The sequence below is a fragment of the Mesorhizobium sp. PL10 genome, assembly GCF_053714315.1.
Genome location: NZ_JBSKBR010000027.1, coordinates 1 through 50,551, shown reverse-complemented (window position 1 = coordinate 50,551; position 50,551 = coordinate 1). Strand labels below are relative to the sequence as shown.

The 50,551-nt window shown below is 63.0% G+C and carries 47 protein-coding genes, 1 other RNA gene and 2 pseudogenes; 37 read left to right on the top strand and 13 right to left on the bottom strand.

Annotated features, from left to right (window positions below):
• Positions 1–153: 153 nt before the first annotated feature.
• From ACWGTO_RS28370 to ACWGTO_RS28360, 3 genes are all read left to right on the top strand, one after another.
• Positions 154–1,563 (top strand): FAD-binding oxidoreductase, encoded by a 1,410-nt coding sequence (locus tag ACWGTO_RS28370; protein ID WP_454578094.1) that lies wholly within the window; start codon positions 154–156, stop codon positions 1,561–1,563.
• Between the two features lie 20 nt (positions 1,564–1,583).
• On the top strand, positions 1,584–2,084 hold the full coding sequence (locus ACWGTO_RS28365; RefSeq protein ID WP_454578093.1) for a hypothetical protein: 501 nt from the start codon (positions 1,584–1,586) through the stop codon (positions 2,082–2,084).
• A 221-nt stretch (positions 2,085–2,305) separates the two neighbouring features.
• Positions 2,306–6,277, top strand: coding sequence for an AsmA family protein (locus ACWGTO_RS28360; RefSeq protein WP_454578092.1), 3,972 nt, complete (start codon positions 2,306–2,308; stop codon positions 6,275–6,277).
• Between the two features lie 7 nt (positions 6,278–6,284).
• Here the strand turns inward: ACWGTO_RS28360 and ACWGTO_RS28355 are convergent, their stop codons facing one another.
• From ACWGTO_RS28355 to ACWGTO_RS28340, 4 genes are all read right to left on the bottom strand, one after another.
• Positions 6,285–6,506, bottom strand: coding sequence for a ribbon-helix-helix domain-containing protein (locus tag ACWGTO_RS28355; RefSeq protein WP_023668319.1), 222 nt, complete (start codon positions 6,504–6,506; stop codon positions 6,285–6,287).
• A gap of 14 nt (positions 6,507–6,520) precedes the next feature.
• Positions 6,521–6,715, bottom strand: a complete 195-nt coding sequence (locus ACWGTO_RS28350) for a DUF4169 family protein (protein ID WP_454578091.1) — start codon at positions 6,713–6,715, stop codon at positions 6,521–6,523.
• 18 nt (positions 6,716–6,733) lie between these two features.
• A complete protein-coding gene (locus ACWGTO_RS28345; RefSeq protein ID WP_454578090.1) occupies positions 6,734–7,276 on the bottom strand; it encodes an SspB family protein in 543 nt (180 codons plus the stop codon).
• Between the two features lie 116 nt (positions 7,277–7,392).
• A complete protein-coding gene (locus ACWGTO_RS28340; protein WP_454578089.1) occupies positions 7,393–8,076 on the bottom strand; it encodes a TetR/AcrR family transcriptional regulator in 684 nt (227 codons plus the stop codon).
• 171 nt (positions 8,077–8,247) lie between these two features.
• On the opposite strand from ACWGTO_RS28340, the gene ACWGTO_RS28335 reads away from it, so the two are divergent.
• Positions 8,248–9,453 (top strand): multidrug effflux MFS transporter, encoded by a 1,206-nt coding sequence (locus tag ACWGTO_RS28335; RefSeq protein WP_454578088.1) that lies wholly within the window; start codon positions 8,248–8,250, stop codon positions 9,451–9,453.
• A gap of 210 nt (positions 9,454–9,663) precedes the next feature.
• Here ACWGTO_RS28335 and ssrA read toward each other — a convergent pair.
• Positions 9,664–10,023: a transfer-messenger RNA gene (ssrA, locus tag ACWGTO_RS28330) on the bottom strand.
• Positions 10,024–10,189: 166 nt separating this feature from the next.
• On the opposite strand from ssrA, the gene ACWGTO_RS28325 reads away from it, so the two are divergent.
• A complete protein-coding gene (locus tag ACWGTO_RS28325) occupies positions 10,190–10,501 on the top strand; it encodes a DUF2853 family protein (protein ID WP_454578087.1) in 312 nt (103 codons plus the stop codon).
• A gap of 144 nt (positions 10,502–10,645) precedes the next feature.
• Positions 10,646–11,440, top strand: coding sequence for a thymidylate synthase (locus ACWGTO_RS28320; RefSeq protein ID WP_203278664.1), 795 nt, complete (start codon positions 10,646–10,648; stop codon positions 11,438–11,440).
• Between the two features lie 29 nt (positions 11,441–11,469).
• Here ACWGTO_RS28320 and ACWGTO_RS28315 read toward each other — a convergent pair.
• Positions 11,470–11,600: pseudogene (locus tag ACWGTO_RS28315) on the bottom strand (TOBE domain-containing protein); the annotation flags it as partial.
• A gap of 177 nt (positions 11,601–11,777) precedes the next feature.
• Here ACWGTO_RS28315 and modA point away from each other — a divergent pair.
• The 4 genes from modA (at position 11,778) to ACWGTO_RS28295 (ending at position 14,821) form a co-directional block, all read left to right on the top strand.
• Positions 11,778–12,572, top strand: a complete 795-nt coding sequence (gene modA, locus ACWGTO_RS28310; protein WP_454578086.1) for a molybdate ABC transporter substrate-binding protein — start codon at positions 11,778–11,780, stop codon at positions 12,570–12,572.
• A gap of 24 nt (positions 12,573–12,596) precedes the next feature.
• A complete protein-coding gene (gene modB / locus ACWGTO_RS28305) occupies positions 12,597–13,301 on the top strand; it encodes a molybdate ABC transporter permease subunit (protein ID WP_454578085.1) in 705 nt (234 codons plus the stop codon).
• Positions 13,298–14,410 (top strand): molybdenum ABC transporter ATP-binding protein, encoded by a 1,113-nt coding sequence (gene modC / locus ACWGTO_RS28300; protein ID WP_454578084.1) that lies wholly within the window; start codon positions 13,298–13,300, stop codon positions 14,408–14,410. The genes modB and modC overlap by 4 nt, the downstream gene beginning before the upstream one ends.
• A gap of 69 nt (positions 14,411–14,479) precedes the next feature.
• On the top strand, positions 14,480–14,821 hold the full coding sequence (locus ACWGTO_RS28295; protein WP_454578083.1) for a winged helix-turn-helix domain-containing protein: 342 nt from the start codon (positions 14,480–14,482) through the stop codon (positions 14,819–14,821).
• A 116-nt stretch (positions 14,822–14,937) separates the two neighbouring features.
• Here ACWGTO_RS28295 and cobF read toward each other — a convergent pair whose 3' ends face one another.
• Positions 14,938–15,702, bottom strand: coding sequence for a precorrin-6A synthase (deacetylating) (cobF, locus tag ACWGTO_RS28290; RefSeq protein ID WP_454578082.1), 765 nt, complete (start codon positions 15,700–15,702; stop codon positions 14,938–14,940).
• Between the two features lie 130 nt (positions 15,703–15,832).
• Here cobF and ACWGTO_RS28285 point away from each other — a divergent pair, with 130 nt between their 5' ends.
• The 7 genes from ACWGTO_RS28285 to ACWGTO_RS28255 all read left to right on the top strand — a co-directional run bounded on the left by ACWGTO_RS28285 (position 15,833) and on the right by ACWGTO_RS28255 (position 22,063).
• Positions 15,833–16,843, top strand: coding sequence for a DUF4424 domain-containing protein (locus ACWGTO_RS28285; RefSeq protein ID WP_454578081.1), 1,011 nt, complete (start codon positions 15,833–15,835; stop codon positions 16,841–16,843).
• Positions 16,843–17,373 (top strand): dihydrofolate reductase, encoded by a 531-nt coding sequence (locus ACWGTO_RS28280; protein ID WP_454578080.1) that lies wholly within the window; start codon positions 16,843–16,845, stop codon positions 17,371–17,373. The genes ACWGTO_RS28285 and ACWGTO_RS28280 overlap by 1 nt, the downstream gene beginning before the upstream one ends.
• A 32-nt stretch (positions 17,374–17,405) precedes the next feature.
• Entirely contained in the window at positions 17,406–17,981 is a 576-nt protein-coding gene (locus ACWGTO_RS28275) for a dimethylsulfonioproprionate lyase family protein (RefSeq protein WP_454578079.1), read from the top strand.
• Between the two features lie 156 nt (positions 17,982–18,137).
• The gene (gene hflK / locus ACWGTO_RS28270; RefSeq protein WP_454578078.1) at positions 18,138–19,256 is read left to right on the top strand and encodes an FtsH protease activity modulator HflK; all 1,119 of its coding nucleotides are present in this window, start codon (positions 18,138–18,140) and stop codon (positions 19,254–19,256) included.
• Positions 19,256–20,212, top strand: a complete 957-nt coding sequence (hflC, locus tag ACWGTO_RS28265; RefSeq protein ID WP_454578077.1) for a protease modulator HflC — start codon at positions 19,256–19,258, stop codon at positions 20,210–20,212. Before hflK ends, hflC begins: the two co-directional genes overlap by 1 nt.
• A gap of 4 nt (positions 20,213–20,216) precedes the next feature.
• The gene (locus ACWGTO_RS28260) at positions 20,217–20,402 is read left to right on the top strand and encodes a DUF2065 domain-containing protein (RefSeq protein WP_454578076.1); all 186 of its coding nucleotides are present in this window, start codon (positions 20,217–20,219) and stop codon (positions 20,400–20,402) included.
• Positions 20,403–20,545: 143 nt separating this feature from the next.
• Positions 20,546–22,063, top strand: a complete 1,518-nt coding sequence (locus tag ACWGTO_RS28255; protein ID WP_454578075.1) for a DegQ family serine endoprotease — start codon at positions 20,546–20,548, stop codon at positions 22,061–22,063.
• A gap of 46 nt (positions 22,064–22,109) precedes the next feature.
• On the opposite strand, the gene ACWGTO_RS28250 is transcribed toward ACWGTO_RS28255, so the two are convergent.
• Together ACWGTO_RS28250 and serB are read right to left on the bottom strand one after the other, a co-directional pair.
• On the bottom strand, positions 22,110–22,682 hold the full coding sequence (locus tag ACWGTO_RS28250) for a GNAT family N-acetyltransferase (RefSeq protein ID WP_454578074.1): 573 nt from the start codon (positions 22,680–22,682) through the stop codon (positions 22,110–22,112).
• Positions 22,679–23,566 (bottom strand): phosphoserine phosphatase SerB, encoded by an 888-nt coding sequence (serB, locus tag ACWGTO_RS28245; protein WP_454578073.1) that lies wholly within the window; start codon positions 23,564–23,566, stop codon positions 22,679–22,681. Before serB ends, ACWGTO_RS28250 begins: the two co-directional genes overlap by 4 nt.
• On the opposite strand from serB, the gene miaA reads away from it, so the two are divergent.
• Both miaA and ACWGTO_RS28235 read left to right on the top strand, forming a co-directional pair.
• Positions 23,556–24,521, top strand: coding sequence for a tRNA (adenosine(37)-N6)-dimethylallyltransferase MiaA (gene miaA / locus ACWGTO_RS28240; RefSeq protein ID WP_454578095.1), 966 nt, complete (start codon positions 23,556–23,558; stop codon positions 24,519–24,521). The two genes, serB and miaA, sit on opposite strands and share 11 nt — an antisense overlap.
• Positions 24,522–24,652: 131 nt before the next feature.
• Positions 24,653–25,444 (top strand): GGDEF domain-containing protein, encoded by a 792-nt coding sequence (locus ACWGTO_RS28235; RefSeq protein ID WP_112560450.1) that lies wholly within the window; start codon positions 24,653–24,655, stop codon positions 25,442–25,444.
• 302 nt (positions 25,445–25,746) lie between these two features.
• Here ACWGTO_RS28235 and ACWGTO_RS28230 read toward each other — a convergent pair whose 3' ends face one another.
• Positions 25,747–27,579 (bottom strand): ATP-binding protein, encoded by a 1,833-nt coding sequence (locus tag ACWGTO_RS28230; RefSeq protein WP_454578072.1) that lies wholly within the window; start codon positions 27,577–27,579, stop codon positions 25,747–25,749.
• A gap of 153 nt (positions 27,580–27,732) precedes the next feature.
• Here ACWGTO_RS28230 and ACWGTO_RS28225 point away from each other — a divergent pair, with 153 nt between their 5' ends.
• Genes ACWGTO_RS28225 through ACWGTO_RS28215 form a run of 3 tightly spaced genes read left to right on the top strand, consistent with a single transcriptional unit; the run spans position 27,733 to position 29,168 of the window.
• Positions 27,733–28,299, top strand: a complete 567-nt coding sequence (locus tag ACWGTO_RS28225) for a helix-turn-helix domain-containing protein (protein WP_454578071.1) — start codon at positions 27,733–27,735, stop codon at positions 28,297–28,299.
• Between the two features lie 4 nt (positions 28,300–28,303).
• The gene (locus ACWGTO_RS28220; RefSeq protein WP_454578070.1) at positions 28,304–28,612 is read left to right on the top strand and encodes a hypothetical protein; all 309 of its coding nucleotides are present in this window, start codon (positions 28,304–28,306) and stop codon (positions 28,610–28,612) included.
• A 22-nt stretch (positions 28,613–28,634) separates the two neighbouring features.
• Complete coding sequence (locus ACWGTO_RS28215) at positions 28,635–29,168, top strand: GNAT family N-acetyltransferase (protein WP_454578069.1); 534 nt, start codon at positions 28,635–28,637, stop codon at positions 29,166–29,168.
• Here the strand turns inward: ACWGTO_RS28215 and ACWGTO_RS28210 are convergent.
• A complete protein-coding gene (locus ACWGTO_RS28210) occupies positions 29,165–30,967 on the bottom strand; it encodes an NAD(P)-binding domain-containing protein (protein WP_454578068.1) in 1,803 nt (600 codons plus the stop codon). The genes ACWGTO_RS28215 and ACWGTO_RS28210 overlap by 4 nt on opposite strands.
• 138 nt (positions 30,968–31,105) lie before the next feature.
• Positions 31,106–31,996, bottom strand: coding sequence for a LysR family transcriptional regulator (locus tag ACWGTO_RS28205; RefSeq protein ID WP_454578067.1), 891 nt, complete (start codon positions 31,994–31,996; stop codon positions 31,106–31,108).
• Positions 31,997–32,117: 121 nt separating this feature from the next.
• On the opposite strand from ACWGTO_RS28205, the gene tmpA reads away from it, so the two are divergent.
• From tmpA to ACWGTO_RS28140, 13 genes and pseudogenes are all read left to right on the top strand, one after another.
• Positions 32,118–33,269: a 2-trimethylaminoethylphosphonate dioxygenase gene (gene tmpA, locus ACWGTO_RS28200; protein ID WP_454578066.1), complete on the top strand. Its 1,152-nt coding sequence runs from the start codon at positions 32,118–32,120 to the stop codon at positions 33,267–33,269.
• Complete coding sequence (gene tmpB / locus ACWGTO_RS28195; RefSeq protein ID WP_454578065.1) at positions 33,266–33,850, top strand: (R)-1-hydroxy-2-trimethylaminoethylphosphonate oxygenase; 585 nt, start codon at positions 33,266–33,268, stop codon at positions 33,848–33,850. The genes tmpA and tmpB overlap by 4 nt, the downstream gene beginning before the upstream one ends.
• A 545-nt stretch (positions 33,851–34,395) precedes the next feature.
• Positions 34,396–35,556, top strand: a complete 1,161-nt coding sequence (locus tag ACWGTO_RS28190) for a PcfJ domain-containing protein (protein ID WP_454578064.1) — start codon at positions 34,396–34,398, stop codon at positions 35,554–35,556.
• Between the two features lie 254 nt (positions 35,557–35,810).
• A complete protein-coding gene (locus ACWGTO_RS28185; RefSeq protein WP_454578063.1) occupies positions 35,811–37,607 on the top strand; it encodes an acetolactate synthase 3 large subunit in 1,797 nt (598 codons plus the stop codon).
• Between the two features lie 81 nt (positions 37,608–37,688).
• Positions 37,689–38,261 carry an acetolactate synthase small subunit gene (gene ilvN / locus ACWGTO_RS28180; protein ID WP_042644054.1) on the top strand — a complete coding sequence of 191 codons (573 nt, stop codon included), beginning with the start codon at positions 37,689–37,691 and terminating at the stop codon, positions 38,259–38,261.
• A gap of 114 nt (positions 38,262–38,375) precedes the next feature.
• A complete protein-coding gene (locus ACWGTO_RS28175; protein WP_454578062.1) occupies positions 38,376–38,972 on the top strand; it encodes a LysE family translocator in 597 nt (198 codons plus the stop codon).
• A 248-nt stretch (positions 38,973–39,220) separates the two neighbouring features.
• Positions 39,221–40,510, top strand: a complete 1,290-nt coding sequence (locus ACWGTO_RS28170; protein WP_454578061.1) for an efflux RND transporter periplasmic adaptor subunit — start codon at positions 39,221–39,223, stop codon at positions 40,508–40,510.
• Positions 40,507–43,668, top strand: coding sequence for an efflux RND transporter permease subunit (locus ACWGTO_RS28165; RefSeq protein WP_454578060.1), 3,162 nt, complete (start codon positions 40,507–40,509; stop codon positions 43,666–43,668). Before ACWGTO_RS28170 ends, ACWGTO_RS28165 begins: the two co-directional genes overlap by 4 nt.
• Before the next feature lie 55 nt (positions 43,669–43,723).
• A complete protein-coding gene (gene nthA / locus ACWGTO_RS28160) occupies positions 43,724–44,344 on the top strand; it encodes a nitrile hydratase subunit alpha (RefSeq protein WP_454578059.1) in 621 nt (206 codons plus the stop codon).
• Complete coding sequence (nthB, locus tag ACWGTO_RS28155) at positions 44,341–45,000, top strand: nitrile hydratase subunit beta (RefSeq protein WP_454578058.1); 660 nt, start codon at positions 44,341–44,343, stop codon at positions 44,998–45,000. The genes nthA and nthB overlap by 4 nt, the downstream gene beginning before the upstream one ends.
• Positions 44,987–45,352: a nitrile hydratase accessory protein gene (locus ACWGTO_RS28150; RefSeq protein WP_454578057.1), complete on the top strand. Its 366-nt coding sequence runs from the start codon at positions 44,987–44,989 to the stop codon at positions 45,350–45,352. The genes nthB and ACWGTO_RS28150 overlap by 14 nt, the downstream gene beginning before the upstream one ends.
• A gap of 137 nt (positions 45,353–45,489) precedes the next feature.
• Positions 45,490–46,356, top strand: a pseudogene (fusA, locus tag ACWGTO_RS28145) (elongation factor G); the annotation flags it as partial.
• Positions 46,357–46,521: 165 nt separating this feature from the next.
• On the top strand, positions 46,522–47,649 hold the full coding sequence (locus ACWGTO_RS28140) for an ATP-dependent DNA helicase (RefSeq protein WP_454578056.1): 1,128 nt from the start codon (positions 46,522–46,524) through the stop codon (positions 47,647–47,649).
• Positions 47,650–47,655: 6 nt separating this feature from the next.
• Here ACWGTO_RS28140 and ACWGTO_RS28135 read toward each other — a convergent pair whose 3' ends face one another.
• Positions 47,656–48,075 (bottom strand): STAS/SEC14 domain-containing protein, encoded by a 420-nt coding sequence (locus tag ACWGTO_RS28135; RefSeq protein ID WP_454578055.1) that lies wholly within the window; start codon positions 48,073–48,075, stop codon positions 47,656–47,658.
• 118 nt (positions 48,076–48,193) lie between these two features.
• Between ACWGTO_RS28135 and ACWGTO_RS28130 the strand changes: the two genes are divergently transcribed.
• Together ACWGTO_RS28130 and ACWGTO_RS28125 are read left to right on the top strand one after the other, a co-directional pair.
• Entirely contained in the window at positions 48,194–48,934 is a 741-nt protein-coding gene (locus tag ACWGTO_RS28130; RefSeq protein WP_454578054.1) for a pyridoxine 5'-phosphate synthase, read from the top strand.
• A gap of 89 nt (positions 48,935–49,023) precedes the next feature.
• The coding region (locus ACWGTO_RS28125) for a potassium transporter Kup (RefSeq protein ID WP_454578053.1) at positions 49,024–50,551 on the top strand (1,528 nt) is incomplete at its 3' end.

The window sequence follows — 50,551 nt, the reverse complement described above, 5'->3', positions numbered from 1 at the left end:
GTTCACCGTTTCCGCGAAACGGTGAACCGCTCTCGTTTTTTGTTTTGACGCAATTCCGGACGGAAAACCGCTTCACACTTTTCCTAGAATTGCTTCTTGTGCATCCATAATCGCATAACAAGCGTGGACGCTGGTCCATTCGCGGAGGAATTCATGGCTCTGAGCGACCTCAACCCGGTCGAACGCAACGAGGAAGGCATCGCTGCCGTGCTCGGCATCCTCAAGCAGCAGTTCGGCGAACGCTTCCAGACCGGCGCGGCGATCCGCTCGCAGCATGCCCACACCACCACCTATATTCCGACGCAGTCGCCCGATGGCGTCGCTTTCCCAGAGACGGCTGCCGAGGTGCAGGAGATCGTGCGCGCCTGCGCGGCTTATCGCGTGCCTGTCATCGCCTTCGGCGTCGGCTCGTCACTGGAGGGCCACACCAACGCGCCCGGCGGCGGCATCTCGGTTGACACATCGCGCATGAACCGCATCCTGGCGGTCAACCCTGAGGATCTCGACTGCACCGTCGAGCCCGGCGTGACGCGCGAGGATCTCAACCGTCATTTGCGTGACACCGGCCTGTTCTTTCCGATCGATCCCGGCGCCAATGCTTCGCTGGGCGGCATGGCGGCGACGCGGGCCTCCGGAACCAATGCGGTGCGCTACGGCACGATGCGCGAGAACGTGCTGTCGCTGACGGCTGTCATGGCAGATGGCGAGACGGTGACGACCGGCAAGCGGGCGAAAAAGAGTTCGGCCGGCTACGACCTGACGCGGCTGCTGGTCGGCTCGGAAGGCACGCTCGGCATCATCACGTCGCTGACTTTGAAGCTCCAAGGCATTCCGCAGGCGATCTCCGGCGGCGTCTGCCCGTTTCCGAGCCTCGAGGCGGCCTGCAATGCGGTGATCGCCACGATCCAGATGGGCATCCCGGTGGCGCGCATCGAACTGGTCAATGCGCTGCAGATGCGGGCGATGAAGAATTATTCGAAGCTCGATTATCCGGAGAGCCCGTGCCTGTTCGTCGAGTTCCACGGCAGCGATGCCGGCGTTGCCGAGCAGGCGGAAACCTTCGGCGTGATCGCCGAGGATAATGGCGGCGGACCGTTCCTGTGGACCAGCGTTGCCGAGGAGCGGACGAAATTGTGGAAGGCGAGGCACGATGCCTATTGGGCATCGCTGACGCTGCGTCCCGGCACCAAAGGCCTGTCGACCGATGTCTGTGTGCCGATCTCGCGGCTGGCCGAATGCGTTGCCGAAACCGAGGCCGATATTGCCGAGATGGGCCTGGTGGCGCCGATCGTCGGCCATGCCGGCGACGGCAATTTCCACGTGCTGGTGCTGATGGATGTCAACGACCCCAAGGAGATCGCGCTGGCGGAGAAATTCGTCGCGCGGCTGAACATGCGGGCGATCGCCATGGACGGCACCTGCACCGGCGAACACGGCATTGGCCAAGGCAAGATCGGCTTCCTGCGCCACGAACTTGGTCACGGCGTCGATATCATGCGTTCCATCAAAAAGGCGCTCGATCCGCAAGACATCATGAACCCGGGCAAGATATTACCTGCATAGGCGAAATGTGAGGGGCGACAATGCGGCACAGGACCGAGACTATTGAGCCCCTGGTTATAAGCGCATCGCGCGGCAAGACACTGTTGTTGCTGTCGACCAGCCTCTTCTTTGTCCTGGCCTGCGCTTTCCTGATCCATGTCTCCGAGGACGGCGACACGGCCGGCCTTTGGTGGTGCCTGGCCTTTTTTGGGCTGGGCGTGTTGGTGTTTGCCTGGCAGCTTGTGCGCCCGCAGATCCTGGTGCTGAACGGACAAGGTTTCAGTCTCGGCGGCGGTCTTGTTCGATCGCCGAAGCTGGTGCCCTGGAAGGATATCGAAGGCTTCTACGTCGTCCATCGTCGGCGCAGAATCGGCGATATGATCGGGTATAATTTCGCGCCGAGGGTCAAGAAAAGCTCCGTCGTGCGCAGCGTCACCAAAAGCCTGGGGGCCGAAGCCGCATTGCCCAAGGGCTGGACATTGTCGCCTGAGGAGATGGTAGTGCTGTTGAACGAATACCGCCAAAGGGCCATGGCGGGATAAGGCCGCGGAGCGCGAGAGCTGCGTAGTTGCCGGGGGAGGGCCAGCAGATGCCGACATCAGCGGCGTTGTTGCCGCTATCGTCTGCCGGAGCGCCCTTGCCGCATGTCTTTGCCGATGAGGGCAGGCTGCTCGTTGCCCTATCTGCCAAGGAAATTGCCTCTTTATCGACACGCTGATGCGGGTAGAGTGCGGCTGACTTTCAATCAACCCGTTCGGAGCTGATGCTCGCACGCCTGTTCGTGATCTTCGGTGGCTTGTTTGTGCTGGTGCTGCTGGCAGCACTCGTGGTGCCGTATTTTATCGACTGGACCGGCTACCGCGCCCAGTTCGAGCGCGAGGCGAGCGCCATTCTCGGCCGCAAGGTGACGGTGCAAGGCGATGCCACCGCGCGGCTGCTGCCGTTCCCCTCGGTGACCTTCTCTAACGTCACCGTCGCCGGCGGCCCCGGCGGCCAGCCGGCAATGACCGTCGAGACCTTTTCGATGGATGCGGAGTTGGCGCCGTTCCTGCGCGGCGAAGTGCTGATCTTCGACATGCGGCTGGTGCATCCGAAGGCGACAATCGACATTGCGGACAACGGCACGGTCGATTGGGCGATGCGGCCTTCATCGCCCTTTGACCTCAACCAGATCTCTATCGAGAAGCTGACGGTAACGGAGGGAGAGATTGCGCTGCGTCATGCCGCCGGCGGGCGCAGCCATCTGATTTCTGAAATCAATTCGACCATCTCGGCCAAGTCGCTGGCCGGTCCGTGGCGCATGGACGGCACGTTGCGGCTCGACGGCCTGCACTCGACCGTCGCCGCCTCGACCGGGAAGGCCGAGGGCAATGGCCAGATGCGGCTCAGGCTCAAGGTCGATCCCGATGCCTATCCGCTGGTCGTCGAGACCGACGGCAATGCCGGCATCGTCAATGGGGCTGCCGTCTATTCCGGCCAGTTCAAGATTTCCGGCGCCGACAAAAATAGTCACGACAAAAGCGGGGCGGCGCTGCGCGGCACCGATGGCGAGGTTGTTGAGATCAATACGGGCAAGGTCAGCGCCGGCAAGCCCGATCCGGGGTTCAGGCTGAACGGCAAGTTCTCGCTCGACCACCAGAAGCTCGGCGTCGATGAATTCCGTTTCGAGACCGGGCCGCTCGACAATCCCTACACCGCCGACGGCAAGGCTTCGATCGATCTCGGGCTGAAGCCGAACTTCGCCATCGAGGCCAATGGCGCGCAGGTGCAACTGGACGAGGCGGTGGGCGCTGAGAAGGGTGCCGGCCTGACACTGGACCAGCGCATTGCCGGGATTGAACAGGCGCTGCTCGACCTGCCGAAACCGACCATACCCGGCACCGTCGAGGTCAAGCTGCCGGCGGTGCTGGCCGGCGACACCACGGTGCGCGACGTGCATCTCTCGGCCGAGCCGGTCGCGGGCGGCTGGTCGGTGAAGTCGATGGCTGCGACCTTGCCCGGGCGCACCACGCTGGAAGCCAGCGGCATGCTCAGCGTCGAGGACCATTTCGGCTTCAGCGGCTCGCTGCTTCTGGCGGTGGCGCAACCTTCCGGCTTTGCCGCCTGGCTGTCGAAGGATGTCGACGAGGCGATCCGCCGCCTGCCTGCCGCCGGCTTCAAGGCCAAGGTCGATCTGTCAGAGAAGCGCCAGGCGTTCAGCGATCTCGAACTGATCCTGGGCAAGGCAAAGTTTTCCGGCCGCATCGATTCCAGCCAGCCCGACGACGCCAAGCCCTCGGTGCTGATGCGGCTCACGGGGGGCGAACTGGACGTCGACGGGCTGACGGCGTTCGCCTCGATCTTCGTCAGTGACAAGGGCGCCAACCGCTTTTCCGACCGCGACCTCGATTTCCAGATCAAGGCCGGCCCTGTCAGCGCCGGCGGGCTGACCGCCGACACGGTCGATACCGCGCTCCGGCTGCGCGACGGGCTGCTCGAAATCGACCGGCTGTCGATTGGCGGCGTTGCCGGCGCGTCGATCAGCGCCACCGGCCGGATCAAGGATTTTCCGGCGAGCCCTACCGGCAAGCTCGATGCCTCGGTGGTCGCCGTCGATCTGAAGCCGCTGGTCGACATCGCCGCGCAACGCTATCCCGACAATGATGTGCTGAAGGGACTGGCAAGCCGCACAACTGCCTATCCCGAGCTGTTCCAGGACGCACGCGTCGATCTGGTGGCAAGTGCGGCCGACAATGGCGACGGCACGACAGGGCTGGCGGTGACCGGGCAAGGCAAGGCCGGCGGTTCGTCCTTTTCGGCATCGCTGTCGGGCAAGGGGGCCGTCGGCCAGTTGCTCGACGCGCCGGTGACGCTGACCTTCAACGCCAAAAACCCCGACGCCACGGCGCTGCTTGCGCTTTACGGCCTGCCGGCGCTGCCGCTCGGCATGCTTGGCCAGGCAAGCACCGATATCTCGGCCAAAGGCACGCTTGGCGGCGGCCTGGCGACCAGCTTCAACCTGGCCGCCGATGATTTCAAGGCAACGTTTGACGGCACCGTTGCCGAAACCCCGCAAGGCGCCACCGTCAAGGGCAAGATCGGCCTCGATGCCTCCGATATCGAGCCTTGGCTGATGACGACCGGCGTCGGCCTGCCGGGCATGGGGACGGGCACCTCGAGCTCGCTCAGCGCGGATGCCGATTTCGGCAACGGCCTTTTGGTGCTGAGCGGCCTCAGCGGGTCCATCAACGAGGCGGAGATCTCGGGCGACGTCAACGCCGATGCGAAGCAGGGGCTGCCGCATCTCTCAGGTGCGCTGGCGCTCGACGAATTGGACCTCGACCCGATCGCCGTTGCGCTGTTCGGCGACCAGGCCTTCCTTGCCAGCAACGCGAACTGGCCGACGGCGCCATTTAGCCAGAAATCCAGCCTGCCGTTCAGCGCCGACCTCGACTTGACCACGGCCACCCTTGCCGCCGGACCCATGGCGACGGCCTATGACGCGTCGCTAACGCTGAAACTCGACCAGGAAGGCATCCGCGTTTCGGACCTGAAGGCGAAACTCCTCGGCGGCGCGCTCACCGGGCTGTTCGAGTTGAAGAACACGGACGGCACCGGGCTGTTTTCCGGCCAGATGAAGCTTGCCGGCGCCGATCTGGCGACCGTGCTGCCGGATGCCGGCTTGAGCGGAAGCGGCGATTTCTCGACAGGCCTGTCGACCAGCGGCAAATCGGTCGATGCGATGATCGCTGCGCTCTCCGGGTCCGGCACGGCGGCGCTGAAAGGCCTGACAATTGCCGGCGTCAATCCCGATGCCTTCGGCGCTTTGATCGCCAAGGCCGATGCGATAGGGCGCGACATCGATGTGGCCAAAACCGCGGGCTTTGCACATGACATTGCCGGCGCTGGCAATTTTGCCGCCGGCGATACCGACATCGCCTTCACGGTTGCCGGTGGCACGCTTAGGGCGCCGCCGATCAAGCTGGAAAACGCCGGCGCGGCGCTGTCCGCCGACGTCACGGCGGACCTGAACACCGGCACCGTCGCCGCCAAGGGTGCGATCACCTACAAGCCCGGCGACGCGGCGCTGGTCGGGTCGGATCCCTCGGTCAATTTCAGCGTCGACGGGCCGTTCGGCGCGATGAAGAAACAGTTCGACAGCGAACCGCTGGCGCAGTTCCTAATCCAGCGCGCGCTGGAAAAAGAGCAGCAGCGGGTCGAAGCGATGCAGGCAGCACTGCTCGAGAAGCAGAGGCTGCGGCGCGAGGTGCGCTACTACGCCGCCCTGCAGACCGAACGCGAGAACGCGGCCGAGGAACTGCGCAAGCAGGAAGAAGCGGCGCGGCTGAAGGCCGAGGCCGACGCCAAGGCGAAAGCGGAAGCCGACGCCAAGGCACAGGCCGAAGCGGATGCGAAGGCCAAGGCGGACGCCCAGGCAAAAGCAGATGCCGAGGCAAAAGCGCAGGCGGAAGCCGACGCCAAGGCCAAGGCGGATGCCGACGCGAAGGCGCAGGCCGAGCAGCAGGCAGCCGAAGACGCCGCCAAGGCCGAAGACGAACGGAAGAAGGCTGAACAGGCGATGCGCATTGCTTCGCAGGAAAAGGCCAGGCTGGAGGCCGAACGCAAGGCTCAGGAGCAGGCGCCGAAGGTCGACCGCTCACTGCCCGGCGTCAATGACGATTCGGCCCCGGCGCCGCCGAAGCCCAAGACAAATCCGTTTTCGGTCGACAATCTGCTGAAGTCGCTGGGTAATTGAAGCCTGTTCAGACCGCGCCGCGCTTGGCCCAGTCCAGCACGTGGAGCCTGAGTGCCGATGACAAATTGGCGTCGCGCGGCCTTGTCTCGTCGATTTCGGCGACGAGAGCCGCAAGCGTCAGCTTGCGCGCGGCGGCAATGGCGACGAGGTCGTCATAGAACGGCTTTTCGAGTGAGTAGCTGGTGCGGTGGCCGCGGATCGTCACGGAGCGTTTTTCGACTGGGCTCACCGCAGGCTGTCCATTCAGTCGCCCTGATCTTCAGGGCGTTCGCGGCGGTGGCCGGCGATGAATTTTTCAGCTTTGTCCGACGTTAGCCGATCGCGATCTTTTTCGGCTTTGGAGCGGCCGTGCCGAGCGCGGTTCTCGCCGGCCAGCTTTTCCTTTTCGGCGCGCGCCTTCTGCTTGCGGAGCTGTCGAAGGTTGACGACGTCGCCCATGTCGCGCCGTCCGTCCCGCTACTTCTTGCGGAAGGCGTCGAGCGACACGACGTCGGCGCCCTTGCCGGCGGCATCGGCCGCGGCCGGCTTTTTCTCGGCTTCGGCCGCAGCCGCCTTCTTCTCGGCCTTCGGCTTTTTCTCGGAGACGATGGCCAAGGGCTCGGGCGCTGGCTGGGCGAGCGTCTCGTCTTCCGCCGGGACATCTGTCTTGACGTCGAATTCGAGTTCGAAGTTGACCGACGGATCGTAGAAGCCGCGCACGGCCGAGAACGGGATTTCCAGCTTCTCCGGCACGTCGGAGAAGGACAGCCCGACCTCGAAGCCGGTGTCGGTTACTTTCAGGTCCCAATACTGGAACTGGATGACGATGGTCATCTGTTCGGGATAACGCTCGCGCAGCCTGGACGACACGCGCACGCCCGGCGCGCCGGTCAGGAAGGTGATGAAGAAATGATGATTGCCGGGAAGGCCGGTGCGCGCCACTTCGGCCAGGACCTTGCGCATAACGCCGCGCAACGCCTCCTGGGCCAGAATGTCGTAGCGGATGTGGTCGTCGGCCATGTTCTGGTCGGGTTCCGTTGAATCGTCCGCATAGCTGTAATCAAGCTTGAGGGCGGCGTAAACCGGATATAGGCGCGAACTGATCAGGCCAAGGGGTGTGCAGGCGATTTGATCGCTCAGGTGTGGGCGAGGGCGGCCAGCTTTGCCGTCGCCGCCTTGCGCTTGCCGAAGGCGGCCAGAAAGGTGCGTACGCCGTTGGTGGCGGACTGCAGGACCTCCTCCCTTGTCGGTACGCCGCCAAGCATGAAGGTGATCTGCAGCTCGGCATTGACCAGTGCAAGAAACTGGCGCGCCGCAATATCGGGATCGTCAACGGTCAGATGCCCGGCATGGGCGAGGCGGGCAAATCGCGCGGCAAGGGCCGACCAGGTGCGGCCCGGCCCCTGTTCGCGCCATACCTCGAAGAGCTCAGGATAACGCCCGCCCTCGGTCTGGATCAGCTTGCGCAGAAAGCGGCCATCGCGGCTGCAGATGCAATTGTGGTTCATGCGCACGGCGAAGTCGATGAGATCGGCTTCGAGATTGCCCGGCTGATCGGGAAACGTGGCAATGGTTGCAAAGATGCCGGCATTGCAGCGCTCGGTCAGATCGCGCACCACGGCAATGAAGAGCTTTTCCTTGTCGCGGTGGTGGTTGTAGACGGTCTGTCGCGAGACGCCGGCCTCGCCCGCGATCAGGTCGATATTGGCGCCGGCAAAGCCCTCCCGGCAAAACACCGCGGCCGCCGCATCGATGATCGACATACGCTTTGCCTCGTGGCCGCGTGGCGGGAAAATGTCAGGAGAAACAGCAGCCTTCATGAAAATCTATATAGAGGTGATTGACGAATTAGACAAGACTGTCTAAATTTGTGGACATAAAACAAAGAGATTTCACGCTCCCAGAGAGGAGTCGGAATTTCGCGGGATGGAACGTCCTAGGGTTAGACGCCACCTGACGGCGGCAACCAGATTTCGAAAGAAGCCACTATCATGAGTCCCAAATTCCTCCGCATCGCGGTCGTGCTCGGCCTGTTGTCCGCAATCGGGCCATTCGCCATCGACATGTACCTGCCGGCGCTGCCTTCCATCGGCGAGGATCTGCATGCGGGCACCGCCGCTGTGCAAATGAGCTTGCTGATCTTCTTCCTGTCGATGGGCTTTGGTCAAATCGTCGTCGGGCCGATCTCCGACATGGTCGGCCGCAAGCTGCCGCTCTATGGCGGGCTCGCGCTGTTCATGGTCGGCGGCATCGGTTCGGCCATGAGCCCGACCATCGAATGGCTGATCGCCTTCCGCTTCCTGCAGGGTCTCGGCGCCAGCGCCGGCATGGCGGTGCCGCGCGCCATCGTGCGCGACCTGCACACGGGCACTGAAGCCGCCAAGCTGATGTCGCTGCTGATGCTGGTGTTTTCGGTGTCGCCTATCCTCGCGCCGCTGACTGGCAGCCAGATCATCGAGAATTTCGGCTGGCGCGCCGTGTTCTGGACGGTGACCGGTGCGGCTCTGCTGGCGACGATTCTTTTGGCGACCTCGCTCAAGGAAACGCGGCCGGCCGAAGAACGTGTAGGTTCATCCTTCGGAACTGCACTCGCCGGTTACCGCTTCCTGATGGGTGACCGCAACTATCTCGGCCTGGTGGCGATCGCCGGCTTCGGCATTGCCAGCTTCTTCGTCTACCTCTCGAGCTCGTCCTTCATCCTGATCGACCACTACGGGTTGTCGCCTTCGGTCTACAGCGTGTTCTTTTCGATCAATGCGGTGGCCTTCATCGGCATGTCGCAACTGACGGGAGTGCTGTCCGAGCGCTTCGGCCTGAAGCGCGTCGTCTGGGTGGCGGTGACCGGCTACGCCACGACCATGGTGGTGCTGTTCGCCGTCATGGCGACCGGCGTCGACCGGCTCGACGTGATGGCGGCGCTGCTCTTCGTCGGCTACGGGTTCCTCGGCCTGGTCATCCCGACGACCTCGGTGCTGGCCATGGAAGAGCATGGCGAGATCGCCGGCACGGCTTCGGCGCTGATGGGCACACTGCATTTCGCCATCGGGGCGCTGGCCATGGGCGTCGCCGGCATCTTCTTCGACGGCACGCCGCTGCCGATGGTAGCGGGCATTACGCTCTGCGCCGTGATCTCGTTCACGCTGGCCAAGCTGACGCTCGGCCGTTCGCGCGAAGCCGTTGAAGCCCCAGCAGAGTAAGCCAACGACACTCAATGAAAGGCCGGGTCAGACCCGGCCTTTTCATGTCTGGGATAATCCGGCCTCCGCCAGTACGAACTCGAGCCCTGTTTCGACCGGCGGCCGCGGCAGTTCGACCAACTCATATCCCAATTCGTCGTAGACGCCGACCAGCGAATGGTAGGTGCGTTCGGCGGCTGCGCTTGGGCGCGCGTCCAGGGAGAGGGGGAAAGTGGAGGTTTCTGTTGCCAGGTACCTCCGAACCCCGCCTAGAAGTGCGAACCTCTAGGGCTTGATTTGAAGCGTTCGCACTGCATTAAGCAGCGAGACGAGCTTCCGCATAGTTGTCGTTGGCAACTATAAGTTTAGCCCGATGACGGTGGTACAATGCCGGGCAAAAGTACGATCTTTACACCTTCGTCGATCCTATTTCGCCCCCAGCAAAAACCGCTTCGTCGCCAAAGCGGCTTTTGGTGGAGGCGCCGGGTACCGCCCCCGGGTCCGAACGGCTTATTTCATCGCCTGTTTATCGCCATAGTCGGTCAAGCCGACAAACCGAATATAGGGGGCCATTGCGGAAAATGAAAGGCCGCAATGGTGCTTTGTCCCCGGGCCAAATCGGAACGCCGAGGGTTGACTTGGGCACGGTCTCAACCGAAGCTTTGGCGCGGTGAGGAGTATCGACCTAGCGCACAGGTTGCGTAGCGCGCCACAGCCCTCATCGACCGGATCCGTGGCGCCGACGAGGGGAAGTCTGATGGCCGACTATCTTGCGGATGTGAAGAAATACGACGCAGGCGCCAGCGCCGATGCGGTCGAAAAGATCGTCAAGCATCTCGGTATTGCACTGAGGAACCGCGATTCCTCGCTGGTATCGTGCACTGACCCCAAGGAACTCGATCGCGTCAAGACCAACTGGGTCGCCAAGAAGCTCGGTGTCGCCGACGGCGCCAAGGCGGATGCATCCATCGACAAGACCTGCAAGGCGATGGCTGCCGACAACACCAAGAGCCGCGTGACCTTTTATTACCTGGTCGCCAAGGATCTGGGCAAGCTCGGCTCGCTCTGATCGGCCACACCGCCTGAAAAATGGATGCCGGCGCGGTGTGCGCGCCGGTTGCCGGGCAATATCTCCGAGGCATTTTCGCTTTGCAGTGTTCGGCCGGCGGTCCGTCGGCTATGATACCGGCAATCCCGAATCGAGGCGAAGCCGATGCGCCAATATCTCGACCTTCTGCAGCATGTGCTGGACAACGGCGCCGATCGCGGTGATCGCACCGGCACCGGCACGCGTGGGGTGTTCGGTTACCAGATGCGCTTCGATCTCAGCCGCGGCTTTCCGGTCACCACGACCAAGAAGCTGCATTTGAAGTCGATCATCCATGAACTCCTGTGGTTCCTGGCCGGCGACACCAACATCAAATACCTCAACGACCATGGCGTTTCGATCTGGGATGAATGGGCCGACGAGAATGGTGACCTCGGCCCGGTCTATGGCAAGCAGTGGCGTTCCTGGCCGGACGGCCATGGCGGGTCGATCGACCAGATAGCCAATCTTCTCAAAGAGATACGCAAGAATCCGAATTCGCGCCGGCTGATCGTTTCGGCGTGGAACCCGGCCGAGGTCGAGGCCATGGCGCTTCCGCCCTGCCACTGCCTGTTCCAGTTCTACGTCTCGGAAGGCAAGCTCTCCTGTCAGCTCTATCAGCGTTCGGCCGACATTTTTCTCGGCGTGCCCTTCAACATCGCCTCCTACGCGCTGCTGACCCTGATGGTGGCGCAGGTCACAGGGCTGAAGCCCGGCGATTTTGTTCACACGCTGGGCGACGCGCATCTTTACTCCAACCATTTCGAGCAGGCGCGCGAGCAATTGCGGCGCACCCCAAAGGCGCTGCCGACGCTGTGGATCAACCCGGACGTGAAGGACCTGTTTGCCTTCCGTTTCGAGGATTTCCGGCTGGAAAATTATTTTGCCGACGCGACGATCAAGGCGCCGATCGCGGTCTGATCCTCACAAGCCTGCCATCAGTCGACGCCACCCTTTTCGAGCTTCAGATCGGCGACGGCCTCATTGGCAATCGAGGCGGTGACGACGGAGCCGCCGACATCGATGCGGACATGCGAGGTGGTGGGCCTTTGGCGATCTCGACGATCGTTCCCTTAAGGATGTCGCGCGCTGATTTTCATCGGACCTCCTTTGCAGAGTTCGCGGTGAAGTTCCTAGCCAGAACAATCGCTGCCGAACAGACGCTTTCGACGCATGATGGCTTCCCTTGTTATATTCATCCGGATATATCGGTCGGCAGACGTCGAGCTGAGCGGATTCAAACCCAGGGAGAGAATTCATGACGGGCAAAGGTTTTGGATTGAGGGCGATCGCGATTGGCGGCTTTGCTGCAACGTTGATGGCTGCGGTGCCGGCGGCCCACGCAGACGACAAAGTGATCGTGTTTGCCGCGGCCAGCCTCAAGGACGGGCTCGACGCGGTCAACAAGGCCTGCCAAGCCGATGTCGGCGAAGCGGCGACCGTTTCCTACGCCGCGAGTTCCGCACTGGCCAAGCAGATCGAGGGCGGGGCGCCCGCCGACGTCTTCATCTCGGCCGACCTCGACTGGATGAAATACCTCTCCGACAAGAAGCTGACCAAGCCCGAAACCGAGGTGAAACTGCTTGGCAACCAGATCGTCCTGGTGGCGCCGAAGGATTCGAAGGTCGAGACCAGGATCGAGAAAGGCTTCGACCTTGCCAAGCTGGTTGGCGACGGCAAGCTCGCCATGGGCGACTTCAAGGCGGTGCCGGCCGGCAAATACGGCAAGGCCGCTCTGGAATCGCTGGGCGTCTGGTTGTCGGTTGAAGGCAAGGTGGCGCAGGCTGAGAATGTGCGCGCAGCGCTGAAGCTGGTTTCGACCGGCGAAGCGCCGCTCGGGATCGTCTATGCCACCGACGCGCATGCCGACAAGGACGTCAAGGTGGTCGGCACCTTCCCGGAGGATTCGCATCCGCCGATCATCTACCCGGTTGCCCAGACTTCGGATTCGAAGGACAAGGAGACGCCGGCTTTCCTGAAATGCCTGCAGTCCGCCAAGGCGGCGGAGCTATTCAGGGATCAGGGTTTCACGGTGTTGGCGCCAAGCAACTGAGCTCGAAGGACTTCACCTCACGATATGAGCTGGCTGCTGGACCTCACTCCCGACGAATGGAATGCGGTCCGGCTGTCGATCAAGGTGGCGACGGTGGCGATGCTGTTCAGCCTGCCGCCAGGCATCCTGATTGCGCTCTTGCTTGCCCGGGGGAAATTCTGGGGCAAGACGCTGCTCAACGGCGTGGTTCACCTGCCGCTGATCCTGCCACCGGTGGTGACCGGCTATCTCTTGCTGCTCACCTTCGGCCGGCGCGGGCCGGCCGGTGCTTTTCTCGCCGAGCATTTCGGCATCGTCTTCTCGTTTCGCTGGACCGGTGCGGCTCTGGCCTGCGGCATCATGGGCTTTCCCCTGATGGTGCGGGCTATCCGGTTGTCGATCGAGGCGGTCGACCGCAAGATGGAGGCGGCGGCAGGAACGCTCGGCGCCAATCCGCTGTTTGTGTTCGCCACCATTACGCTGCCGTTGATACTGCCCGGGCTGATCGCCGGCTCTATTCTGTCCTTCGCCAAGGCGATGGGCGAATTCGGCGCCACCATCACCTTCGTCTCCAACATTCCCAACGAGACGCAGACTCTGCCATCGGCGATCTACACCTTTACCCAGGTGCCGGGCGGCGATAACGGCGCGCTGCGGCTGACGCTGATTTCGATCATCATTTCGATGGCGGCCCTGGTCGCCTCGGAGGTGCTGGCGCGGCGCGTCGGCCGGCGGATGGAGATCGAATGAGCGTCCTTGTCGACATCAACCATCGGCTGGGCGATTTCGCCATCGGCGCGCGTTTCGAAAGCGCCGGGCGGCTGACGGCGCTGTTCGGGCCGTCTGGTTCGGGCAAGACGACGCTGATCAACATGATCGCCGGCCTGATCCGGCCGGACAAGGGTCGCATCGCGGTCGACGGCCGCGTGCTTGTCGACACCGATGCCGGCATTTTCGTGCCGAAGCACAAGCGCCGGATCGGCATGGTGTTCCAGGATGCGCGGCTGTTTCCGCATATGAGTGTGGCCGGCAATCTGCGCTATGGCCGCTGGTTCACGCCACCGGCGGAGCGCTACGCGGAGATGGACGCAGTCGTCGAACTGCTCGGCATCGGTCCTCTGCTCGACAGGCGGCCGGCAAAACTATCCGGCGGCGAGAAGCAGCGCGTAGCGATCGGGCGGGCGCTGCTGGCTAGCCCCAAACTGCTGTTGATGGACGAGCCGCTGGCCTCGCTCGACGACGCGCGCAAGGCCGAGATCCTGCCCTATATCGAGCGGCTGCGGGACGAGACGAAGATCCCGATCGTTTATGTCAGCCACTCCGTCGCCGAGGTGGCGCGGCTGGCGAGTGACGTGGTGGTGATGGCGCAAGGCAAGGTCGCCGCTTCCGGGCCGACCGGGGCGATCATGCAGCGGCTCGATTTGTTGCCGGCGGAAGAACGCGGCGAGGGTGGTGCGGTGCTCGACGCACATGTGCTGCGCCATGACGAGGCTTTCGGCATGAGCGTGCTGGGCTCGGCGGCAGGCGAAATCCGGGTGCCGCGGCTGGCTGGGGCGACCGGCGCGCCGGTGCGCATCCGCATCCGCGCCCGCGATGTGATGATCGCCACCGAGCAGCCGATGGGCCTCAGTGCACTCAACATCCTGCCGGGCACCATCGTCGCGATCAGCCCAGGCGAGGGGCCAACGGTCGAGATTGGCATCGACTGCAACGGCGCAACCGTGCTTGCCCGCATCACCGAGCAGTCGCGGCAGGCGCTGAAACTTCATCTTGGCGGCAAGGTGTTCGCGGTGATCAAGACGGTCAGTTTCGATCGCGCCAATACCGGTGCCGGGTTGCCGACCGAAGCGGATGGCTGATAGCCGCTATATCGTTTTGGAATAGCGCTACGGACCGGGAGGCGCTACTGTGACCGTGGAGGACAAGAGATGCCGTCGCTGAGCCTGCGGATAAATCTCGATCCGGACGGGCGCATAGGTCCGGGCAAGATCGAATTGCTGGAGCAGATCGCCACCTTCGGCTCGATCTCGGCCGCCGCGCGCGGCATGGAGATGTCCTACAAGCACGCCTGGGATTTGGTCGAGGACATGAACCGCGTATTCGGCAAGCCGCTGGTCGCGGCGCAGACCGGTGGCCGCAAGGGCGGCGGCGCGCAGCTGACCTCCGTCGGACTGGCGGTGGTCAGCCGTTTTCGCGCAATCGAGCGCGCTGCGGCGTCGGCGGCAGCAACGCATATGGCGGCGTTGCAGGCTGAGATCGATGCTGGATAGGCAGTAGGGCAGTAGGGCAGTAGGGCAGTAGGGCAGTAGGGCAGTAGGATTTGACGTCCTGGCCCGCTCAAATATCCGAGATGCGAACCTCCCTATTGCCTTACTGCCCTACTGCCTTACTCCCCTAATTTGCTCAGCAAATACGTATCCATGATCCAGCCCTTCTTCTGGCGGGCTTCTTCGCGCACGTTCTCGATCTCCGCACCGACATCGCCGAGGCGACCCGCAATGATGATTTCATCCGGCGTGCCGAGATAGGCGCCCCAGTGGATGATGAGATCCTTGTCGGCCAGCGTGTTGAAGGCGCATTTGCCGTCGAGCATGACCACCGCGCTGCCGGCATTTTGCGGCATGCCTTCTTCGGTCAGGCGGCGACCGGTGGTGATCAGCATGGGGTCGCCAATGCGGTTCAGCGCCATTTTGTGGCTGGCGGCGAGCGCCTGGACGGCTGTGATGCCGGGGATGACCTCCAGCTCGAACCCGACATTACTCCGTAGGCGCACACGCTCAAGAATGCGCAGTGCGCTATCGTAAAGAGAAGGGTCGCCCCAGATCAGGAAGGCGCCGCAGCCATCTTCGGCAAGCTTGTCGCGGATCAGGCTTTCATAGACTTCGGCGATCGCCTCGTGCCAGTCGTCGACGGTCGAGCGGTAGGACGGCGCCGGCTCGGCGCGCACCGGCACGTCGAACTCGACGCGGCGAGAGTTCGGGTTGGTGACGAAACGATCGCAAATCTGGCGGCGCAGTTCGGCAAGGTCGTTCTTCCTTGCGCCCTTGTCGGGAATAAACAGGACGTCCGCCCGGTTCAGGCCTTCGATGGCCTGCACGGTCATATGGTCGGGATTGCCGGCGCCGATGCCGATGACGAGAAGCTTGCGCATGACGCGAACTCCTGCCCGATCGAAAGCTGTTAGTCCAGACCGCGTTTGGGCACTCCGGGCAACGGAATGGCTTTGAAAGGCCACATTGAAACCGCTAGGGTCGCGCCGCATTCTCGCCGAGGGGGCTTTCATGCTGCGCTATGTTCTGACCACCGTGCTGGCCTTACCGGCCGCGCCGGCATTGGCCAATGATTCCACCGCCGAGCTTGGTACGGGCGGCCTGATCCTGTCGCGCAGCGATGCAGTGTCGATGCAAAGCGAGGATCTCTTCATCTCGCCGGAAAAAGTCACGGTCGACTACGTCTTCCACAACAACACCGACAAGGATGTCGATGCCATTGTTGCCTTCCCGCTGCCTGACATCGAAGGTGACCCGGAGGAAATGCCCGCCATCCCGGAAAGCCAGAGCGACAATTTCCTCGGCTTCGAGGTAACGATCGATGGTGTGCCGGCAAAGCCGCAGCTCGAGCAGAAAGTGTTCGCTGTCGGCATCGATATCGGCGCCGACCTGAAGGCGCAGAATGTGCCGTTCAATCCATTCGGCGATGCGGCCAAAGCGGCCCTGGCCAAGCTGCCAAAAGCGGTCGCCGAGGATTGGGAGAACCGCGGCATCATCATCGAGGATACGGGCAGCGACGGTACCGAGGCGAACAAGGTCTATACGCCGTGGTGGCAGTTGCGCTCGACCTATTGGTGGCGCTCGACCTTTCCGGCCAACAAGGATGTCCATGTCTCGCACCGCTACAAGCCCAGCGTCGGCGGCACGTCGTCGGTCAGCTTCTTCTATGACGGCAAGTTCTCCGAGGGCAGCCAATATGCAAGCTACAAGACCCGCTTCTGCATGGACGATGCGTTCGAGAATGCGGTTCGCCATGCCGCCAAGGCCGACGGCTATCCGCATTTTTACGAGAACCGCATTCAATATATCCTGACCACCGGCGGTAACTGGGCGAACGGCAGCATCGGCAAGTTCAAGCTGACTGTCGACAAGGGCAATCCGAAAGCGCTGATTTCGTTCTGCGGCGACAATGTCAAAAAGGTCGGGCCGACGACCTTCGAGACGACGGCGAAGGATTTCTATCCCGAGCGCGACATCGACATATTGCTTTTGGAGCCGTCGGACAGCGGAGATGCCAACTGATGGACCTCGCGATCTATGTCGCCATCGCCGAGAACGGCGTCATCGGGCGCGAAGGCGGCCTGCCGTGGCGGCTATCCACCGATCTCAAGCGCTTCAAGGCCGATACGATGGGCAAGCCCGTCATCATGGGTCGCAAGACCTATGAAGGCATCGGCAGGCCGCTGCCGGGCAGGCTGAACATCGTGGTGACGCGCGACAAGGCCTGGCACGCCGAGAGCGTTGAAACAGCAAATTCGCTGGAAGCCGCGATCCAGCTGGCTACGGTGCGCGGGCGTTGCATGAGCGGGGTCGACGAAATCTGCGTCATCGGCGGCGGCGAGATCTATGCCCAGGCGCTGCCGCTCGCCGACCGCCTGCATGTCACCCATGTGCTGGCCAAGGTCAACGGCGATGCGCATTTCCCGCCGATCGATCCAGCCAGCTGGCGAATTGTGCATTCGCAGGATTTTCCGGCTGGTGAAAAGGACAGCCACGCAACGCGCTATACGGTTTACGAGCGCCGCCGGCCAACGACGCAGGTATCCCCGTGACGGCCAACAAACATCAGCCGCTCGGCACTTTCATGGATTTGCTCGACACAGAAATACGCTTGCGCATGGGAAATGACCCTGCGCGAGAAGCCGCACATCGGCGGATTTTCGCTAACACGGCGCTTGAGGCACCACACGGGAGCAGCGAGCGACCTCAGCGTCAGCCGGCTTGTCGTCACCTCGCGGAATGCTTTGCCGAGCTTGAAAAGATCGGCGGCAATCTCGGCAAGCTCGCCGCCGCGCTGCGCGAGATTGAGCCGCATCTCAGCTGGAACAATCAAAGCGAGCGCCGCAAGTCCGCGATGCTGGCCGAGAATTATGCCGATTCCTTCATTGTCGGTCCGGGCGGTTTCGTTCCAAGCAGCGCAATCGAGATCGGAGTGTCGGTCATGGCGCCGCACACGACCTATCCAGATCATCGGCATCCGCCGGAAGAGCTTTACCTTGTCCTGTCGCCGGGCGAGTGGCGGCAGAATGCCGAGGCGTGGCATGAACCCGGGGTCGGCGGGGTCGTCTACAATCCACCCGACATCGTTCATGCCATGCGCGCGGATGCCAAGCCGCTTTTGGCCATTTGGTGCCTCCCCCTCGACAATACGCCGCATTGATAGGGCGACTTACTGGAATTTGCTGCTTGCAGCGGTCCAAATCGGACGGTGCAGCGTCGGATCGCGTTGAAAGCGCATCGCGGCGTCCCTATAGAAGAACAACTGGATTTTGCGCCGCAAGGCGGCGCTGAGGGAATTCCAAGCGAAAGGACATTCATGCCCTGGAACGACAAGAGCGGTGGCGGCGGCGGCCCATGGGGCGGCGGCGGCGGCAATCAGGGGCCCTGGGGGCAGGGACCAAAGGGACCTAGCGGCCCGCAAGGGTCACCTCCCGATCTTGAAGACATCATCCGACGCGGCCAGGATCGGCTGCGGCGCGCGCTGCCCGGTGGCGGCGGCGCCAGCCCGGCCGTCTTTGCGCTGATCGCTGCGGCGCTGATCGTGCTGTGGGCGTTCAAGGCGGTCTACACCGTGCAACCGGACGAAGTTGCGGTCGAGTTGCGCTTCGGCAAGCCGAAGGCGGAACTGTCGCAGCCGGGTCTGCATTTCCATTGGTGGCCGGTCGAAACCGTCGAGACGGCCAACATCGCCGAGCAGCTTGTCGATATCGGTGGTGGCGGCGCGACGAGTGGCAATACTTCCGGGCTGATGCTTACCGGCGACCAGAATATCGTCAACGTCCAGTTCTCGGTGGCCTACCAGGTCTCCGATCCGAAGGCCTACCTGTTCGATGTCTCCGATCCCGAAGGCATGCTGCAGCAGGTCGCTGAAAGCGCCATGCGTGAAGCCGTCGGCCGGCGACCGGCCCAGGACATTTTCCGCGACGATCGCCAAGGTATCGCCGCGTCGGTGCGTGAAATCATCCAGACGACGCTGGACGGGTACAAGGCCGGCCTGAACGTCAACGCGGTTTCGATCGAGGACGCGGCGCCGCCGCGCGAAGTGGCGGACGCGTTCGACGAAGTGCAGCGCGCCGAACAGGACGAGGACAAGTTCGTCGAGCAAGCCAACCAGTATTCCAACCAGAAACTCGGCCAGGCGCGCGGCGAGGCCGCACAGGTCCGTGAAGACGCGGCGGCCTACAAGAACCGCGTCGTGCAGGAGGCCGAAGGCGAGGCGCAGCGCTTCATCTCGGTCTATGACGAATATGCCAAGGCCCCCGATGTGACGCGCAAGCGCCTCTATCTGGAGACGATGGAGAAGGTCCTGAAAGACTCCAGCAAGGTCATCGTCGAACAGGGCAATGGGCAAGGGGTCGTGCCCTATTTGCCGCTGCCGGCACTGCAGCCGAAGGCGCCGGCGCCCCTTGGCGCCACGACCGGAGGAGCACAGTGATGGCCAATCGTCTTCCCATCCTCGCCGTCATCGCGGTCGTGCTTCTGTTCCTGCTCTACTCCTCGGTCTTCGTGGTCAACGCGCGCCAGCAGGCGCTTGTGCTGCGGTTCGGTGAGATCGTCGATGTCAAGAATGAACCCGGCATCTATTTCAAGGCGCCTTTCGCCTTCTTCGACGCCGACAGCGTGCAATTGATCGAAAACAGGGTGCTGCGTTTCGATCTCGACAACATCCGCGTCCAGGTTTCGGGCGGCAAGTTCTATGAGGTTGACGCCTTCATCGCTTACCGCATCTCGGATCCGCGCGTGTTCCGCTCCGCCGTGTCCGGTCAGATCACACTGGCCGAAGCCCGACTGAGGACGCGTCTCGATGCAGCGCTGCGCCGTGTCTACGGTCTGCGCGACTTCGAAGCGGCGCTCTCGGAAGAGCGGGCCGTGATGATGCGGGAAGTGCGCGATCAGCTTCGGCCGGACGCAACGTCGCTCGGTCTGCAGATCGAGGATGTGCGCATCCGCCGGACCGACCTGACGGCTGAGGTTTCGCAGCAGACCTTCGACCGCATGAAGGCCGAACGCCTGGCCGAGGCCGAACGGCTGAGAGCGCGCGGCAAAGAGGCCGCGCAGCGCATCACCGCACGCGCCGACCGCGAAGTGGTGGAAATCGTCGCCGAAGCGCGCAAGGAATCGGAAATCCTGCGCGGTGAGGGCGAGGCCCAGCGCAGCGCGACCTTCGCCGATGCCTACAAACGCGATCCGGCCTTCTTCGACTTCTACCGGTCGATGAATGCCTATGGCACGGCGCTGGACAACTCCGGGACGACGATGGTGCTGTCGCCGAACTCGGAGTTCTTCCGCTTCTTCCGCAACCCCGACGGCACGGACGCGAAGCCGGCGACCCCTGCGGCTCCAGCGACTGCACCTGCCGCGCCGGCGGCACAACCTGCACCCGCCCAGTAGGGCGGTGCAGGATTTCCTTGCGGCCATAGGCCTGGTCCTCGTTGTCGAGGGCCTGGTCTATGGCGGCTTTCCCGGCCTCGCCAAGCGCCTTGCCGGCGAAGTTTTGTCGACGCCGGAAAATGCGTTGCGCATCGTCGGGCTGGCGGCGATTGCCATCGGCGTCGGCATTGTCTGGCTGGTGCGTGGCTGAGGACCGCTGATATCAGGTGTAACGGAGGATTTATCCTCCTGATGTGGCCATAGCCGCAAACGTGCCGTATTTCTTGCCAACATGACGCGACGCGGCGTTTTGCCGAAGCGCTTTTTCTTTTCAGCAATTCCGGGAGGCTCTCGATGACATCCAACACCCTTCTGCGCGCGGCGCGACGGACGTTCATCGCAGGTGCTGCGGCACTTCTGGTCGGTGCGCTTGCCGTACCGGCTTTCGTGACGCCGACGGTTGCCGCCGACGGACCGGCCTCGGTCGCCGACCTCGCCGAGGGCCTTTTGGGCGCGGTGGTCAACATCTCGACCTCGCAGACCGTGAAGGGCACGGAAGGTCCGGGCGCGGTGCCGATGCCGCAACTGCCCGAGGGGTCGCCGTTCCAGGATTTCTTCGACGACTTCTTCAAGAACCGTGGCGGTGACAAGGATGGCGGCGCGCAAAAGGTGCAGTCGCTGGGCTCCGGCTTCGTGGTCGATGCCGAGCAAGGCATTGTCGTCACCAACAACCACGTGATTGCCGATGCCGACGACATCGAGGTGAATTTCTCCGACGGCGTGACGCTCAAGGCGACATTGGTCGGCACCGACACCAAGACCGACGTCGCGGTGCTCAAGGTCGACCCGAAGGGCCACAAGCTGACGGCGGTGAAGTTCGGCGATTCCAACAAGATGCGCGTCGGCGACTGGGTGATGGCGATCGGCAATCCGTTCGGCCTCGGCGGCACGGTCACGGTCGGCATCGTCTCGGCCCGCAACCGCGACATCAATTCCGGCCCCTATGACGACTTCATCCAGACCGATGCCGCGATCAACCGCGGCAATTCCGGCGGTCCGCTGTTCAACAGCCTGGGCGAGGTCATCGGCATCAACACCGCGATCATCTCGCCGTCCGGTGGCTCGATCGGCATCGGTTTCTCCATTCCCTCTCAGATCGCTTCGGGCGTCGTCGACCAGCTGCGCCAGTTCGGCGAGACCCGCCGCGGCTGGCTCGGCGTGCGTATCCAGCCGGTGACCGACGACATCGCCGAGAGCCTCGGCATGGCGACCGCCAAGGGTGCGCTGGTGGCCGGCGTCATCAAGGGCGGGCCGGTCGACAACGGCACAATTCTCGCCGGCGACGTCATCATCAAGTTCGACGGCAAGGACATTCATGAAATGCGCGACCTGCCGCGCGTCGTGGCGGAAAGCCCGGTCGGCAAGGCGGTCGACGTGATCATCGTGCGCAAGGGCGTAGAGCAGACGGTGAAGGTGACGCTTGGCCGGCTCGAAGACGGCGAGAAGCTCGCCAGCGGCGAAGACGGCACTACCGATGAGGACAAGGGCGGCGACAAGGCGCCCGCGGTTTCGACGGCTTCGGTGCTCGGCATGACTGTCGGCGAACTCAATGACGAAACGCGGACCAAGTTCGGCATCGCTGCCGATGTCTCGGGCGTCGTCATCACCGACGTCACCAAGGATTCGGCTGCGGCCGAGCGCGGCATTCAGGCCGGCGAGGTCATCACCGAGATTGCCCAGGAATCGGTCGCGACCCCGAAGGACGTGATGGACCGGATCGGCGCATTGAAAGAGCAGGGGCGCAAGAACGCGCTCTTGATGTTGGCGTCGAAGACCGGCGAGTTGCGGTTCGTCACGATCCGGATGGATTGAATCCGGCAAGGCCCGCAACAATCTGATTTCGATGTAAAAAGGGCGGCTACGAAGCCGCCCTTTTTCGTGCCTGCCAACCCTGTCGCGACAACCGGTAGAAGACATGCCGCTTGAGATGGGGGTGGCTGTCGGGGATCGAAGGGTGGTCGAAATCGCGGGCCGGGTCCGGGCTCATGCCGAGGCGCTCCATGACGGCCGTCGAGCGGCGATTGCCGGCGACGGCGAAGGAGACGATCTCGTCGCGGTCGAGCGTTTCGAAGCCAAAGGCGAGCCATGCCTCGGCCGCCTCGGTGACATAGCCCTTGCCCCAGAATTCGGGCGCCAGACGCCAACCGATCTCCACTGTGTCGGAAGGCATGGACGGCACGTGATCGGTTTCGAGGAGGCCGACAAACCCTATGCATTCGCCCGTCGCGGCGATTTCCGCGGCGGCAAAGCCAAAGCGGTCCTCGGCGATCCAGCCGCGGAACTCATCCATCTTGGCATCCGTCTCGGCACGGTCGCGGCGGAACGGAAAGAATTCCATCACCCGTTCGTCAGAGTTGATGCGATGGAACAGTTCGCGGTCGCGGTCCTCCCAGTTGCGCAGGATCAGGCGCTCGGTATGCATCGTTTTCATCGGGCAAACTCTTCCTGGCGATAGCCCTGGAGATAAAGCAGCGCCGTCAGGTCACCATGGTCGATGCGGACCTTGGCTTGGGCGGCGACGGTGGGCTTGGCGTGGAGCGCGACACCGGTGCCGGCCAGCCGGATCATGTCGAGATCGTTGGCGCCGTCACCGACGGCAATGGCGTCGGCGGGCGTCAGGCCGAGACGGGCCGAGATCTCGTTCAGGGCATCGGCCTTGGCGGCGCGGCCGAGGATCGGCTCGGCGACCAGGCCGGCAAAGCACTCATTCTCCTCGATCAATCTGTTGGCGCGGTTCTCCTGGAAACCGAGCATGTCCGCGATGCGGCTGGTGAAGACGTCGAAGCCGCCGGAGACGAGTGCCGTCCAGGCGCCATTGGCCCGCATCGTCTGCACCAGAGCGCGACCGCCCGATGCCAGAGTCAGGCGGTTCGCGATGATGCGGTCGACAACGGCGGTCTCGAGGCCTTTCAGCAGCGCCACGCGTTCCCGTAAGGCCGGCTCGAAGGCGATCTCGCCATTCATCGAGCGCGCCGTGATGGCGGCAACGCGATCCTTGACGCCGATCTCGTCGGCCAGTTCGTCGATGCATTCCTGGTCGATCATGGTCGAATCCATGTCGGCAAGCAGGATTGCCTTGCGGCGTGTTTCAGCCTGCTGGACGATCACGTCGACGGGTTCGGAGCCAAGCACGGAGCGTAAGGCGGCGATCATCTCAGCGGCTTCAGCCCCTTCGGCCAGCACCAGATCGCAGGCGATGCCCTCGCCCAGCCAGCGAACAGCGCTTGCGCCGACCGACCGCGAGGCCATATTCGCAAGCGAGGCCGACACGGAGCGGCTGACGGGGTGTGACACAAGCGTGGCAATCAGCGGCATCGAAAATTCCAGGCAGGCGGGCGAAGGCCGCGTGAAGAACGCGATCCTGATAGCCGGGCCAACCGCCAGCGGCAAGTCGGCGCTGGCGCTCGATCTCGCCGAGCGCGAGGGCGGCATCATCGTCAACACCGATTCCATGCAGGGCTATTCGGTGCTGGATGTGCTGACGGCGCGGCCGGCTGCCGCCGAACTCGCCCGCGCGCCGCATTTTCTCTACGGTCACGTGCATCCCTCCACAGCCTATTCCACCGGCGCCTGGCTGCGCGACGTGATCAAGCTGATCGATGACGGTACGCTAGCCCGGCGGCCCGATGGACCTCCCTTCGAACATCCCGTGATTTTCGTCGGCGGCACCGGGCTCTATTTTCGCGCGCTTGCCGAGGGTATTTCGGAAATGCCCGACATTCCGCAGCAGGTGCGCGACCGCTGGCGCTACGAGTTGAAGGAGCAAGGCGCGGCCAAGCTGCATCGCCTCCTGATGCACGAGGATTCCGCGGTCGCCATGCAACTGAAGCCGACCGACGGCCAACGCATCGTGCGGGCGCTGGAGGTGCTTGACGCATCCGGCCGCTCCATTCTGGAATGGCAAGCGGCGCGCGGCCGGCCGCTGATCGACCGCGACAGCGCGCGTTTCTTCGTCATCGAGCCGGACCGCGCGGCGCTTGTCGAGCGGATTGAGAGCCGGTTCGACCGGATGCTCGATCTTGGCGCTCTTGATGAGGTCAAACGGCTTGTGGCGCTTGGCCTCGATCCTGATTTGCCTGCGATGAAGGCGATCGGCGTCCGCGAACTCTCTGCCGCGATGGCTGATGACATCAGCTTTCCCCAGGCCATCGAGCGCTGCAAGGCAGCGACGCGGCAATATGCCAAACGGCAAACGACGTGGTTTCGCCATCAGCTAGGCCCGGAATGGCTGAGATTGCAGCCTGGTGACGACCTGAAAACCGTGATTTGATTTTCCTCCTGCTAATACAATTAAAGAAACAGAATCCGGAATGAACATTCCCGCTCCGGTTGTCTGGGTTAACCCTCCGTAAGGCGCCCGCGTGCCATAAAGCCGACGGGCACTTTTCCAACGGGGAGCAGATGCGTTTCCATAAGGCGGAATCCGCATTTTTCGTTTTTATTTTCGTGATCCTCGCTGCAGGCCTGGTGACGCTTCATGCCTATGGTCTTTTGCAGGGCATCGCCGCCGACATGGATACGGCTTCCCGCATCGAGAGGATCGTCTACCTCAACAGGCTGCTGTTCATCACCGGGGTGCTTCTGGCGACGGCGCTGTTCTTCGGCGTGTTCTTCATCTACCCGCTGATCCGCAGACAGGCGACGGAAGAGGGCAAGCTGCGGGCGATGACGGTTTCGCTCAGCGCCCGTTCGGAAACATTGCAGCATGCGGCGCTGACCGACGGTCTCACCGGCATGCAGAACCGGCGCTATTTCGACGATGCGCTGAAGGAATATCTCGAGGAATTTCGCCGCATCGAAAAGCCTGTCGGGCTGATGATCCTCGACCTCGATCACTTCAAGCAGGTCAACGACACGCATGGCCACGATGTCGGCGACGAGGTGCTGCGGGCGGTCGCCAATTGCCTCAAAGGCATGACGCGCTATCACGACGTGGTGGCGCGGCTCGGCGGCGAGGAGTTCGCCGTGGTCACGCCAAACATGGATGCAGAGTTGCTGGGGAAATTCGCCGAACGCATCCGCAAGGCGATTGCCAACATGTCGGTGCTGTCGGGCAATGTCCGCCTCAAGATCACCACCAGCGTCGGCCTGGCTGTCTGGGACCGCAAGGAAACGGCCGAGGAATTTTATCGCCGCGCCGACCGCCAGCTCTATGAGGCGAAGAGGCAAGGCCGCAACCGCGTCTGCGCCTGAAATCCCATCATTGAATTTGTGAGGCTGGCCGCCTGCTGCTGCCTGCTGCGCTTCCGGTGCTCACGGACTTGATGTCCGCTCCGCTCCGGCCTTCGCCGGCCGAAGCCCTCATAAGTGTCTCCGCTCTATGAAAAGCTACGGCCGGCGTAGGCCGGTTCTCGACGACAGCACCAGTCGACTCAGCCTGACGAATTCCCTGACGGGTTTACCCAGGCTGGCCAGCGTGGACACAATCTCGAACAGTTCGGCGCGGCTCGTTTTTGCTTTGCCAACGAGCTTTCAGCTGGACCTGATGGAGCAGACTATTCGTTCTGCGAGCGCATGCCGAAGGTGGCGGGTTTCAGGCCATAGCGCAGGTCGAAATCGTCGTCCGGCTGGAGGCGCTGGGCGGTGGCCGGCTTGCGGTAATCGGGATCGCCGGCCTGGCGGCCGGTGTCCACCACGTCGGCGAAGGCCATCTGCTGCTGCGGCTTCGGCACGTTGCGCAGCCGCTCGACGATGGCCGCGAGATCGACGTCGTTGCCGTCCTGCGCGAACTCGTCCTGCTCTCGCTTGGCGGTGCCGGGGATCAGGTTCTCCGACAGTTTTTCGAATTTCAGCCGCATGGTCGTCGCCACGCCTTCACCGAAGGCAATGGCTTCGCGCTGGCCCATGGAGGACAGGAAGGCCAGCGTCGAGGCCGAAGAATCGGCGATCGCCGAGCGGATGATTGCCTGGTCCTGCTCGTTGGCCAACCGCATGGCGAAGAAGGTCGAGCACTGCGACAGGATGGTCGGATCGAGCTCGCCCGGACGCTGGGTGACGACGCCGAGGTAGCAGCCATATTTGCGGCCTTCCTTGGCGATGCGCGACAAGGCATGCCTTGTCGGTGCAAAGCCGAGCCGCGCATCAGCCGGCATGTATCGATGCGCTTCTTCGCACAGGAAAAGCAGTTTCAGCCTGCCCTCGCTCCACAGGGCAAGGTCGAAGGCCAGGCGGGCCAGCACCGAACAGACGGAGTTGACCACCTCGGACGGCATGCCGGCCATCTCGAAGCAGGTCACCGGGCGCCCGTGATGCGGCACGCGGAAAATGTTGCCGATCGTCTCGTGGATCGTGTCCTCGATCAGCCGCGAGTTGAACATGAAGCGATAGCGCGGGTCCGATGCCGCCGACTCGATGCGCGTCTTCAGCGATTTCAGCGTCGGACGGTCGTTCTTGCTTTCCAAGAGGCCCATGCGCTCGTCGATCTGCTTGATGAGATCGACCATGCGGTAGGGCACCGGCGTGTCGGCGGTCAGTGCATCGCTGCCGCGCTTGATATAGGCGCCGGAATTCGGATTGCGGTAGAGGTTCTTGGCGGCTGGGATGAGGTCACGCAGCACATCGACTTCTTCCGGCACCGTCTCGCGGCCGCGAAACAGCACCTCGGCGAATTCCTCGAGCCTGAACATCCAGAACGGCAGATCGAGCGTCTTGGAATCGACCCGGACGCAGAACTCAGGCAGCGACGCCGCGAATTCATTGTGCGGATCGAGGATGAGGATACGCAGGTCGGGCCGGGCGGCGATCGATTTGCGCAAGAGCAGCGAGACGGCGGTGGATTTGCCAACGCCGGTTGTGCCGACAATGGCGAAGTGGCGCGCCAGCGTGTCGTCGATGGCGATGTTGGCGTCGATCGCCTCGTCCTGAGACAGCGTGCCAATGGTGATCGAATGACGCCCGGCAAGATCGTAGACCGCCCGCAGGTCGCGGCTGCGGATGCGGTGGGCAATGGCGCCGATATGCGGATAGGTGGTGATGCCGCGGTCGAAGACCGGTTTGTCACCGGGCTCGGCGCCGTCGCGCACCTCGCCGATCAGTTCGACGCTGACCTCGATCGGGTTCTGTCCCTCATTGCTCCAGGCGCGATCCGATTTGCCGATCTCATAGACGAGGCCAACGGTGCGCGATGTCCCGAGGTTGATGGAGATCATCTTGCCGACCGTCCACAGGCCGGTGACCGCGCCTTCGAGATCGTCTGCGTAGGCGCTGATGGTGGCGCGCGCGCCATCGCACTGCACGACATTGCCCAGGATGCGCTTGTCGTTCTGCTCGGCCCGGCGACGCTCCTGCGAGGTCGGTTCTCCGACGGAGGCTTCGCGCTCGACAAACATACGGTCCGATCCCCATTTCCGTGGAGTGTCGACCCTACGCAAATGGGGTTAAGGTGGCGTGTGGCGGGATGGTGTAGCAGGCGTTAACCCATCAGCGAAAATTCAACGGACCAGCCTCTTTTCCCAACTCTGGATTTTCGATATATTGGACGAATGACTGATATAGCGAATGATATTTCCGCCACCATCGGCCGGCGAATCCACTCCGAAAGAACCTTGCGGGACTGGTCGCTGGCCGATCTGGCCGACCGCTCGGGCGTTTCCAAAGCCATGCTCAGCACCATCGAGCGGGGAATGACCAGCCCAACCGCGGCTTTGCTGGTGCGCATCGCCGCCGCCTTCGGCATGACGCTGTCGACGCTGATTGCCCGCGCCGAGCAGCAAGGCGGTGGCCTGCTGCGCGAGAGCGATCAGCCGGTGTGGCGCGACCCCGGCACGGGCTATATCCGGCGGCATCTGTCGCCGGCCTCCGACATGCCGCTCGAACTGATCCGGGTGCAACTGCCGGCCGGCGCCAGGGTGAGCTTCCCGGCGGCCTCTTATGCCTTCATCAAGCAGCAGATGTGGCTGATCTCCGGGCGGCTTGAGTTTACCGAGGGCGACGTCGTGCACAGTCTCGGGCCCGGCGACTGCCTGGCGCTCGGCGCGCCGTCGGACTGCACTTTCCACGCCGTGGGGCCGCAGCCCGCCGACTATCTGGTTGCGCTGGTCAGGGGCTGAAGCCGTGGCAAGACGTCCCAAGCGCTCCGACAATGGCGGACCGCCGCTCGATGACTACAAAGGCCCGCCCTGGGGCAAGGGCGATCCATACATCTTCCTCGCCTGGCAGGCAGCGCACGCCAAGGCGTGGAAGGCGCCGAGCCGCGATGTGATGCTGATGCGGATGGAAAAGGCCGAGCAGCTCGGCCTGACCTATGAGGAATACACGCTCGAAATCCTCGAGCGCGGGCTGCATCTGCAGCCGAAAGACGCCGATCGCATCGCCGCGATCAAGGCAGGACGAAAGCGACGCCGAGTCGTGCGTCTGGACTGATGTCAGCAAGGGAAAGGCACGCATGAGCACTATCGAAATCAGATCGCTGACTGCGGAAACACGCGACATGCTGGCCGACCTACTGATCGAGACGGTCGCGTCCGGCGGCTCAGTCAGCTTCATGCATCCATTATCTAGGCAAGCGGCGGAAACCTTCTGGGACAACTCGCTGACGGCGGCAGAAACAGGCGAAAGAGCGGTGCTGGGTGCCTGGGACGGCGATGCTCTGGTCGGCACCGTGACCTTGCTGCTCGATTTCCCTGATAACCAGCCGCACCGGGCCGAGATCGCCAAGTTGATGACCCGGCTCGAGCACCGTGGCAAGGGGATAGCGAGCGGGCTGATGCGCGCTGCCGAAAGCCTCGCCATCGAGAAACGCCGCACGCTGCTGGTGCTGGATACCGCGACGGAGGAGGGCGCTTCCGGCCTCTATGAAAAGCTCGGCTTCACGCTCACCGGCGAAATACCGGACTTTGCCTTGAAGCCGCATGGCGGGCTGACCGGCACGCTCATCTACTGGAAGCGCATCGGCCAGTCCGCCAGTGGTCCCGCCTAACCCTTGTGATGAACCTGCTGCAGCCCATAGACCGGCGCTGCGATGCCCTCCATGCGCGCCTTCAGCTGCAGCGACAGGAACTGCGAATAATGGCGCGACTGGTGCAAATTGCCGCCATGGAACCACAGCGCCTCCTGCTGCGTCGGCTTCCACATGTTGCGCAGCTCGCCTTCCCAGGGCCCGGGATCCTTGGTCGTGTTCGAGCCAAGGCCCCAGCACTTGCCGACCTTGTCCGCGACCTCTCTTGAGATCAAATCGGCCGCCCAGCCGTTCATCGAGCCGTAGCCGGTGGCGTAGACGATGAGATCGGCCGGAAGTTCGGATCCGTCGGAGAGCAGAACGGAATGCGCCTTGATCTCCTTCACCTCGACGCCGCTCTTCAATTTGATCGAGCCGTCGATGATCAGGTCGGAGGCGCCGACGTCGATATAGTAGCCTGAGCCACGCCTCAGATACTTCATGAACAGGCCGGAGCCATCATCGCCCCAGTCGAGCATGAAGCCGGCCTGCTCCAGGCCCTTGTAGAAATTGGCGTCGCGCTTCTTCATCTCGGCATAGGCCGGGATCTGGAATTCGTGCAGGATCTTGTAGGGCAGGGAGGCGAAGACGAGGTCAGCCTTGGCGGTGGTCATGCCGCTCTCGACCGCCTTTTCCGAATAGAGCGAGCCCAGCCCGATCTCCATCAGCGTGTCCGACCTGACGATATGCGTGGTCGAGCGCTGCACCATGCTGACGTCGGCGCCCGCTTCCCAAAGGGCGGCGGCGATGTCGTGGGCTGAGTTGTTCGAGCCGATGATAACAGCCTTCTTGCCGACATAGGCGTCGGGGCCGGGATGTTTCGAGGAGTGATGCTGGTCGCCCTTGAAGCTTTCCATGCCCTTGAAGCTTGGCAGGTTGGCTTTGCCGGACTGGCCGGTGGCCAGCACCAGCTGCTTCGGCTTCAGCGTGATGTCCTTGCCGTCGCGGCGCACGACAACGGTCCATTCCTTCTTCTTGTTGTCATAGACGGCGCTTTTGGCCTCGGTCGAGGACCAGTAATTCAGCTCCATCACCTTGGCGTACATTTCCAGCCAGTCGCCGATCTTGTCCTTGGGCGCGAAGACCGGCCAGTTCCTGGGAAAGTCGATATAGGGCAGATGGTCGTACCAGACCGGGTCGTGCAGGCAGAGCGACTTGTAGCGCTTGCGCCAGCTGTCGCCGGCGCGCTCGTTCTTCTCGACGATGATGGTCGGTACGCCGAGTTGCCGCAGCCGCGCGCCGAGCGCGATGCCGCCCTGGCCGCCGCCGATGATGAGCGTATAGGGCTGCGTCTTGAAGCCGAGCTCGGCGGCTTCCTGCTCGCGCTCTTCCTTCCAGGTCGGGCGATTTTTGCCATGGCCGTGCTTGGCGCCAAGCGGGCGGTCGAAGCCGGCCGGCTCCTCATGGCCCTTCAACTCAACCATGGTGGTGAGCAGCGTCCAGATCTTGCCGTCCTTCAGCCTGATGTGACCGAAGCCGCGCGCCATTGTCGTCTCGAAGCTGATCCAGCCGTCGAGCACGCCGTCGTTTTCCGTGGCGTCCTCGCCCTTGGCGATCGCCCAGTTCGACGGTTTGGTCTTGGCCAGCTGGCTCACCAGCATATCGCGAACCTGATCGCGCCCTTCCATCGTCTTGATGTTCCAGGTGAAGCTGACGAGGTCGCGCCAGAAACAGTCCTCCTGGAAGCAGGCGACGGCCTTGTCGATATCGCCTGCGGTCAGGGCTGCGCCAAATTTGTCGAGCAGGTCGGAAAGCTTCTTGTTGGGAGCCTTGTCGAGCATTGAATTTCCTCCGCGATTTTTCCTGGCCGCCTGGTGCGAGCGGAACCCTGCCGAAGCTTGACGTCCGGCTTCGCGCAGTATCGCGGCAAATCATGCACCGCGTCACGTCGTCCAATAGTTTGGCGCGTTTTCAGCGGCTTATCGGGAAATCGCCGTGCCGAAGACCGTTGCGAACCAGTGGCGGACATCGTCCTCGGCCCGGCTGAGATGGGCGCCGGAAGGGGCCGTCAGGTAGTGGCCGGCGCCGCTCGACAGCGCGAAGCCGGAAAGGGTGACGAGCGATCCGTCGCGCAGCGCCGCATCGGCCAGCGGGCGCGAGCCGAGCACCATTCCGGCGCCGTGCTTTGCCGCCTCCAGCGCGGTGACGAAACTGTCGAATTTGTGCACCGGCCCGATCGTCGGTTTCATCCGTGCGACGGCGAACCATTCGCCCCACATTTCCCGCGCGCCGACGACTGTAAGCCGTGGCAATCCGGTCCAATCCGAGACTTTGGCAAGCTCGGGAGCCGCCATCGGCGTCAAGGTTTCGCGGGTGAGGCGGTCGGCCTGCCGCCCAGTGAAGGAACCGGAGCCGCTGCCGAAGCGGATGTCGAGCCCAGCGGAGCGGTCGCCATAATCGGTCGGGGTATGGATGGTCTCGATCTGCAGCTGGACGAAGGGCAGGTCGCTGGCCATTTGCGGCAGCTTCGGCGCGATCATCAATACGGCAAACGAGATCGGCGAGCGGATCGTCACACTCTGGACGGTCCTGGCTTCGAACAGCTCGCGCGTGCTGTTGGCGATGGTGGCAAAAGCCGATTGCAGATGCGGCAGGTAGGCACCACCCTCCGGCGTCAGTTCGACGCCGCGCGCCAGGCGGATGAACAGGGGATGCCTCAGCCGCTCTTCGAGCGAGCGTATGTGCTGGCTGACGGCCGCCTGGGTCAATCCGAGTTCGGCCGCCGCGGCGGTGAAATTCGACAGCCGCGCGGCGGCCTCGAAGCTGCGCAGCCAGTCGAGCGGGGGCAAGGGCAGGGTTGTTTTAGGCATAAGTTGTTTATGGCCTTTGGCTGCAAAATGATAATTTGAATTATGCCTCTAGCGCCCTCACCATGCAATCGGAAGCCCTTCGGAGTTGGCCGTGGGGAATTGCAAACAGGAACGGATCTCCATGCTTACCCACGCGCTGATCGGCGACGAAGGCAGAACGATAGACCTTGGCTGGAAAGGCGGCGCGCGCACGCGCTTTCACGCGATGTGGTTGCGTGACAATGCACTGGACGACAAGACGCGCAGCACCGGCAACGGCCAGCGGCTCATCACCATTCTCGACATTCCAGTGCAGACCCGGATCGGCGCTGCCGCGATCAAGGGCGATGCCCTCGAAATCACCTTCCTGCCTGAACAGAAAACCGTCAGCTTCCCCGCGGCCTGGCTGAGTGCCAATGCCTATGATCGCGATGCTGCCCGCCAGCCCGGCTGGACAGGCGAGGCAGCCGTGCGATGGACCAAGGCCTCGATGCAGAATTCGGTGCCTCGCGCCGGCTATATCGCCGCCAGCCGCGACCGCGCCGTCTTGCGGCAATGGCTGTCGGCGGTGAAGACCTACGGCTTGGCGGTAATGGACGACCTGCCGACCGAGTCCGGTGCGCTGTGCAAGGTCTCCGACCTGTTCGGCTACATCAGGGAGACCAACTACGGCCGCTGGTTCGAAGTGCGCGCCGAGGTCAATCCCAACAACCTTGCCTACACCAATCTCGGCCTGCAGGCGCACACCGACAATCCCTATCGCGATCCGGTGCCCACGCTGCAGATCCTGTCCTGCATCGAGAATACGGTGGAGGGCGGCGAATCCAGCGTCGTCGACGGCTTTGCGGTGGCAGCCGTCTTGCAGGCGGAAAATCCCGAGGGCTTCCGTCTCTTGAGCACTTATCCCGCGCGTTTCGAATATGCTGGCTCTTCCGGTGTGCGATTGCAGGCCAAGCGGCCGATGATCGAGCTTGGGCCGGATGGCGAACTCATCTGCATCCGCTTCAACAACCGCTCGCTGGCGCCGACGGTCGACGTTCCGTTCGCCGACATGGAAGCCTACTATGCCGCCTATCGCCGGTTTGCCGAGCTGATCGAGGATCCGTCCTTCGAAGTGACCTTCAAGCTGGAGGCAGGGCAGGCCTTCATCGTCGACAACACCCGCGTCATGCATGCCCGCAAAGCGTTTTCGGGCACCGGCAAGCGCTGGCTGCAGGGCTGCTACGCCGACAAGGACGGCTTGCTGTCGACGCTCGCATCAATCGAACACGGCTTCAAGGAGGCTGCAGAATGAGCGGCCAGGATTTGAACGCGGACACCATCGTCGAGTTCATCGCCGACATTTTCGAGCGCCGGGGCGCCGAATCCTATCTCGGCGAACCCGTCACCATGTCGCAGCATATGCTGCAGGGCGCTTGGTTTGCCGAACAGGACGGCGCGCCCGATGTGCTGGTGGCGGCCGCGCTGCTGCACGACATCGGCCACTATACCAGCGAGTTCGGTACCTATTCGCCCGACGATGTCGAGGACAAGCACCATGACGAAGCCGGTGGCGAGGTGCTGGCGCCGTTCTTTCCGCCGGTCATCGTCGAATGCGTGCGGCTGCATGTCGCCGCCAAGCGCTATCTCTGCGCCACCGACCCGACCTATTTCGGCAAGCTCTCGCAGGCCTCGGTCCACACGCTGTCGCTGCAGGGCGGGCCGATGAATGCCGACGAGGTGGCCGAGTTCCGCAATAATCCCTTCCACGAGGAAGCGGTGCGGGTGCGCATCTGGGACGAGGCCGGCAAGATCGCCGACATGAAGACGCGGACGTTTCGCGATTACGTGCCGCTGCTTCAAGGTGTCGTGCGCGACTTTGCCAGCCGCGCCTGAACGGTGCCTTGCTGTTGCCACGGCGCGGATGTATGAGCTGCGCCCGGCATGGATACTTTCCGTGCCCGGCAACCCCGTACCAACAACGCTTTTCTAGAGGAGGCGACGATGAGATCACGATCACGCATTTTGCACCTCCGCTGGCGGCGGACGGGCTGAGCCGGTTCACGGCTTATTCCCACTTACTGACAATCTGAGGCCGGCGCCGTGAGGCGTGAAGGCACAGTCCCCGTCCGAAGGCAATCACATAGACATCGAATGCCCGATCAAAGTCGTGGCGAACCGGTCGGAGCCAAGCGCTCCCGCTGACGATGGCGGCTGTCCAATACCTTGAGATGCGTCTATGCAACGGTTGCTCAGGCCATTGTAAATATTGAAAGAATGGCTCTTGCGCCGGGAGCGCTGCAGGCGTAGTGACGCCACCCAATCCTAACCCGTCATCCCCAGAGGAGACCTGTCCATGTCATGGCAATCCAGATCGACACATTCCGTGCCGGCGCTGGAATTGCGTGCGGCTGACAGGGTTCCATCAGGGAAGAACGGCCATGGCCAGGTCCATGATCCAGCTCAGGCAGGACGCCGAGCGCCAACGTATTGAAGCATATCAGGCATCTCTGAGGCGGACTTCGCTCGCGCCGCGTCCCGCTCCGGATTTCGAGCGTGCGCTTGGCGAGGTACGCCAAGGCTTTGCCGGCATCACGATCCGCGACGGTGCGCTGTGGCGTCCGAAGCTGAAGACGCGCGACCGTGCGCGTCTGCGGCTGGCCGCGGCGCGCCACCTCTTTGCGCTTTACCCGGTCTCGGCGGCGCTCGAAGCCATCTGGCTTGATGGTTCGGGGCTCGACGTCAACGAGATCAGGCTGCGCAAGGCCTGGTACATCGCGGCTGCTGGCGGCAGGTCGCTCTACAAGGCGGGCGCCAATGAATGGCTGTCGCGCAAGGAGGTGCATTGCTTCCTCAACGTGTCCAGCGAGTTCGGCTTCGAGGAGGCGTTCTGGTTCGCGATCGTGCGGTCTTACACCGACGATCCCGGACTGGCGGCACGGCTTGCGCGCACCAAGATCGCGCGCACGCCACGCGGCGAGCTTACCTTCTGGCGCGAGGTGGCGCGCTTCTTCTGCGAGCATCCGGCCTCGAAGGAGGAGATCGACGACCTCTGCGACTACGTCGGCGCCATGCATCGGCACGACCGGGCGTACAGCCTGAAGGGCCGCACGCTCGCTTCGTTGCGCCGGCAAATGGAGGACTGGCACCGCGACCTGGCCGCCATCGAGCGGATCGAGGCGATGCGCCGCCGTGTCGCCGCACGGGCTCGGCCGGTTGCCGGCGCGCAGACGCCGGACCGCGCCTGGGAGGGCTCCGGTCTTCAGGACTGGGAATGGGAGCCACCTGCCAAGGAGGCGAAGGTCCGTGGTGAACGCTTCTTCATCCGTCAGCTGAAGACGGCCGAGGATCTGGTCGCCGAGAGCCGGGCGATGCATCACTGTGTCTCGACATACGCGGCCAAATGCATTGCCGGCAACGCCTCGATCTGGGTGCTGCGGCGCAAGGCACTTGGCAAGGCCGAGCGGTTGCTGACGATCGAGCTCGACCCGCAACACCGTGCTGTCCAGGTGCGCGGTTTCGGCAATCGTCTGGCAACGCTTGAGGAGCAAAAAATCCTCTCGCGCTGGGCCAAGGCGAAGGGCGTGATGCTCTGGGCCTAAAAATGGAAGATCCGCGCGGCCCAAAAAGCCGCGCGGATTGCCCGTTGACAGCGGCGCAAAACCAATTCTATTGTCCGCCACCATGAAAAAGGCACTCATTCTCGTAGGAAAGCGCGTGGGCAAGGCGGTGTAACCGCCGGGCGAAATCCCCCCATGCGCAACACACAGGCTCCCTCGGGGGCCTTTTTTATTGCCCGAAACACGACTAAACGACCAGCAATCGCCAGAATGGCGGACAGTACGGGACCAGACCGATGAGCAACGGACAGAACGACCGGCGTGAGATGACAAGCAGGGAAATGACTGGCGCCGAAATGGTGGTGCAGGCGCTGAAGGACAATGGCGTCAAGCACGTCTTCGGCTATCCCGGCGGTGCGGTCCTTCCGATCTACGACGAGATTTTTCAACAAGACGAGGTCGAGCACATTCTGGTCCGCCACGAGCAGGGCGCCGGCCACGCGGCCGAAGGCTATGCGCGCTCGACCGGCAAGGCCGGCGTGCTTCTGGTGACGTCTGGCCCGGGCGCCACCAATGCGGTGACGCCGCTGCAGGACGCGCTGATGGATTCCATCCCTATCGTCTGCCTGACCGGCCAGGTGCCGACCTCGCTGATCGGCTCCGACGCCTTCCAGGAATGCGATACGGTCGGCATTACGCGGCCCTGCACCAAGCACAACTGGCTGGTGAAGGACGTCAATGAACTGGCCGCCACCATCCACGAGGCATTCCATGTCGCCACGACCGGCCGTCCCGGTCCGGTTGTGGTCGACATCCCGAAGGACGTGCAGTTCGCCAAGGGCATTTACGTGCCGCCGCAGACGGCGCCGCGCACCAGCTACCAGCCGAAGGTCCAGGGCGATCTGGACAAGGTCAAGGCCGCGGTCGAGCTGATGGCCAGCGCCAAGAAACCGATCATCTATTCGGGCGGCGGCGTCATCAATTCCGGCCCCGAGGCGAGTCATTTGCTGCGCGAACTGGTCGATCTCACCGGCTTCCCCATCACCTCGACGCTGATGGGGCTCGGCGCCTATCCGGCGTCGGGCAAGAACTGGATGGGCATGCTGGGCATGCACGGCACCTATGAAGCCAACATGGCCATGCATGATTGCGACGTGATGATCTGCATCGGCGCACGTTTCGACGACCGCATCACCGGCCGGCTGACCGCGTTCTCGCCGAACTCGAAGAAGATCCACATCGACATCGATCCGTCGTCGATCAACAAGAACGTCCACACCGACGTGCCGATCATCGGCGATGTAGGCCGCGTGCTCGAGGACATGGTGCGGTTGTGGCGGGCGTCAGCCAAGGCCGACAAGAAGGCGCTCTATCCCTGGTGGGAGCAGATCGCCAAATGGCGTGCGCGCGATTCACTCGCCTTCAAGATGAACAACGACGTCATCATGCCGCAATACGCGATCCAGCGGCTCTACGAACTGACCAAGGACAGGGACACCTACATCACCACCGAGGTCGGCCAGCACCAGATGTGGGCGGCGCAGCACTATCATTTCGAGAAGCCGAACCGCTGGATGACATCAGGCGGGCTGGGCACGATGGGCTACGGCCTGCCGGCAGCACTCGGCGTGCAGATCGCGCATCCCGATGCGCTGGTCATCGACATTGCCGGCGACGCCTCGGTGCAGATGACGATGCAGGAGATGAGCGCGGCGGTGCAGCACGATGCGCCGATCAAGATCTTCATCCTCAACAACCAGTATATGGGCATGGTGCGGCAGTGGCAGCAGCTCCTGCACGGCAACCGGCTGTCGCATTCCTACACCGAGGCGATGCCGGACTTCGTCAAGCTGGCGGAAGCCTATGGCGGCCATGGCATTCGCTGCGAGAAGCCGGACGAGCTGGACGACGCGATCAAGGAGATGATCGCGGTCAACAAGCCGGTGCTGTTCGACTGCCGGGTGGCGACGCTCGCCAACTGCTTCCCGATGATCCCGTCTGGCAAGGCGCATAATGAGATGCTGTTGCCGGACGAGGCCACCGACGAAGCCGTGGCCAACGCCATCGACGCCAAGGGGAGGGAACTGGTCTAGGACAGATCGGGGCAGGGCTGTCGCAAGAAGCCGTGCGTAGCCAAAGAGTTAGATCAAGAGTTTGAAATCGAGATTCATGTCATGAACGCACAGCTTCAACCGACCGGTTCGGCCTATTTCATCGCCAAGGAAACGGAAAAGCCGGAAACGCACACGCTATCGGTGCTGGTGGACAACGAGCCGGGCGTGCTTGCCCGGGTCATCGGCCTGTTTTCCGGCCGCGGCTACAACATCGAGAGCCTGACCGTCTCAGAAACCGAGCATGAAAAGCATCTGTCGCGCATCACCATCGTGACGCGCGGCACGCCGCATGTGATGGAGCAGATCAAGCACCAACTCGAGCGCATCGTGCCGGTGCATCGCGTGGTCGACCTTACCGTGCGCTCGCACGAGCTCGGCCAGGAACGGCCGCTGGAGCGGGAACTGGCGCTGGTCAAGGTTGCCGGCACCGGCGATGCCCGCGTCGAGGCGTTGCGGCTGGCGGACGCTTTTCGCGCTTCGGTGATCGACGCCAACACCGAGCATTTCATCTTCGAGATCACCGGCAAGGGCTCGAAGCTCGACCAGTTCATCGCCATCATGAAGCCGCTCGGCCTGGTCGAGATCTGCCGCACCGGCGTGGCGGCGATGAACCGCGGCCCGCAGGGGATGTAGGCGCGTCGCTCGCGACGCCGACGTCATTCATTAGTCTGGCCCGGCAGTCGGTGGGAGCTGGCTTTTGCGCACCTGCGGCAAGGTCAGTATTGCTGACATGTCTGGGAGCATATCATGTCACTGGACGCTTTTCTTGCCCTGCTGGTCTACGCCTTCGTGACTTCGATCACGCCGGGGCCGAACAACCTCATGCTGTTGGCCTCGGGCGTGAATTTCGGCATCGTCAGGACAATCCCGCATATGCTGGGCATCAGCATCGGCTTTTTCGTGCTGCTGCTGGCGGTCGGCTTCGGGCTCGGCGCGGCGCTGACGGCTGTTCCGGCGCTTCATACAGCGCTCAAAATAGCGGGTGCGGCCTACCTGCTCTATCTCGCCTGGAAGATCGCCATGTCGCGGTCGATCGGCGACAAAGGCGATGCGGAAGGCAAGCCGATGCGCTTCATCGATGCGGCTGCCTTCCAATGGGTCAATCCCAAGGCATGGGTGATGGCGATTACCGCCATGGCCGTCTACACCAACCCCGACCGGCCGTTCCTCTCGGTCGGGCTGATTGCGCTGGCTTTTGCCATCGTCAACCTGCCGAGCGTGTCGGTGTGGGCAGGTTTTGGCACTGCGCTGCGCGGCTTCCTGTCCGATCCGGTGCGGCTGAAATGGTTCAACATCGCCATGGGCGTGCTGCTCGCGGCGACGCTGTGGCCGATGCTGAAATAGATCCGCCAAGCCTGAGATCTCGAGCACATCCGGCTGCCTTTCCCAGCGTCTGCGGAGCCGTGCCAGGCTTCCTGAGCCAGCTGCCTATTTATCGTGCAGTGCACATTAAATCTTCGTAATGCCGCGTTTTGGCCCTTTTCCGCCCAAGGCGTGTCCTATCTACTTCCGCAAAATCGCGGCAGGCGCCGTGATTTGCTGTAGGATGAGACCACCGGGTTCGGCGTGTCGGGTTAAGGGACATGGTGTCGATGCGCGGAAAAGTCGTTCTGGCGGTGGTGGTGGCAGCGGCCTGTGTCGCCGCGGCCTGGGTCTATTTTTCGCCTGGTGCGATGAGCGGCCTGCAGCAGATGCTGCCCGGCGCCAGGCAGACGGCAGCGGTGGACAAGCCGGCTGCATCAGACAAGACGTCGGCTGACAAGGCTGGGGGCAAATTCGGTGCCGGCGCAAATGCCGCCCGTTCAGCCTCGATCGTTTCGGCGACCGCGACAACCGCCGATTTCCCGATCCGCCGCTACGCCATCGGCTTCGTCTCGTCGCCGGCCGTGGTCAACATCAATGCGCGCGTGTCGAGCCAGATCGTGTCCATCGACGTCAAGGATGGGCAGATGGTGAAGGCGGGCGACCTTCTGTTCTCGCTCGACGACCGCGCGCTGAAAGCGCAGCTTGCCAAGGACCGGGCGACGCTCGCCAAGGACCAGGCGCTGCTCGCCAGTTCGAATTCCGACCTCCAGCGCGCCAAGGATCTCGTCGCCAAGCAGGCCGGCACGCAGCAGACCTTTGACCAGGCTGTGGCAGCGCAGAAGGCGGCTTCAGCGACCGTCGATGCCGACGGCGCGACGATCGATGCCGACAATGTCCAGCTCGGCTTTGCCGCCATCAAGGCGCCGATCGCCGGGCGGCTTGGCGCGGTCAACGTTTCGGTCGGCGACCTCGTGACGGTCAGCAACGGCAATTCGAGCACGGCGACGCCGCTGGTGACGATCACCCAGATCGATCCGCTGCAGGTCAACTTCAATCTGCCGGAGAGCAATCTGGCGCTGCTGCACAAGGCGCTGGCCAATCCGCAGCAAGGCGCGGTGACGCTGACCAAGGACGGCGACCCGACGCCGATCGGCAAGGGCACGCTCGACTTCGTCGATTCCAGCGTCGACACCGCTTCCGGCACCATTGCTACTCGCGCCAGCATACCTAATGCCGATCTGTCGCTGTGGCCCGGGCAATATGTGAATGTCGTGCTCGACGCCGGCACCATGCCGCAGATGACATCGGTTCCGACTGTAGCCGTGCAGCCTAGCCAGAAGGGTCCGTTCGTCTATGTCGTGAAGCCGGACAATACGGTCGAGATGCGGCCGGTGCAGGTGGCGCTGACCGAGGGCGAAAACAGCGCCATCAGCCAGGGCGTCAAGTCGGGCGAGAAGGTGGTGGTCGAGGGCCAGACCAGGCTGAAGGACGGCGCCGCCGTGCATGAAGGCAAGGCGACGGCCGGCGATCAGGCAGCGCCCAAGGTCGCTGAAGCCAAGAAGGCCGCCGCCCAATGATTTCCGAATTCTGCATACGCCGGCCCGTCGCCACGCTTTTGATGTCGTTCGCCCTCGTGCTGGGCGGGCTGTTTGCCTACAAATTCCTGCCGGTGGCGGCGCTGCCAAGTGCTGAATTCCCGGTCGTCAACGTTTCGGCCACCCTGGCCGGTGCTTCCCCCGAAACCATGGCGACCTCGGTAGCAACACCGCTGATCAAGCAATTCGCCACCATTGCCGGCATCGATTCCATCTCGACCAGCAACTCGCTCGGGCGCACCTCGATCGCCATCCAGTTCGTGCTCAACCGGGATATCGACGCGGCGGCCGCCGACGTGCAGGCCGCGATTGCCCGCACGCAGCGGCAATTGCCGCCGGAGATGACGGCGCCGCCGAGTTATCGCAAGGTCAATCCCGCCGATGCGCCGATCCTCTTGATGTCGCTGGTCAGCGACACGGTTCCGCTGACCGATCTCGACGCCTTTGCCGAAAACGTCATCTCGCCATCGCTGTCGACCATCGACGGCGTGGCGCAGGTATCGATCTTCGGCCAGCAGAAATATGCGGTGCGCGTCCAGATCGATCCGACGGCACTTGCCGCGCGCGGCATTTCGATCGACCAGCTGCAGACCGCCATCGCGTCAGCCAACAGCAACACGCCGCTCGGCGTGCTGCAGAACGACAAGCAGCAACTGACCATCACCGCCAACACCCAGCTCACCGACGCCGCCGGCTTCTCCAACCTCATCATCGCCACCAAGAACGGTCATCCGGTGCGGCTGGGCGAGGTGACGCGCGTCATCGATTCCGTCGAGACCACGACGACGGCGAGCTGGTATGACGGCACCCGTGCCATCATCCTCGCCGTCCAGCGCCAGCCCGACGCCAACACGGTCGACGTCGTCGACAAGGTCAAGGCGATGCTGCCGTCATTCAGGGATCAGATGCCGGCGGCTGCCGACATCAAGCTGCTCAACGACCGCTCGACCTCGATCCGCCAGGCCGTCGACGATGTGCAGTTCACGCTGCTTTTGACCATTGCCCTGGTGGTGATGGTGATCTTCGTCTTCCTGCGCCGGGTCACCGCGACCATCATCCCGGCCGTGGCGGTGCCGATCTCGCTGATCGCGACGCTGGGCGCGATGTTCCTGTTCGGCTTTTCCATCGACAATATTTCGCTGATGGGCCTGACGCTCGCTGTCGGCCTCGTCGTCGACGACGCCATCGTCATGCTGGAAAACATTTTCCGCCACATGGAGGAGGATGGGCTGTCGGCCTTCGACGCATCGCTCAAAGGCGCGCGCGAAATCGGCTTCACCATCATCTCGATCTCGATCTCGCTGGTCGCGGTATTCATTCCGGTGCTTTTGATGGGCGGCGTCATCGGCCGCATCTTCAACGAATTTGCCGTGGTGGTGACAGTTGCCATCCTGGCCTCAATGTTCGTGTCGCTGACGCTGACGCCGATGCTGTGCTCGCGCCTGCTGTCGGTGACAAAAGCCGATCGCGAAAAACATGCCCCCGGCCACAGACCGGACATGGTCACACGCGGCTACGACCGGCTTTTGACCTTCTGCCTGCGCCACACTTTCCTGGTGTTCCTCGTCTTCGTCGGCACGGCGGCGGCGTCGGTCTGGCTGATCGAAGTCTCGCCCAAAGGCTTCTTCCCGCAGGAGGATATCGGCCAGATTTCGGTGACGACGATTGCGCGGCAGGACATATCGTTCGACGCCATGGTCAAGCTGCAGGGCCAGGCGGCCAGCGTGTTTTCCAAATCGCCCTACGTGTCGCATGTCGCCTGGTCGGCCGGCGGCGGCGGCAATGCGCTGAACCAGGGCCAGCTTTACGTCCAGCTGAAGGACAAGAGCCGGCGCCCGGACATCGACAAGGTGCTCGCCGATCTCAGGCGGCAACTAGCCACCGTGCCGGGGATCGATACCTATATGCAGCCGGTGCAGAACCTGCGCCTTGGCGCGCGCTCTTCCGCTAGCGCCTACCAGCTTGTCGTCCAGGGTCTCGATACCGGCCTGACCGACACATGGGCGCAAAAGCTCAATGACGCGATGGCGGCGGATCATCAGCATTTCACCGACGTTACAGACGATTTGCAGAACAACTCCCTGCAGGCGACGCTGGTGGTCGACCGCGACAAGGCGGCATCGCTCGGCATCGACACCGACACGCTGCGCTCCAGCCTCTATGGCGGCTTCGGCACGGCGCAGGTGTCGACCATCTTCGGGTCGGCCGACAGCTATGAAGTCATCATGGAGCTCGATCCCGGGATCGAGTGGTCGCCGGAGCGCATGCTGGCCATCCAGGTGAGGACGGCAAGCGGCAGCCTGGTGCCGCTTGGCGCCTTTGCCAGCGTCGAGCGTACCGCCGGCGCGCTGACCGTCAACCAGCTGGGACAGCTGCCGGCCGTCACCATCTCCTACAATTTGCCTCAAGGCGTGGCGTTGGGCGACAGCACGGCCCGCATCGCCGCGCTGAAGGAGCAGATCGGCATGCCGAAGGCGATCTCGACCAGCTTCGCCGGCACCGCCAAGACCTTCCAGGATTCGCTCGCCAACCAGGGCCTGCTGATCGGCGGCGCGATCCTGACGATCTACATCGTGCTCGGCATCCTCTATGAGAGCTTCATCCATCCGCTGACCATTCTGACCGGCCTGCCATCGGCGGTGCTCGGTGCAGTGGTGGCGCTACGCTTTGCCGGCATGGACCTGTCCGTCATCGCGGTGATCGGCATTTTGATGCTGATCGGCATCGTCAAGAAGAACGGCATCATGATGGTCGATGTCGCGCTGGAACTGCGACGAGAAGGCATGTCGGCAAAGGAGTCCATCCACAAGGCCTGCCTGATGCGTTTCCGGCCGATCATGATGACGACCCTGGCGGCATTGATGGGCACGTTCCCGATCGCGCTCGGCACCGGCGCAAGTGCTGAACTGCGCCAGCCGCTCGGCGTCGCGGTGGTCGGTGGCCTGTTGGCATCGCAGGCGCTGACGCTGTTCGTCACGCCGGTGATCTACGTCTATTTCGAGAACTTCTCCGGCTGGCTGATGAGCTTCATCTCCTCGAAGAAGCGGCCGGCGCTGCATGCCGTCGAAAGCGGCGAGCAGGCTTCCCTGTTCGGCCCCGAGGATCGGCTCATGGAACCGCAGAAGGCCGCCGCCGAGTAATCTGGCCCAAGCTGTCATGCTTGCGGCCGGAGATAGGTGATCGTAATTTGAGGTCATGTCCCATGATCATGACCACGACAACGAGCTTGATCCGTTTGCGGCGCGGGTGCGCGCGCTGGAAACCATCCTCACCGAAAAAGGCCTGATCGATCCGGCGGCGATCGACGTCATCGTCGATACCTATGAGACAAAGATCGGCCCGCGCAACGGCGCCAGGGTGGTCGCAAAAGCCTGGAGCGATCCCGCCTATGCCAACTGGCTGAAGCGCGATGCGACGGAAGCGATCGCCTCGCTGAGCTATACCGGCCGCCAGGGCGAGCACATGCAGGCGGTGTTCAATACCGACGAGACGCACAACCTCGTCGTCTGCACGCTCTGCTCCTGCTATCCGTGGTCGGTGCTCGGCCTGCCGCCGGTCTGGTACAAGGCGCCGCCCTACCGCTCGCGCGCCGTGATCGATCCGCGTGGCGTACTCGAGGAATTCGGGCTGACCTTGCCGGCGGACAAGAAAATCCGCGTCTGGGATTCGACCGCTGAGCTGCGCTATCTCGTGGTGCCGATGCGGCCCGAAAATACCGAAGGCTGGAGCGAGGAGCAGCTCACCGAACTGGTCAGCCGCGATGCCATGATCGGCACGGCCTTGGCCAAAGAACCCGGGAAAAGAGAGGCTGCATGAACGGGCCGCAGGATCTCGGCGGGCAGATGGGTTTTGGGCCGGTCGCGCCCGAAAAGGATGAGCCTTACTTCCATGCCGACTGGGAGAGGCGGGCGCTGGGCGTGACGCTGACGGCCGGCGCCATGGGCGCCTGGAACATCGACGAGAGCCGGCATGCCAGGGAATCGCTGCCTCCGGCCGTGTATTATTCATCGAGCTACTACCAGATCTGGATCAAGGCGCTGGAGGTGCTGTTGAAGCGCCATGGCTTCGTCAGCGAGCGCGATCTTGAGGCCGGCACGGCGGTCGATCCGGCCGCGACGCCGAAGCGGGTGCTCAAGGCCGAAAACGTGCCGACGGTGCTGGCCAAGGGCGGCCCCTGCGACCGGCCGGTTGCGGCGCCGGCACGATTCAAGGCCGGGCAGGCCGTGCGGACGAAGAATTTCAATCCCACCGGCCACACAAGGCTGCCGCGCTATGCGCGCGACAAGCACGGCGTGGTCGAGGCTGTGCGCGACGGTTTCGTCTTCCCCGACAGCAATGCGCATGGCAAGGGCGAAAACCCGCAATGGGTTTATACCGTGGTCTTCGATGGCGCGGAGATCTGGGGCGAGGGCGCCGACCCGACGCTGAGCGTCTCGATCGATGCCTGGGAGAGCTATCTTGAGCCGGCATGAAGACGCATTGCCTGGAGGTTTCGACGAGCCGGTGTTCGCCGAACCCTGGCAGGCCGAAGCCTTCGCCATGACGGTGGCGCTTCACGAGAAGGGACTGTTTTCGTGGGTTGAATGGGCCGATGTGCTGTCGGCGCAGGTGAAGCAGCCGGGCGCCGCAAGCGACGGCCACGACTATTACGAGCATTGGCTGGCGGCGCTGGAAAAACTTCTGGCGGCCAAGGGCGTCGCCGGCAAAAGCGATGTCGACACACTCGCCGCCGCCTGGGAACGCGCCGCTCATGCCACGCCGCACGGCAAGCCAATCTTGCTGGAGAACGATCCCGGGGCGACCGAAGGTCGTCCCAGGACTTGATAGCGGGCTGCGCGGTCCGTCAGATCAAAGTTTAGTCTTCTGTTATCTTCGTCTGGATTTCGCGTCCGGCCTCAGTTGCAAATATTGAGGCGACCCCGCAACTATGCGTCATGATGGAAAAGCCTGCCGCACCTTGGCCTTTGCTGCAAATCGCGATCGAGGCGAAGTCGAGAGCCGACGAGGAGAAGTTGCGCGTCGCCCTGTCGACGCTGGCTGGCGAGGATCCGTCCTTCCGCGTCAAGACCGACGAGGAAAGCGGCCAGATCATTGTTTCCGGCACAAGCGAGCTTCACCTGGACATCATCGTCGACCGCATACTTCGCGAGTTCAAGGTTGAGGCCAATGTCGGCGCGCCGCAGGTGGCCTATCGCGAAACGATTACCCGCAAGCACGAGCAGGACTACACCCACAAGAAGCAGACCGGTGGTACCGGTCAGTTCGCTCGCGTCAAGATCATCTTCGAACCGAATCCGGAAAGCACCGAGTTCGAGTTCGAATCCAGGATCGTTGGCGGTGCGGTTCCGAAGGAATACATCCCGGGTGTCGAAAAGGGCATCAACAGCGTCATGACGTCTGGTCCGTTCGCGGGCTTTCCGATGGTCGGCATCAAGGCGACACTGATGGACGGCGCCTATCATGACACCGACTCTTCGGCGCTTGCGTTCGAGATCGCCGGCCGCGCCTGTTTTCGCGAAGCCGCACCCAAGCTTGGCGTACAATTGCTCGAACCGATCATGAAGGTCGAGGTGGTGACGCCGGAAATCTATGTCATCAGCATTATCGGCGACCTGCAAGGCCGCCGCGGTCTGGTCAAAAGTCGGAAGAGCCAGGGCGAGGCCATCGTCATCACCGCGATGGTGCCGCTGTCCAACATGTTCAAGTATGTCGACAACCTGCGCTCGATAAGCCAGGGCCGAGCGTCCTACACGATGCAGTTCGACCACTACGCGCCCATTCCGAGGCCTGATCGCGACCCGCCGCCGGCGGTGGCTGCCTACGCCTGACCTGTTCTTTGTCGGAGACAACCGGGGCACTGTAATTTTGTTCTCTTTACGTTCCGGTCTGTGGCTGATAGCCTGACTTGTCGGAGGCGCTGGCGATTGCCGCCGACAATGGTCGGCATGACGGCCAATCTTGTCTTTCGCTTGCGAATCCGGTCTGTCGCACTGATGGAATTTTCTCCCCAGCAGGATGAGGCGTTGAAGGCGGTTGCGCGCTGGCTCAAGGAGGGCCGGCCGCAGATTTTCCGGCTGTTCGGCTACGCCGGCACCGGCAAGACGACGCTGGCGCGTTATTTCGCCGAGCATGTCGACGGCCAGGTGCAGTTCGCCGCCTTCACCGGCAAGGCGGCGCAGGTGCTGCGCTCCAAGGGCGCGACCAACGCACGCACCATCCATTCGCTGATCTATCGGCCCAAGGGCGAGGAGTCGGTCGCTGACGAGGTGACCGGCAAGACCTCGATGTCGCCGACCTTTTCGCTCAACCGGCAAAGTCCGATTGCGCGCGCCAAGCTGGTCGTCATCGACGAATGCTCGATGGTCGACGAGCAGCTCGGCCGTGATCTCCAGAGTTTCGGCACGCCGATCCTGGTGCTCGGCGATCCGGCGCAGCTGCCGCCGATTTCGGGTGGCGGCTATTTCACCGAGCATGAGCCGGATGTGCTCTTGACTGAAATCCACCGCCAGGCGCGCGACAATCCGATCATTCGCCTCGCGCTCGACGTGCGCGAGGGCCGCGAGTTCATGCAAGGCGATTACGGCACGGCGCAGGTGATCGGAAGGGAAGGCGTCACGCAGGAGCTGGTGCTGAAGGCGGACCAGGTGCTGGTGGGCACCAACCGCACGCGACGCCGTTACAACCAGCGCCTGCGCGAGCTCAAAGGCTTCAATGCCGATTATCCGCAGGCCGGCGACAAGCTGGTCTGCCTGCGCAATGATCCCGCCAAGGGCCTGCTCAACGGCTCGCTGTGGAAAGTGATGACCTCGTCGCGCGAGACGGTGAAGCCCGGCATCAACCTGCTGGTCTCGCCCGAAGAAGACGATCCCGACCGCGGCGTCGCCAAGATCAAGCTGCTGAAGGCGGCGTTCGAGGACCCCGACGCCGACATCCCCTGGCAGCAAAAGAAACGTTTTGACGATTTCGACTATGGTTACGCGCTGACCGTGCACAAGGCGCAGGGTTCGCAGTGGAACGACGTCGTGCTGTTCGACGAGAGCTGGGCGTTCAAGGAAACCCGCCAGCGCTGGCTTTACACCGCCATCACGCGGGCGGCCGAGCGGCTGACTATCGTTAGATAGCTGGCGTCAGGTAGCAGCCGGCGTAGCTGGGCTGAGTGGCGTCGCGTCCAGCCACGCCCAGGCGTCCGCTTCATCCTCGGCCTTGAAATGCCTGAACTCGATGGGTGATGATGCAGGAAGGAAGCCTTGCGCATCCGCTACCCAGTTCGGCTCGCCGATTGTCGCGCAGCGCGCGATATGCTCCAGGGCGTGTACCGTGCCCTGTTTCAACGTCTCGTCGGCCACATCGGCCCAGTCGACGCCTTCATGATCGACCAGCCGCATCAGCACGTCGATCCTTGGGTGAAGCGCGTAGGCAGCCTCCAGCAATCCGAACAGATTTTCACCGTCTGCCGCTGAGACATGGCCAACGACCTCGACGGCGAACAGCTCTTCGCGGTCGGTTTCGATACGGCGGATCGCCGGCACGGATTGGAGAAAATTCATCGGCCAGTTTCCCTCTTGCGATTGAATGCCTGACTGGAACACCCGAAACCCCCTGTCTGTTCCCATCAAAGGCAGTATAGATGCGCAGCCAAAACGCCTCCTGACCGGACCCAAAGCCATGCCCGCCAAGCTTTCCGTCAACCTCAACGCCATCGCCATGCTGCGCAACCGGCGCGACCTGCCATGGCCGAGCGTCACTGGGCTCGGCCGTCTTGCCCTTGCCGCCGGCGCGCACGGGCTGACGGTGCATCCACGGCCCGATGAGCGCCATACAAGGCATTCCGACCTGCCGGAAATCAGGGCGCTGATCGACGACGAGTTCCCCAAGGCGGAATTCAACATCGAGGGCTACCCAACGGAAGATTTCCTGGCGCTTGTGGAAAAACACCAACCGGAACAGGTCACACTGGTGCCCGACGATCCGGCGCAGGCGACCTCCGACCATGGCTGGAACTTTGCCGCCGAGGCCGCGTTCCTTAACCCGATCGTCAAGCGCCTGAAAAAGGGGGGCTTTCGCGTGTCGCTGTTTTCCGACCCGGATCCCGCTGGCGTCAATGCCGCGCGCGACACCGGCGCCGACCGGATCGAGCTGTATACTGGGCCATACGGCAGCTACCATTCCGATCCCGCCAAGGCGCAGAAGGAGCTGGAAAGATTGGGAAAAACCGCCGATGCCGCCCTCGCCGCCGGGCTCCAGGTCAATGCTGGGCACGATCTGGTGGTAAACAACCTGCCGGCCCTGGCAAAGCGCATTCCGGCATTGGCCGAAGTGTCTATCGGCCATGGGTTGACAGCCGATGCGTTGGAGTATGGCATGGCCGGCACGGTGGGCCGGTTCCTTAGGGCCTGTGGGTGGTAATGACAGCAGTTTGCGCCGCTAGCGCCCCAGCTGTCACGTGACGGTGCTGCATCGCAAGCAAGGGCCTCACGCTTATTGGAGTGTCGTTGATGGCCCTTGCCAATGCTGGTAGCGAGGCAGATGTCGTCGAACATTCTGAGATCGAGCAGCACAGCACCAAGGTGCTGATGCTGGGAGCGCTCGGTGTCGTCTATGGCGATATCGGCACCAGTCCGATCTACGCTTTTCGCGAGGCGCTCCATGCATCGCCCGGCACCGATACGCGCAGCGACGTGCTTGGCGTGCTTTCGCTGATCGTCTGGGCGCTGACGATCATCGTCACGATCAAATATGTCGCCTTCGTGCTGCGAGCCGACAACAAGGGCGAGGGCGGCACGCTGTCGCTGATGTCGCTTGCCCGCAGCGCCTACCCGAAAGGCGCCGGCCTCATCCTGGCAATCGGGCTTTGCGGGGCGGCGCTGTTTTTCGGCGATGCCATCATAACGCCGGCGATTTCGGTGCTTTCAGCGGTCGAAGGCCTCGAAGTGGTGACGCCGACGCTCGACGCCTATGTCGTTCCCATCACGCTGGTCATCCTGGCGGTTCTGTTCTCGGTGCAACGCTTTGGCACCGGAAAAGTGGCCGCCGTGTTCGGGCCGGTGACGGCACTGTGGTTCCTGGCGATCGGCGTCGCTGGGCTCTATCACCTGATGGACGATCCGTCGGTGCTGCTGGCGATCAACCCATATTATGCGATCGCCTATCTCGCCGGCACGCCCACCGCGGCGTTCGTGACCGTCGGCGCCGTCTTTCTGGCGGTGACCGGCGCCGAGGCGCTTTATGTCGATCTCGGCCATTTCGGGCGCAAACCCATCGTACTGGCCTGGTTTTCCGTGGTCTTCCCGTGCCTGCTGCTCAATTACTTTGGCCAAGGCGCCTTTGTGCTGGCCAATGGCGGCAGACCGACCAATCCGTTCTTCCAGATGCTGCCGGACTGGGCGCAGATGCCGATGGTCGGCCTGGCGACCGCCGCGACTGTCATTGCCAGCCAAGCTGTCATTTCAGGGGCTTTTTCGCTGACCCGCCAAGCCGTGCAGCTCAATCTTCTGCCGCGCATCGAGGTTCAGCATACATCCGAAATGCAGCTCGGCCAGATCTACATGCCGCGCGTCAACCTGCTGATCGCGATGGGGGTGATGCTGCTGGTCGTCGGTTTCGGCAGCTCGAGTTCGCTGGCTTCCGCTTACGGCATCTCGGTAACCGGCGAAATGTTGATGACCACGATCCTGCTGTTCGTGGTGATGCGCAAGCTGTGGAAGTGGAAGCTGGCGCCAGCTTTGGCGTTGACGATTGTGTTCGGCATCATCGACAGCGGCTTCTTCCTCGCCAACGTCGTCAAACTCGTCGAAGGCGGATGGGTCTCGATCACCGTGGCCTGCATCATGGGGCTGATCATGACGACGTGGATACGCGGCAGCCGCTACCTTTTCGACAAGACCCGCCGCAACGAGATCCCGCTCGATTTCCTGGCCGGCAATCTGTTGAAGAAGAAGCCGCAACTGGTCGCCGGCACCGCAGTGTTCCTGACCAGCGATCCGCAAAGCGCGCCGACGGCGCTGATGCACAGCCTGAAGCATT

Coding starts and splice junctions, on each gene's coding strand:
- ACWGTO_RS28370 (WP_454578094.1), top strand. CDS start 154: ATGGCTCTGAGCGACCTCAACCCGGTCGAACGCAACGAGGAAGGCATC.
- ACWGTO_RS28365 (WP_454578093.1), top strand. CDS start 1,584: ATGCGGCACAGGACCGAGACTATTGAGCCCCTGGTTATAAGCGCATCG.
- ACWGTO_RS28360 (WP_454578092.1), top strand. CDS start 2,306: ATGCTCGCACGCCTGTTCGTGATCTTCGGTGGCTTGTTTGTGCTGGTG.
- ACWGTO_RS28350 (WP_454578091.1), bottom strand. CDS start 6,715: ATGGGCGACGTCGTCAACCTTCGACAGCTCCGCAAGCAGAAGGCGCGC.
- ACWGTO_RS28345 (WP_454578090.1), bottom strand. CDS start 7,276: ATGGCCGACGACCACATCCGCTACGACATTCTGGCCCAGGAGGCGTTG.
- ACWGTO_RS28340 (WP_454578089.1), bottom strand. CDS start 8,076: ATGAAGGCTGCTGTTTCTCCTGACATTTTCCCGCCACGCGGCCACGAG.
- ACWGTO_RS28335 (WP_454578088.1), top strand. CDS start 8,248: ATGAGTCCCAAATTCCTCCGCATCGCGGTCGTGCTCGGCCTGTTGTCC.
- ACWGTO_RS28325 (WP_454578087.1), top strand. CDS start 10,190: ATGGCCGACTATCTTGCGGATGTGAAGAAATACGACGCAGGCGCCAGC.
- ACWGTO_RS28320 (WP_203278664.1), top strand. CDS start 10,646: ATGCGCCAATATCTCGACCTTCTGCAGCATGTGCTGGACAACGGCGCC.
- modA (WP_454578086.1), top strand. CDS start 11,778: ATGACGGGCAAAGGTTTTGGATTGAGGGCGATCGCGATTGGCGGCTTT.
- modB (WP_454578085.1), top strand. CDS start 12,597: ATGAGCTGGCTGCTGGACCTCACTCCCGACGAATGGAATGCGGTCCGG.
- modC (WP_454578084.1), top strand. CDS start 13,298: ATGAGCGTCCTTGTCGACATCAACCATCGGCTGGGCGATTTCGCCATC.
- ACWGTO_RS28295 (WP_454578083.1), top strand. CDS start 14,480: ATGCCGTCGCTGAGCCTGCGGATAAATCTCGATCCGGACGGGCGCATA.
- cobF (WP_454578082.1), bottom strand. CDS start 15,702: ATGCGCAAGCTTCTCGTCATCGGCATCGGCGCCGGCAATCCCGACCAT.
- ACWGTO_RS28285 (WP_454578081.1), top strand. CDS start 15,833: ATGCTGCGCTATGTTCTGACCACCGTGCTGGCCTTACCGGCCGCGCCG.
- ACWGTO_RS28280 (WP_454578080.1), top strand. CDS start 16,843: ATGGACCTCGCGATCTATGTCGCCATCGCCGAGAACGGCGTCATCGGG.
- ACWGTO_RS28275 (WP_454578079.1), top strand. CDS start 17,406: ATGGATTTGCTCGACACAGAAATACGCTTGCGCATGGGAAATGACCCT.
- hflK (WP_454578078.1), top strand. CDS start 18,138: ATGCCCTGGAACGACAAGAGCGGTGGCGGCGGCGGCCCATGGGGCGGC.
- hflC (WP_454578077.1), top strand. CDS start 19,256: ATGGCCAATCGTCTTCCCATCCTCGCCGTCATCGCGGTCGTGCTTCTG.
- ACWGTO_RS28255 (WP_454578075.1), top strand. CDS start 20,546: ATGACATCCAACACCCTTCTGCGCGCGGCGCGACGGACGTTCATCGCA.
- ACWGTO_RS28250 (WP_454578074.1), bottom strand. CDS start 22,682: ATGAAAACGATGCATACCGAGCGCCTGATCCTGCGCAACTGGGAGGAC.
- serB (WP_454578073.1), bottom strand. CDS start 23,566: ATGCCGCTGATTGCCACGCTTGTGTCACACCCCGTCAGCCGCTCCGTG.
- ACWGTO_RS28235 (WP_112560450.1), top strand. CDS start 24,653: ATGCGTTTCCATAAGGCGGAATCCGCATTTTTCGTTTTTATTTTCGTG.
- ACWGTO_RS28230 (WP_454578072.1), bottom strand. CDS start 27,579: ATGTTTGTCGAGCGCGAAGCCTCCGTCGGAGAACCGACCTCGCAGGAG.
- ACWGTO_RS28225 (WP_454578071.1), top strand. CDS start 27,733: ATGACTGATATAGCGAATGATATTTCCGCCACCATCGGCCGGCGAATC.
- ACWGTO_RS28215 (WP_454578069.1), top strand. CDS start 28,635: ATGAGCACTATCGAAATCAGATCGCTGACTGCGGAAACACGCGACATG.
- ACWGTO_RS28210 (WP_454578068.1), bottom strand. CDS start 30,967: ATGCTCGACAAGGCTCCCAACAAGAAGCTTTCCGACCTGCTCGACAAA.
- ACWGTO_RS28205 (WP_454578067.1), bottom strand. CDS start 31,996: ATGCCTAAAACAACCCTGCCCTTGCCCCCGCTCGACTGGCTGCGCAGC.
- tmpA (WP_454578066.1), top strand. CDS start 32,118: ATGCTTACCCACGCGCTGATCGGCGACGAAGGCAGAACGATAGACCTT.
- tmpB (WP_454578065.1), top strand. CDS start 33,266: ATGAGCGGCCAGGATTTGAACGCGGACACCATCGTCGAGTTCATCGCC.
- ACWGTO_RS28190 (WP_454578064.1), top strand. CDS start 34,396: ATGGCCAGGTCCATGATCCAGCTCAGGCAGGACGCCGAGCGCCAACGT.
- ACWGTO_RS28185 (WP_454578063.1), top strand. CDS start 35,811: ATGAGCAACGGACAGAACGACCGGCGTGAGATGACAAGCAGGGAAATG.
- ilvN (WP_042644054.1), top strand. CDS start 37,689: ATGAACGCACAGCTTCAACCGACCGGTTCGGCCTATTTCATCGCCAAG.
- ACWGTO_RS28175 (WP_454578062.1), top strand. CDS start 38,376: ATGTCACTGGACGCTTTTCTTGCCCTGCTGGTCTACGCCTTCGTGACT.
- ACWGTO_RS28170 (WP_454578061.1), top strand. CDS start 39,221: ATGCGCGGAAAAGTCGTTCTGGCGGTGGTGGTGGCAGCGGCCTGTGTC.
- ACWGTO_RS28165 (WP_454578060.1), top strand. CDS start 40,507: ATGATTTCCGAATTCTGCATACGCCGGCCCGTCGCCACGCTTTTGATG.
- nthA (WP_454578059.1), top strand. CDS start 43,724: ATGTCCCATGATCATGACCACGACAACGAGCTTGATCCGTTTGCGGCG.
- nthB (WP_454578058.1), top strand. CDS start 44,341: ATGAACGGGCCGCAGGATCTCGGCGGGCAGATGGGTTTTGGGCCGGTC.
- ACWGTO_RS28140 (WP_454578056.1), top strand. CDS start 46,522: ATGGAATTTTCTCCCCAGCAGGATGAGGCGTTGAAGGCGGTTGCGCGC.
- ACWGTO_RS28135 (WP_454578055.1), bottom strand. CDS start 48,075: ATGAATTTTCTCCAATCCGTGCCGGCGATCCGCCGTATCGAAACCGAC.
- ACWGTO_RS28130 (WP_454578054.1), top strand. CDS start 48,194: ATGCCCGCCAAGCTTTCCGTCAACCTCAACGCCATCGCCATGCTGCGC.